Origin of the sequence: Microbacterium bandirmense (genome assembly GCF_037204185.1) — a bacterium.
In the GTDB taxonomy this organism is placed as follows: Bacteria; Actinomycetota; Actinomycetes; order Actinomycetales; family Microbacteriaceae; genus Microbacterium; species Microbacterium bandirmense.
Genome location: NZ_JBBDGM010000013.1, coordinates 55,737 through 100,189, shown reverse-complemented (window position 1 = coordinate 100,189; position 44,453 = coordinate 55,737). Strand labels below are relative to the sequence as shown.

Sequence of the window (44,453 nt, the reverse complement as noted above, 5' to 3'; positions counted from 1 at the left end):
GGGACTCTACATGAGGCACTCCGGGGACTCGGACGAACCACGCGTGATCCGACCAGCACCCACGCGAACTGTGGATAACACGCCGTGAAGGCGAGATGTGCACGACAAGGGCGCCCGGGCCGGAGCCCGGGCGCCCGCGAGCCGACTCAGAAGTCGAAGTCGGCGATGTTGTCCGCGTCGAAGACGTAGGGGTCGCCGAGCAGCACGACGCCGTCGGCGCCGACCTCGTACGATCCCAGGTCTCCGGCCTCGAACGTGTCACCTTCGGCGCCGGTGATGTCGCCGGCGATCAGAGCACCCGCTGCATAAGCGGCGAGCGTCCCGAGGTCCTCGGGGTTCCACAGCGCGAAGGCGGTGACGGTACCGTCCTCGATGTACTCGCGCATCTGGTTGGGCGTGCCGAGTCCGGTCAGCGCGACCTTGCCCTTGTAGTCCGACGTGGACAGGTAGCGAGCCGCCGCGGCGATACCGACCGTGGTGGGCGAGACGATGCCCTTCAGCTCGGGGTACGTCTGCAGCAGAGCCGCGGTCTTGTCGAACGAGGTCTGGTCGTCGTCATCGCCGTAGACGGTCTCGACGACCGTGATGTCGGGGTACTCCTCGGCCACGTAGGCCTCGAATGCGTCGTTCCACGCGTTCTGGTTGGTGGCGTTGGCCGCGGCCGACAGGATCGCAACCTCGCCCTCGCCGCCGATCTGCTCGGCGATCAGGTCGGCCTGCACACGGGCGATTCCGTCGGTGTCGGCCTGGTTGACGAACAGATCACGGCATTCGGGGTTGGTGTCGGAGTCGAACGTGACGACCTTGACGCCGGCATCTCGTGCTTCGTTCAGCGCATCGCAGATCGCCTGCGGATCGTTCGCTGAGACGACGAGTGCACCGATGCCCTGCTGCGTGGCGGTGTTGATGTAGCTCACCTGCGCATCCGGCGTCGCCTCCGCAGGGCCGACCTCGTCGAAAGTGCCGCCGAGGGCTTCCACGGCCGCCTCGCCCCCGACGCTCGATGCGTCGAAGTACGGGTTGCCGAGGTTCTTGGGGAGGAAGGTGATCGTCAGGTTCTCGGAGTCACCCTGGTTGCCGCCTGCGTCTCCGCCGCCGGTGGAACCGGTGTCGGCGCATCCGGTGAGGACGAGCGCCGCAGCCACCGCCACAGAGGCGAGCGCGGTGGCTCGATTGCGTACGAACTTCATTGTCTGTTCCTTTCGAGGGTTTCGCCGCAGACGGATGCCGGCGACGGGGGCTGCCTCATGGCGCTGGTGAGACAGCGGGGCGTACAGGTCGTTTGAGCCGCAGGTTCTGCGCCCAGGTCAGCACGCTGGCGGCGACCACCGAGAAGACGAGCAGTCCACCGGTGATGATGTTGATGACGTCGGAGGTGACCCCCGCCAGCCGCAGCGCGCTGGAGAGCACTCCGATCAGCAGCACGGCGGCGACCACGCCGTGCAACCGGCCTCGCCCGCCGAACACCGATACGCCGCCGAGCACGACGGCCGCGATGACCTGCAGCTCGAGACCCGTCGCGTTGTCACCGCGCGCACTGCCGAAGCGGAGCGTGAAGAAGATGCCGGCGAACGCCGCCACCAGGCCCGACAGCACGAACACGATGAACTTCGTGCGATCGACGTTGACACCGGAGAAGCGGGCGGCGTCCTTCGACAGGCCGATCGCGTAGATGCCGCGGCCGAACGGCGTGAAGTGCAGCACGATCACGAAGACGGCGAGCACGATGAGGAACGGGATGACGATGTATGGAATCTGAGTCCCGGAGATCTTCGCCTTGGCGAGGTCGGTCCAGATCTCGGGGAAGTCGGTCACCGCGGTGGTGCCGAGCAGTCCGACGGCGAGACCTCGGAACAGCGCCAGGGTGCCGATCGTCACCGCGAGGGAGGGCAGACCGACGACCGTGATGAGGAAGCCGTTGAAGGCGCCGCCGATCACGCCCACCGCAAGCGCGGCGATCGCCGCCAGCTCGAACGGCGCGCCCGCCTGCACGAGCGCACCCGTGACGACGCTCGCGAGCCCCACCATGCTGCCGACCGAGAGATCGATCTCGCCGGTGATGATGACCAGTGTCATCGGCAGCGCGATGAACAGGATCGGCGCCACGTCCAGCAGCAGGTAGTTGTAGGTGATCGGCTGGCCGAATCCGCGAATGCTCACGGATGCCACCACGATGACCAGCAGAAGGAGTCCGATGATCGCAAACTCCCGCGTGAGCAGCACCCGCCGCCACAGCGGTCGGTCGAAGTCGCGGATCACGCGGTTCGTCGATGTGGCCACGGCGGTCATGAGTCATCCCTTGCTTCGATGAGGAGGCGTTTCTGCCGGACGGCGAGAACACGGTCGAGCACGATCGCGCCGATGATGAGCACGCCGACGACAGCGCGCTGCCAGAAATCGGGGATGCCGAGGATCGGCAGCGCCCGGTTGATGGTCATCAGCAGCATCGCTCCGATGGCCGCGCCCCAGACCGAGCCGACACCGCCCATGATCGCGACGCCGCCGATGACGGCGGCGCCGACAGCATCCAGCTCCCACCCGGATCCGGCCTGCGAGCTGATCGACCCGTAGCGCGCCGCGTAGAAGACGCCGGCGAGACCCGCGAGGGCGCCCGAGAGCACGAACGCGCTGAGCACGCGCCGGGTCACCTTGAGGCCGTACAGCTGCGCGGCATCCGGATCGGAGCCGATCGCGTAATACTCCCGCCCGCCCCTGGTGTTGCGCATGTACCACGCGGCGGCTGCGAGCACGATGAAGGCCACGATCGTGAGCACGGGGATCGTCAGCACCTGCTGCGTGCCGAGCGCCAGGAACTCGCGGGGCATGTCGGACGGATTGATGCGGTCGCTGCCGGTCCACAGCACGTTGATGCCGCGGTAGGCGTACAGCGTTCCCAGAGTGATCACGATCGCGGGCACCTTCGCGAAGGCGACCAGGGCGCCGTTGATCAGACCGAGCACAGCACCGAACACGACGGCGGCGAGCACGACGACCGCAATCGGGATGCCGGGAACATCGATGAACAGTCGACCGGTGAGGTAGGCGGTGAGTCCCATCACGGAGCCGACGGAGAGATCGACGTTGCGGGTGATGATCACGATCGCCTGCCCGACTGCGACGAGCACCAGGATCGAGGGCGTGAGCAGCAGGTCACGCCATCCGTCGCTGCTGAACAGGAAGTTCGGGTTCTTCACGGTCGCGGCGAAGATCACCAGCAGCAGGGCTGCGAGGATTCCGAACTCTCGAGCGCGCCCGACCCCGCCGAACGGCTTCTTCTTCGCGATCTCCGGCGTGGACGGCAGGCTTGTCGATGCTGTGGCGTTCATGCCGCGGCCTCCGTTGCGTGGGTCGCGGCGAACATGACGTTCTCGCTGGTGGCATCCGCCCGATCGATCTCGGCGGTGATGCGCCCCTCACGCATGACGAGCACGCAATCGGCCATGCCCAGCACCTCGGGGAGTTCGGAGGAGATCATGAGAATGCCCATGCCTTCGCCGGCGAGCTGCGACAGCAGCCGGTGCACCTCTGATTTGGTGCCGACGTCGATTCCGCGGGTCGGCTCGTCGATGATGAGCACCTTCGGGTCGGTCGCCAGCCACTTCGCCAGCACGACCTTCTGCTGATTCCCGCCGGACAGGGTCGCCGCAACGCTGTCGAGCGCGTGCGTCTTCACCTCGAGGCGCGATGCCCACACCCGCGCAGCACGGTTCTCGATGCCCGTGGTGATCAGGCCCCACTTCGCCAGGCGTCGCCGGATCGCAAGGGTGATGTTCCCACCCACTCCTGCGTCGATGACCAGTCCCTGTCGGCGCCGGTCCTCGGGCACCAACGCCAGGCCCGCCTGCATCGCAGCGCTCGGATTGCCGCGGACGACGGCGGCTCCCAGCATCCGAACATCGCCCTCGCGATAGTCATCGACGCCGAACACCGCCCGCACGACCTCGCTGCGTCCGGCGCCGACGAGACCGGCGAGCGCGACGATCTCGCCGGAGCGCACGGTGAACGAGATGTCGTGGAAGACCCCGGGGCTGGTGAGTCCGGACACCTCAAGCAATGGCTCGCCGATCCGGGCCTCCTGCTTGGGAAAGAGCTCGGTGACGTCACGGCCGACCATCTGACGAACGAGATCATCCACTGTGGTCTCCGCGATCGGCGTCGTGGCGACGTATGCGCCGTCGCGCATGACCGTCACCGTGTCGCACAGGTCGAAGACCTCGTCGAAACGGTGCGAGATGAACAGAATCGCGCGTCCCTCGTCGCGCAGGCTTCGCGCCACTGAGAACAGCCGCTCGACCTCGACTCCGCTCAGGGCGGCGGTCGGCTCGTCCATGACGAGCACGCTGGCGTCGAGCGAGATGGCCTTGGCGATCTCGATGATCTGCTGGTCGGCGATGGAGAGGCCCTCGGTGATCCGATCGGGGTCGAGTGCGACGCCCAGGCGCTGGAAGATCTGCCGGACTTCATCGCGCATCGCCTTGCGGTCGATGCGGCCGAACCTGTTGACAGGCTGGCGGCCCATGAAGATGTTCTCGGTCACCGACAGATCGGGAAAGAGCGTGGGCTCCTGGTAGATCACGGCGATTCCCGCTGCCTTGGATTGGGCGGTGCTGGTGAAGTCGACGTCTTCGCCGTGCAGCTGGAAATCGCCCGCGTCGCGGCGGTAGAGACCCGCCATGATCTTCACCATCGTGGACTTTCCCGCGCCGTTCTCGCCGATCAGTGCGTGAATCGAGCCGGCCTGCAAGCGGAGGCTCCCCGAGCGGAGCGCGATGACAGGCCCGAAGGACTTCACGACGCGCTGCAGCTCCAGTGCAGCGCCTGGTGTGGTCTCTGGCGCGGCGCCCTCGGGTGGTGCGTCTTCGGACACGGGCGGTTCCTCTCCTTCGAGGGTGGAATGCAGTTCGTTCGAACCGACAGTACATGAATCGTTTCAGGTGGGTTTCAGGCTAGTGTATGTGACACGGGTCCGAGGTCAACACCGTCAGTGACCGAATCGTGATCCGCCCGAGATGGAGACCCCCGTGCCCGTGAGCATCCGCGACGTCGCGCAACGCGCCGGCGTCTCCGTCGGCACGGTCTCGAACGTGCTCAACCGGCCGGGCGAGGTCTCCGCGGAGTCCGTACAGCGCGTCAGCCAGGCGATCGACGACCTCGGCTACGTGCGCAACGACGCCGCCCGCAAGCTCCGCGCCGGCATCAGCACCACGGTCGGCTTCGTCGTGCTCGACGGGCAGAACCCGTTCTACAACGACGTGGTCCGCGGGGCCGAGGACGAAGCGTCCAGCCATGGCATCGCGATCCTCTACGGCAACACCGATGAAGACCCGTCTCGCGAGAAGGTGTACCTCGACCTCTTCCGCGAGCAGCAGGTGAGAGGCCTGCTGCTGGCGCCGTTCGGCGATGTGCTGCGGCAGCTGCGCCGCCTGAGGTCGGCCGGCATCGCCACCGTGCTCGTGGATCGCTTCAGCGCGGACGGCGAGTTCTCATCGGTCTCGGTGGACAGCATCGCCGGTGGTCGACTCGCGGTCGAGCACCTCATCGAGACGGGCCGGCGCCGCATCGCCTTCGTCGGCGGCCCGTTCGAGCTGCGCCAGATGAACGACCGACTCGCAGGTGCGCGGGCGGCGGCTGAGAACGCTGCGGTGCATGTTGATCTCGAGGTCGTGGCCACGACCTCGATGACCGTCGAGGAGGGGGTCGCGGCCGGTGCGCGCATCCTGGCCCGCCCGCGCCGGGACTGGCCAGACGCCCTGTTCGCCGCGAACGACCTGATCGCCCTCGGGCTTCTTCAGTCGCTGGTGTCGGGGGGACGGATGCTGGTGCCCGACGAGATCGCGATCATCGGCTTCGACGACACCATCTTCGCGGCTGCAGCGGCCGTGCCGCTGTCATCCATCCGTCAGCCCAGCCGGATGATCGGACGCACCGCGCTGCGCATCGTGCTCGAAGAGGCCGCCGACCCCGACAGCATCCCGCGCCAGACAGTCTTTCCACCGGAGCTCGTCGTACGGCGCTCGACGACCGGGTGAGAGCCGGTACCCGTGAAGCACATGGGATTCGGCGGTGTCGCCGGACGCCGGGATCCCAATGGGATCCTTGCATTCCGGGCTGGTCGGCTTTCGAAGCGGTGCTTCCAGGCACGAGAACGAACACCGTCTCTGACCAGCAAGAAACGGCCGTGACAGAAGCCCCGTTACTTTCTTCGTAGCCCGGATGGAGCGATCCTGAGGGGTGACGGCCTGCCGGGCCCGGCATGATTGCTGCCCCCTGTCCTTGATGATCTGGGGGGTGTTGTCACCGGGCCTGGTCGGCGGTGTGTGATCGCTGATAGGGGCTGGACCCGGGCTCTGCCCGAGGCCGTTCGTAACGTGGATGCCGAGACGCACCGCCACCGGACGCCGTCGCGAGTGAAGCGGAGGACACTGTGGTCACCAGCATCGACAGATACGACCAGGTCGACGTATTCGTCGGTCTCGACGTCGGCAAGGGCGAACATCATGCCGTCGCTCTTGACCGAGCCGGGAAGCGACTGTTCGACAAGGCGCTGCCGAACGACGAGGCCCGGCTGCGAGCGGTGCTTGACCAGCTGAGCGCGCACGGGCTGATCCTGCTCGTGGTCGATCAGCCCGCGACGATTGGCGCACTCCCGGTCGCCGTCGCACAAGCCTGCGGGGCTCTGGTCGGCTACCTGCCCGGACTGGCGATGCGACGCATCGCGGACCTGCACCCGGGTGAGGCGAAGACCGACGCGAGAGATGCGGCGATCATCGCAGAGACGGCGCGGACGATGCCCCACACGCTCCGGTCGATTCAGGTCGCTGACGAGCAGGTCGCGGAGCTGGCGATGCTCTGCGGGTTCGACGACGACCTCGCCGGGCAGATCACCCAGGTCAGCAACCGGATCCGCGGCCTGCTGACACAGATCCACCCCGCTCTGGAGCGGGTGCTCGGGCCGCGGCTGGATCACCCGGCGATCCTCGACCTGCTGCAGCACTACCCGTCGCCGACGGTGATGCGCACGGCGGGCGAGAAACGGCTCGGAAACAGGCTGCTCAAGAACGCACCCCGCAAGGGACGCGCCTGGGCGGCCGAGATCACCCGCGCGCTCGACGAGCAGACCGTCGTCGTGACCGGCACCGACGCGGCAGCACTCGTGCTCCCACGCCTGGCTGAGCAGTTGGCCGCGCTGCGCCGGCAACGCGAGGAGATCGCTGTCGAGGTCGAGAAGATCGTCGATTCGCACCCTCTTCAGCCGGTCCTGACGAGCATGCCCGGAGTCGGCGTCAGGACCGCAGCCCGGCTCCTCACCGAAGTCACCACCAAGACCTTCGCGACCGCGGGACACCTCGCCGCTTACGCGGGCCTCGCTCCAGTCACCCGCAGATCCGGGAGCTCCATCCGGGGCGAGCATCCCTCGCGTCGCGGGAACAAGATCCTGAAACGGACGATGTTCCTCTCCGCGTTCGCCGCCCTCCGAGACCCTGAATCGCGCGCCTACTACGACCGGAAGATCGCCCAGGGCAAGCGTCACAATCAAGCTCTCATCGCCCTCGCCCGCCGCCGATCCGACGTCCTGTTCGCCATGCTCCGCGACGGCACCCTCTACGAACCACGCGCCACCCCAGCCGCCGTCGCGGCTTGACAAAGGACATAGGGGCACCCCCCCGCTACGGCGTCACCCGCCAGTGAGTGCAAACCCTCATGCGCCGGTACGGGATCGAGGACAGCCGCACTCGGCCACAGCGGCCAGCGCACCCACGGATAGTCATCATGAAGCGCCCCGGGTTCGGTGGAGGCTCTCAACTCACGGAGGATGAGAGTCATGGCAGCACCGAAGAAGTACCCGGACGAGTTGCGTGAGCGCGCGACGCGGCTCGCGGTCGAGGCACGACAGGACCCCGCGCGGAAGGCCGGTGCGCTCCAGCGCATCGGCGAGCAGCTCGGGATCAACCCGGAGACGCTGCGGGGCTGGGTGAAGCAGGCCGAGATCGATGCCGGGCAGGCGCCCGGGGTGACGACCGCGGAGGCGCAGCGGATCAAGGAGCTGGAGGCCGAGGTGCGGGAGTTGCGGCGGGCGAACGAGATCCTGAAGACGGCATCAGCGTTTTTCGCCGCGGCGGAGCTCGACCGCAAGCTGAAGTAGCCGAGGTGCCGACCGCGGTGCTCGTCGAGTACATCGACGAGCACCGTGACCGGTTCGGGGTCGAGCCGATCTGCCAGGTCCTGCGTGACGCGGACGTCCAGATCGCCCCGAGCACCTACTACGCCGCAAAGGGCCGGCCGCCGTCTGCCCGGGCTGTCAGGGACGCGGAGCTGACCGAGAACATCCGGGTGGTCCACACGGCAAACCTCGGTGTCTACGGCGCCCGGAAGATCCATGCGGCTCTGAACAGGGAGGGCGTTGAGGTCGCCCGCTGCACCATCGAGCGGCTGATGCGCGCCGCGGGCATCCAGGGCATCCGGCGCGACAAGACCCGCAAGACCACCTTTGGGGACGGTGCGGAGACCGACCGGCCCGCCGACCTCGTGAAGCGCGCGTTCACCGCGACGGCACCGAACCAGCTCTGGGTTGCGGACCTGACCTACATCCGTACCCACGCCGGGTGGACCTACGCTGCGTTCGTCCTCGACGTGTTCTCTCGCCGTATCGTCGGCTGGCAGGTATCCACGTCGCAGCGCAGGCACTATCCCGTCGTGAGCTGATTGACGCGGCCGGCACATCGGCCCGCACTCTGCCTGCGGGCAGGTGCGAGACGACGAACCGTCCGATGCGCAGTTGCCTCTCAGCGATCTCAGTCGCCGCGGCGAGCGACGCCGCGGCGAGCTGCAGGTCCAGATCACCGGTGATAGGTGTCTCATCCTCCGCGAAGTGCATGGCGACGGCTCCCCGCTTTCCGCGAGCGGCCAGCGCACGCAGTTCAGCAGGGGCGAGATACGATGCGGAGCCGCCGAGCGACAGGACGCTGTCGAAACGGGTCCCGCAAAGCACGCGATTCTCCTGGGCGGTGGCCCAGCTCATCGGATGGATTCCCGCGACGACGGGGTGCTTCGCGACGAGGGCATTCAGCATCGCGGTTGACGGGTCGATGCCGACGTACAGGACGGGGTCGACGAGCCCACTCGTCACTGGCCATCCAGTCCCGCAACCCACGTCCAGGGTTCGCCACAGTTGCTCGCCGAACACCGTCTTGATGAATGCTGCGGTCTGGGCATGCTCGTCTTCCGTCAGCGGGTGGTTCTTGTCCCAGCTGGACGCGAGGGCGTCGTACGCGGAAGCGGCGTTCGATCGTGTCACGGGCATGTTCTGAATGCCGTAGACGTGCTCGACTCGCCCGCGGTTCACGAGGTTCGTGTCGTCGAGGTCGGCGTCCATCGTCCAGTGTTTCCACCCCATTGGCGTGCGCAGGTAGATGCGGGTCCACTTGTAGAACTTCATCGGCTCGCCAAATGTCTGGATGACGTGCGCTGCGCGCGCGTAGTCGGCGGCGTCCAATCCTTCGGTGCGCGGCGAAGCCACATACTCGTGGGGAGCTCCATCCGCGTAGGTGGTCGCGAACTGCCAGTCGAGCTCTGGCTCGAGATCGAGCCACCAGTTGAGGTCCGTACGAGTGATCATCAGCGTCTCCGAGTTCCACACGGCCCACGTAGTCCGTGCGAGAGGATCCTGTCCCAGACCTCAGACACAGGGACCAAGATGACATCCGGGGTCCCGGGCTGCGCACGTCCGCGCTGGTCCCTACGCTGGCAGGGTGAGCACCGGAAACGATCACAGGCCTTTGCTCGGCACCCTCGCGGGTCGCGCCGGCCTAGGTGAGACGTTCGCAACCGAGGCTCTCGGTGTGATCCTGCAGAGCAGTGGCATGCGCGCCGCACTGCTTCGATTCCTCGAACAGAACCTCTCCGTCGACCTCTCGGGCGTTGCCCACGTTCTCACCGAGGTAGACCACTCCGAGTTCGGACGGACTGACATCGAGGGACAGGACGCTTCCGGGCGGCCGCTCGTGATCATCGAAGCCAAGTTCGGAGCAACGCTAACGGTTGACCAGGCGGCCCGTTATCTCGCGCTCCAGGCAAGCGAGTGCGCGGGACATCAGTCCGCCCTGGTGCTCCTCATGCCGAAGGCGCGAACTGAGGATGCGGCTCAGTTGATGCGACGCGCCGCGGGCCGCGTGGTGCCAAATGACTCGGCCATGGCGAGTGTGTCCTGGACCGAGATCCTCGATGTTCTCACGGCGGCGCTCGGTGAGAACGACAGGGGACCCAGGTCGCTTGAAGCCGACTTGATCCAGCTGAACGCGCTCGTAGAAGCCCGCACGCGCTTCGTTCTTGAGCCACTGGGTGGCGCGGCGATGGGCGAGGAATGGCAAACCCGCCGCGCGGAGTTGGTGGGGCTGGTTGACATCGCGACGCAGCAATTGGCCGACCATCTGGGGGTGTGGCGGGGGCCACAAGTAGCTCGCCGCGACATCGCCTACGCTCCCTCGTACTACCTCAAGGCGGCTGGGCCGGTTCCTGGCACCCACTTCTCCGTGGGCCTCCACAGCGGCTTCGCATCCGAAGGACTGACACCCATGTGGCTCAGATTCCACAAGGTGACGGGCGAACGACTCGCGGTGAAGCGGATTCGCGGGTTCCTAGGGGACGCGCCACGGTACGCGCCCGTTCTTCGAAACGACGGTGGCCATCTTTGGGTTCCCATCGATCTCGATCCGCATCAGGCCGACGAAGCGCTGGTCGAAAGCGTTGTCGAGCAGGTTGTAGCGATCCTTGTGGAGGCACGCGCAGAGTCGGCTGAGCGCGAGCTGAAACAAACGACCTGACTCGGTTCCACCGCGAGGCTACGCACTACGTGCCGCGAGTCGATCCTCGTGCAGCACGTCGCGTCCTGAGGATCACTCCACCATCGCAATCAACGCTGGTGTCGCTCTTCTGGACGCCACACCCGATACACATCGGCGAGTGTTCGCGGCCCAGCATCTGCTCCCGTGCCCAGGGCCCGCGACGCGAGGACCGCGGCAGTCTGGAAGGGGCTCACGGGCGGAGCGTCGGCCAGAATGATCACCGGCTGATTCTGGAAGATGTAGCCCTTCGCCCGAGATTGCCCCGTCGCCCACTTCCCGTGGCCCGTTCGAACGACGGTTTCCCCGAGGTAGCGGCCGGCGCCGTCGATCAGCCAGAGCGTCTCGGCTGAGAATCGCGCGTACCCGACCCCGCTTGGGTGATGGAACCACGTCGGCAACTCGGGTGGGGGTTCCAGTTGCTCCGCGTTGATTCGCGGGCCAGGCTGTCCCGGGCTCGGCGGTGCGTAGCCGGCGCGCCACGTGAGTCGTGGCGCCGTCGACTCCCATACCGAAGTGAGGGAGTCGGCGGAGTACGTCAGATCCACGCCGATGGTCGCCGAGAAGTGGTCGAGAGCGCGTTGCTGGTCTGCCAGGAGCGCCTCGAGGAACGTGGTGGCCTCTGCCCTGCTCATGGCGACGAAGTCGGTATAGCCAGGCATTTCGCTACCCTTCGGTCGGGAGGTGGATCGTGTACTTGATGCCCTTCTCCTCCAGGAAGTCGAGCAGCGGCTTCGTCGGCCCCATTTTCTTGGTCACATCACTCGCGAAGAAGTGCCAGTGGGCCTCTTGGATGTCGCCGTTCTGGATGAGATGGACGTCGGACTCGATCTGCTTGCGGATCTCCGCAGTCAGTGAGACTCGACCCACTTTGGACTCGTGTGCAACGCCGTCGGCGAGCACGTCAATCCTGCGCGCGACCGCATTGCAGACCTCGACGCAGTTGGCAGTCGGCAGCACGACTTGAAGATCCACGCCCGGCGTTGAGGCGTGATAGAAGTGCGCGACGTAGTCCTCACCGTCCGTGCCGGTAGCCATGAACCCGGGATTCGGACCATCGACATTCACATGGCCCGGGCGCTTCATAGCGTCGGCGAGATCGTCGAGGCTGGTCTTGCCCATTTGGAGGGCAACCATCGCCTCGTCGGTCATGCCCGCAGCGGCGAGATCATCAGACTTCTTGTTGACGAGTCTGACGACCGTCGCTTTGACCTCGTCGGGGACCCACTTGAGCGCGACCACGGCTGCGCCTGCGGCGACTGCGAGGGTCGGGACCCGATCCACGAACTTCGCGACCTTGCCAGCCACGGCCCCGGTGTCGCCAACGTAAGGGACCAGGCTGGATGCGCTCAGTCCGGCTCCGACCCAGTCTGCATGGATTGCCGATCCGATCGTGTCGCGCACGTCAGCGACGGTGCCGATGGCGGTGCCGACAACGGGGACGAGGCTCGCTCCGCTTGAGGCTACATTGCCGATGAGCCACGGGAGCGAATCACCGGGTGCCAGCTCGCCAACGATCGCGCCCTGGGCAACCTCCCACGCGATCGTTGCGGGGTCGAGTTGCTCGTCCTTCCACAGGGGATCCAGGCCACGGCTCTCAGCGTTGGCGACTTCAAACCCATCGCTGAGGCTGTCGCCGTCGGTATCGGCGTCTGCCGGATCTGTTCCCAGAACCTCGACTTCGCGGTAGTCGTCGAGTTGGTCGTTGTCGGTGTCCCTGCTGAAGGCGTCAATGCTCAGATCAGCCTCGACCGCGTCGGAGAGCCCATCCCCGTCTGTATCGACGACGCCGGGATCTGAGATCGGTGCGAACTCGACATGTCCATCTGCGCCCTGCTCAGCCGGGCCCGCCTCCTGCGCGTCCGTGAGCCCGTCGCCATCTGTGTCGGGATCTAGCGGGTCAGTCCGATAGACCGCGCCTTGAATGGTGAGCCAGCCAGAGACCTCGAGAAGGTCCTCGAGGCCATCGTCGTCTGAGTCAGCCTTGGTCGGGTCGGAGACGCCAGCGTAGAGAGTCTCCGCGCCGGGCTCCGAGACGACTTCCCCGGCTTCTTCCGCATCGGTCAGACCGTCGCCGTCCGTATCCACCGCGTAAGGGTTGGTGGAGTACGTTCTGCCGTCCACAGTCGTCCACCCGGGCAACTCGACGAGGTCCGCCAACCCGTCCTGATCGGAATCCGCGCGCGTCATGTAGACGACGCCACCGACAACCAGCGCGACAACTATCGCACCAGCGACCAGTCCCAGGGTTAGGAGACGACGCCCTCGCTTGGGGCGCTTGGTGGGCCTTGACGACGTGCTCGCATCTTCGCCGATCACACCGCTCTTGGTCACACACTCGATTCTGTATCGGGCCAACGAATCACACCGCCCCGCCGGCGTTCGAAGGGGTTCGTGTGTATGCGATTGCCCCGCGCATTGAGCGCGGCCTCATCGACGCCCCTCCGTCAGTCTGGCTGCGCCGCCTACCGTGCTGTGATGGAAGGTCACATTGCCCCCACGCCCCCGAGCAGCGCCCACTTCGGCCGCCCGCCACCCGCTCGCCCGAGCGGCGGCGCGAGCGTCTCGGCAGTTGTGCCTTCCTCGATCACCCCGACCAGTCCATCGCTGCCGATCGGTACGATGACGCCGCTCAGATCCGTCTCGCGGATATGTGATGCGACCACCATGCGCACTTCCCGAACGAGCACGCGAGCCACCACCCAGCCGTGGTGCGTGTCGTCCCCTCGCTTCGTCAAGTCCGCTCACACCACGATCATGCCCGGTTCATCGCACGATTGCCCGACACACAAAGAACCGTCCTCAGACCCGATGCGCCCATAGCGCTGCATGCGGCAACATGCGCAGTCCGTGGCAGAAGCGCCCTCCCCGCCTCCCCCAGGAAGCAGAAAACCCGCGAAATTCCGCGGGTTTCGAGCCAAGATCTTGGAGCGGAGACGGAGGGATTTGAACCCTCGGTCCCCGTGAGGGGACTCCACCTTAGCAGGGTGGTGCACTAGGCCTGACTATGCGACGTCTCCATGCGCTCGGCTCACAGAGTCACGAACGCGTCATGCAATCATAACCGTTCCGCCCGGTGGTCACGAATCGTCGCGGAGCCCGCGGCCCACCGGCGGACCTCATTCCAGGATGCCACTGCCGAGCACCGACAGAGCGGCCGCCTGCGCCTCGCGGCCGCGTTCTCCCCGATAGGTGACGAACTGCTCGACGAGCTGCTCGATCAGCAGCATGATCGCCGCTCGCGAGGTGTGGATGAGCTCGTCCTGAAAGCTGTCGTTGACCGGCGGCACCACGAGCGCCACATCGGCAGCATCCGCCACGGCCGACCGCGCGAACGACGTGATGGCCACCACCTGCGCACCACCCTCGCTCGCCGCGCGCATCCCCTCGAGGGTGGCGCGGTTCGCACCCGATCCCGAGATGATCACGCAGAGCGATCCCGCCCCCAGCTGGCGGGCGGCGATCTGCTGTGCCATGGCATCCGGCAGCATCTCGGCGGGCCGGCCCGCCGCCGTCAACCGCAGCACCAGATCCATGCCCAGCGCCCCCGAAAGCCCGTTGGCGATCACCAGCACCCGCTGCGACCGATCGAGCAGCGTGATGAACTCCAGCACATCCTCTTCGGTCAGCGCCGACACCGTGTTGGCGAGCTTCGCGGCGAACCTGCCGACGCCGGCCCGCACGGCGCCGACCATCGTGCCGTCGCCCTCCTCGACCTGCGCGTGCTCCGTCGCCAGCTCCTGCGCGAGCGCGACCCGCAGCTGCGGGTACCCCTCGTAGCCGAGTGACTGCGCGGCCCGGATCACCGTCGTGCGGCCGATGCCCACAGCATCCGCCAGTTCCTGCGCCGTCCGCTCGACAATGCCGGCGCGGTCCGCGACGATGGCGTCCGCGACGCGACGCTCCCCGCGCTGCAGCGACGGCAGCAGTGCGGCGATGCGTGCCGACGGTGAGGCGTCAGGCGCTCCGTGCCAGTTCACCCGATCGGGCCCCTTCCATGATCCGACGTCGCACCGCGCCCGACACCGCATCGATCGCCATCGTCACGACGACGATCACGATCAGCAGCATGCCGACGGTGTCCCACTCGCGGAACTGCGTGTAGTTCGTGAGCATACTGCCGATGCCGCCCGCACCGACCATGCCGAGGATCGCCGAGGTGCGGATGTTGATCTCGAACCGGTACAGCGCGAACGACATCAGTGCCGGCGCCACCGCCGGCCACAGAGCCCAGCGCGTGACCTCAGCGGTGGTTCCACCCGCCGCGAGCACGGCCTCGGACGCGCCCTCCTCGGCCGACTCGATCGACTCGTACACCCACTTGCCCTGGGTGCCGATCCCGGCGATGCCGAGCGCGAGCATCCCGGTGAACGGGGTGAGACCGGTGACCGTGAGCAGGATGAGCGCGATGATCACCTCGGGCACCGCCCGGATGACCGCGAACACCCCGCGCAGCGAGAGCCGCAGCCACGCCGGTCCCACTCCGCGCGCAGCGAGGATGCCCAAGGGGATCGACACGACGACGCAGAGGATCGCCCCGAGCCAGGCCATCGAGACCGACCGCCACATCTCCATCAGCGCCCGCGGCAGCTTCTCCCAATTCGGCGGACCGAACATGAGACCGAGGTACTTCATCACGTTCTCGGGGATCTTCGGCACATCCGACCACGAGATGTTCAGACCACCCGCCGCGAGCAGGATCACCAGGCCCGCCAGCACCGCGAAGACGGTCGGCCACAGTCGCGACGGACGCGGTGGCACGTCGAGCACCGTCATATCAGCTTCTTTCGCAGGATGTTGGAGACCACCTCGATGAGCACGACCACGACAAGGATCTCGAGGATGATCACCGAGACGTCTCCGTAGGCGTAGAAGCCCCGCCGCTCGTCAAGGATCCGGCCGATGCCGCCGGCGCCGACGAAGCCGAGGATGGCCGAGACGCGCACGTTGAGCTCGAGCGTGTAGAGCCACTGGTTCGCGAACAGCGGCAGGGTCTGGGGCAACGCTGTGACGCGGTTGATCTGGAACTGCGTGCCTCCGGACGCACGGCCCGCCTCCATGTACCCGTGGTCGGCCGAATCGATCGCCTCCGAGACGAGCTTGACGATGATGCCGATATCGAACAGCACGAGGGTGATCAGACCGGGCAGCACTCCCACGCCCACCATCGCGACCAGCACCGAGGCGTAGACGAGGTCGGGAACAGACCGGATGACGTTGATGACCGTGCGCACGAGTCCGCGGCTGAATCCGTGCGGGTTGGTCGGCTTGGATGCCCACAGCGTCAGCGGCACCGAGATGCACGCGGCGATGACGGCGCCGACCAGCGCCATCTGCAGCGTCTCGAGCATTGGCCCGACCGTGCGCGGCAGGAAGGCGAAGTTCGGCTGCATCAGCTGCGCGAGCTTCTTGGCCCCGTTGTCCCAGTGCTTCGCGATCGATGCCAGGTCGATCTCGACGCCGCCGATCGCGGGGATGCAGGTGAGCACCGTGATGCCGACGAGGATGCTGACGATCGCCGTGACCCGGAACACGTGGCGCGGCTTCGGCGGCAGGTCGTGCGTGCGCCGCGGCGCCGGCTCACACGGCCGCGCCTGCACGGCGGTTGCGCTCATCCGGCCGCACCCAGCTGATCGCGCACCTGGATGGGGCGACCGTAGATCTGCTCGAAGTCAGCATCCGACGCCTCATGCGCCGGCCCGTCGTAGACGACGCGGCCCGAGCGCAAGCCGATCATCCGCGTCGTGTACTCGCGCGCGAGGTCCATCAGGTGGATGTTGACCATCACCGTCAGCCCGCGCTCCTGATTGATGCGCCGCAGATCGCTCATGACGGCATGTGCCGTGGGCGGGTCGAGAGACGCGACCGGCTCGTCGGCGAGCATGATGCTCGGCTGCTGCGAGAGCGCCCTGGCGATCGCGACGCGCTGCTTCTGGCCGCCCGAGAGCGCTCCGCCGCGTGCCCACACCTTCTCGAGCATCCCGACGGAGTCGAGTGCGGACAGGGCGATCTCACGGTCGTCGCTCGACGGGATGCCGAGCAGGTTGCGCCAGGCCGGCGAATGCGCGAACCGACCGACGAGCACGTTCTGGTACACGTTGGTGCGCTCGGCGAGGTTGAAGCCCTGGAAGATCATCCCGACGTGGCCACGCAACTCGCGCAGGGCTCGCCCGCGCAGAGAGCTGGCCTCGTGCGGGCCGACGGTGACAGTGCCACCGGAGGCCCGCACGAGACCGTTGATCGTTCGGATCAGGGTCGACTTTCCCGAACCGGACAGACCCACGACCGAGACCATCTCCCCGGCGTCGACCCGCAGGGACACATCCGTCAGCGCCTTGGTGCCGTTCGGATAGGTGACCGAGACGCCATCGAGTTCGACGTGCCAGGAGCTGTTCATGGGTGTGTCCTCAGTGGTCGATCAGTTGGCGAACTTCTGCAGGATCTCGCCGTAGCGGTCGATCTCGTCCTGGTTGGTCTCGGCGGTCCAGTCGGTGAGGCTGACCAGGTCTGACATGACCTGTGCGGCCTCGTCGGACGAGTCGACGTACTCGTCCATCAGAGTGGTCAGCTCGGCCACGAGGTCGTCGGGCAGCGAGCTGCTGACGGCCACGCCGCCGTTGGGGATCATGTCGGTGTACGCGAACGCCACCACCTTGTCCGCGACATCGGGCGCCTCGCCGAGCACGCTCGAGCGGGCGTCCCAGAAGCCGAAGCTGACCTCGGCGTCGCCGTTGTAGACGGCGAGCACCGCGTTGTTGTTGCCCTCGACCGGAACCTGCACGATGTCGGCGTCGGTGTCGATACCGGCATCCTGCATCGCGACGATCGGGTACTGGTACCCCGCCGGAGAGGTGGCGGCCTGCAGTGCGACCTTGGTGCCCTCGTCGATGTTCTTCAGCGCGTCGAGGCCGGCGGGGCCCGATCCGGTCGAGTCGGCGCCCTCCTGCTCGATGCCGTTGCAGAAGCTCAGGGCGACGTCGTTGGCGGCGTAGGTGGCTTGCACGGGCGCGTCGTCGCAGTACTTGTCGGGGTTGTTCGTGAACGCGACCGACGCGTACGAGCTGGCACCGAAGCGCACGTCGCGCAGGATCAGCTGCGCGTCGTACTGGTTGATCGCGTGGTACAGCGACCCGGCGTCGGTGATGATGACCTGCGCCTGGTCGGCGCCGAGCGCCTCGACCGTGGCCGCGTAGTTGTCGGCCACGACGCCGTTGACGGTGATGCCCAGCTCATCGCTGAGGTAGCCGGTCAGCGGTTCCAGCGCCTCTGCGAGGTCGGCGTTCTCGGTGGACGGGACGAGCGAGATGGTGATCTCCTCGGGCCAGGTGCCGGAATCTCCGGCCGTGGCGTCGGCGGCTGCCCCGCAGCCGGTGAGTGCGAGAGCGGCGGTGGCGAGAACGCCCGCTGCGGCGATGGACTTGCGCATACTCGTAATGCCTTTCAGATGGTGACGATCACTGCGGAAGGGAGGAGGTCGGAACGGAGGAGGACGGAAGAGCGGATCGCGTCCATCGGCGGATGCCGGGAACGATCAGGTCGAGGGTGGCGCCGCGCAGGGTCGGGCTCTCAGGGGAGGAATCAGCCGTGGCCCCGACGAGCGCCGTGTCGGCGCCGAGCGCTTGGGCGGGGGCGAGGTCGAACGCGAAGATGTCGCCGATCGAGAGCACCGGGCCCTCGGCGAGGGCCGCGCGCAGGATCGGCTCGAGACCGGCCGGCTTGCCGACCCTGAAATGGGTGGCGGTGAAGCGCTCGGCGATGCCCCACGACTGCAGCAGAGCGTGGATGCCGTCGTCGGGTGCGTTGGTGGCGAGGACGATCCGGATGCCAGGGTCGAGCTCGTCCAGCAGTTCGGTCAGCCCTGGAGCTGGGCTCACCGGGGCATCCGCCGTGCCGAGCCGACTGCGGCTGTGCATGTAGGCGGCGTTGAGCGTCGCCTCGTCCACCCCGTCTTCACGCGCGAGCGTGCCGACGACGTCATACCCGTCGCGGAACGACGATGCCCCGCGCGAGTGCAGATCGAGTTCGGCGCGGACGCGTCGAAGGTAGTCATCAGCTGCGGCTTCGGCTGCATGGCGTGCGTAGGCGAGGACGGGTCCGTCGCCGACGGCGAGGGTGCCGTCGAAGTCGAAGATGATGGTGGGGGTCACTCGCGCTCCTTCAGTCCGGACGATGCGTCCAGACTAGACGCATTCTGTGGACGATACGTCTACGAGCGGGTGAACTTGTGGTTACGCTCCGTGGGACGGCGCGGCATTCCAGCGCAGCCGTGGCTCGGCGAGAAACTCGCCGACGACGCCCTCGGGGTCGCCCTGCAGTGGAAAGGTGGTGACGATCCGCCATGCGTCGTCGGATCGGATGCCATAGATCAGCGCCGCGGAGAGCCGTGCCTGTGCGCCGACGATCACCACGCGCGTATCGATCCCCGCGACGCGCGCGTCACCGCGCGCCAGAGTCCGCGGCCCCGGCTCGACCAGGTGGGGCAGGGCGGCTTCGGTGACCCGCTGCAGCGGCGTGGACCCTCCGCCGGTCAGGTGGAATGCCGCCGGCCCCACCTCGAGCAGCTCGGCGAGCTCGCCGTCCTGCCAGCGGTCGCGCTTGCGCCCGTACGGCGTGACCACGTCGGAGAACCAGTAGCCGTAGACGTGGATGACCCCGGCATTGCCCACCGGGTACCGGGCGGTGATTCCGGCGGCGTCGTGCAGAGCGTCGAACAGCTCCTGCCCGATGACCGGCTCCCCGGTGTTCTCGTCGACGACCGTCGACGATCCCCAGAGAGCGAAGCGGTCTGCCCGTGCGTCGGCGCGGACGAACTCGACCACGCGGGTCAGATCCGGCGCCGGGGCGGGATGGCTCACCCGCGCACGTTGCCGTTCGAGCACGTCTGCACGGCCGCGGAGTTGCCCTTGATCGTGTCGGGCAGCTCGGCGACCTCGGTCGGCTCGGGCGCTGCGGTCGCGTCGGGGCTGGCGGTGTCGGTCGGTGCCGGGCTCTCGCCGTCCACCGGCTCCTTCACCACGACGCCATCGTTGCTGGTGTTCTCGTACGTGATCTGCAGCTGCTTGTTCGCCGAGATCGCATCCCACAGGGCGGTCGCGGCTTCGCGGTCGGGCACGACCTTGTTCGGGTTGTCGGGATCGGCGCCGGTCGGGTACTGCACGAACACGATGTCCTTGAACGGCACGCTCTTGACCGCCAGCGCGATCTGCACGATCTTCATCGGGTCGGCCAGCGAGGTGGACGCCTCGATGTTGCTCAGGCCGGTGTCGGCGAGCTTCAGCATGACCGGCACGTTGCCGAGCACCTCGCCGCTGATCATCTTGCGTGCCAGGCTCGACATGTACTGCTGCTGGTTGCCGATGCGGCCGAGGTCCGAGCCGTCGCCGACGCCCTTGCGGGTGCGCAGGAACTGCAGCGCCTGCAGACCCTGCACGGTGTGATTGCCGGCGGCCATGTCGAGGCCGGTGTACTTGTCCTTGATCGGGCTGGCCAGGCACACATCGACCCCGCCGATGGCATCCGTGATCTCGATCACACCGCCGAAGGTGACCTTCGCGGCGAACTCGATGTCCTCACCGGTCAGCTCGGAGATCGTCTTGGCGACGCAGTTGAGCCCGCCCTTCTCGCCGCCGTGCTCGTACGCCACGTTCAGCGGCTGCTTGCTCATCGCCGAGCTGATGTTGCCGTCGATATCGGTGCACTCGGGGATCGGCAGCATGAGGTCGCGGGGAAAGCTCACCGCGGTGATGCGGCGCGGCTCGCTCGAGACGTGCACGAGCAGGTTCACGTCGTTGAGTGTGGCATCCCCCTCGCGATCCTCGCAGCGCTCGCCGAACAGGTGCGCGTACTTCGGCTCACAGGTGTCGACGCCGGTGAGCAGGATGTCGAATCCCCCCTCGTACGCTGCGATGTCGGGCGGCAGTTCCTTCTGCCCGTCGAGCTCGACCGCGTTGGCGCTGACCGTTCCGGTCAGCCCGCCGATCACGTAGCCGACGACGCCGACACCGCTCACCAGCACCACGGCGAGCGCGATGCCGATCAACTTCAGCAGCTGGCCGACCGCGGTCGGCGAACTCAACTGACCGTGGCGGGCGACCGTGCGCCGGCGACTGCTGGACTCGCTCACTCAAAGCCTTTCGGGAACTGCGGAGGGTGTGGGATTCGAACCCACGAGACATCTCTGCCCACTGGTTTTCAAGACCAGCTCCATCGGCCGCTCGGACAACCCTCCCCCGCCCGGCTCGCACCGGACGGTCAGTCGTCGAGTCTAACCGACCTGCCCATTGTTCCCTGCACACCTGGGGAGTCGCTGTCAGCCCTTCACTTCAGAGCAGGGTGCGCAGCGCCACCGCGAGTCCGCCGTCATCGACGACCCCGGTCAGCTCGCCCGCGGCATCCTGCACCTCGTCGACGGCCTGTCCCATCGCGACGGCCCGACCGCCGCCGTCCAGCGCCCACGCGAACATGCCCAGGTCGTTGCGTCCGTCTCCCGCGACCAGCACGCGATCGCGCGGCAGCTCCAGCTGTGCACGCACCCGCTCCATGGCCGTGCCCTTGTCGACGCCCTGCGGGGCGATGTCGAGCCAAGAGGTCCAGCCGATCGCATACGAGACCTCGTTGAGCCCCGCCGCGGTGACGATCCGCTCGAAGTCGGCCTCGTCGTGCTGCGGCGCGACCACCACGATGCGCGAGACCGGCTGGGCCCCCAGCTCGTCGAAGGTCACCTGACGACCGCCGTCGAGCGTCCAGTCGTCCATGCTCGCCGTGTACAGGCGCTGCCCCGAGCCGAGCTCGACCATGTAGTGCGCTTCCGGCAGGTGCTCACCCAGCAGACCGAGCACGGTCGCCGGGTCGAAGACCTCGACGTGCCAGCGCTGCCATTCGCCGTCGACGCGCCGCATGGTCACGGCGCCGTTCGAGCACACCGCGTACTCGGCGGACAGCCCCAGCATCTGCTCGATGTGCCGGGTTCCCGCCCAGCTGCGTCCGGTGGCGAGCATGACCTCGTACCCGGCCTCGCGCACCTCGGTCACGGCGTCGAGCACGCCGGGGCTGGGCGTCTCGTCCGGCAGGATGATGGTTCCGTCGATGTCGAGGCCGACCAGCCCGCGGGCGGTCACTCGACTCCCTGCCCGTCGGCGTCCGACGCGTCAGCATCCGCGGTCCATCCGAGCGGCCGCAGCACCTCGATCCCGCCCAGGTACGGGCGCAGCACCTCGGGCACCGTCACCGATCCGTCGGCCTGCTGATGCGTCTCGAGCAGCGCGACGATCCAGCGGGTCGTCGCCAGCGTGCCGTTCAGCGTCGCGACGTTGACCGTCTTGCCGGCCGCCTCCGGGCGATACCGCACGTCGAGCCGGCGGGCCTGGTACGTGGTGCAGTTCGAGGTCGAGGTCAGCTCGCGGAACGCGCCCTGCGTGGGCACCCACGCCTCGATGTCGAACTTGCGGGCCGCGCTGGAACCCAGATCGCCGGCGGCGACGTCGATCACGCGGTACGACAGGCCGAGCGAGGTGAGCATCTCCTCCTGCAGCGCCACGAGGCGCTCGTGCTCGGCCTCGGCGGCCTCGGGCGTGGTGTAGACGAACATCTCGAGCTTGTTGAACTGGTGCACGCGGATGATGCCGCGGGTGTCCTTGCCGTACGAGCCGGCCTCGCTGCGGTAGCAGGTCGACCAGCCCGCGTAGCGCAGCGCGCCATCGTTCAGGTCGAGGATCTCGTCCTTGTGGTAGCCGGCGAGCGGCACCTCGCTGGTGCCGACGAGGTACAGGTCGTCCTTGTCGAGGTGGTACACCTCATCGGCGTGCTCGCCGAGGAAGCCGGTGCCCTGCATGATCTCGGGTCGCACCAGCGTGGGAACGATCATCGGGGTGAAGCCATTGGCCAGCGCCTTGTCGAGCGCCAGGTTCATCAGGGCGATCTCCAGCCGCGCGCCGATGCCCTTGAGGAAGTAGAACCGCGCACCCGACACCTTCGCGCCGCGCTCCATGTCGATGGCGCCGAGCAGCTCGCCGAGCTCGAGGTGGTCGCGCGGCTCGAACTCGTAGGTGGGGATCTCACCGACCCGCCGCAGCTCGACGAAGTCCTCCTCACCGCCGGCGGGAACGCCGTCGATGATGACGTTCTCGACGCGCTCGAGGGCCGATGCCGCCGCCTCGGCGGCCTCGTTCGCCGCCTGCTGCGCGGCCTTGACCCGGTCGGCCAGATCCTTGGCCTGTGCGACCAGTGCGGCCTTCTCGTCCTTGGGCGCCTTGGCGACGGTCTTGCCGAACGCGTTCTGCTCGGCGCGCAGCGACTCGAACGCACTCAGCGCATCGCGACGCGATCGATCGGCCTCGATCGCCGCGTCGACCGTTTCGGGCGCGTTCCCGCGCGCGATCTGTGAGCGTCGGACGAGCTCGGGCTCGTCGCGGAGAAGTGCGAGATCGATCATCATGCAAGTCTAGCCAGCACGGCCACCGGCACGTTCGGCCGTAGAGTGGCCGCATGACAGCATCCGAGAGCGCAGCGCGGCACGCCGCACTCGTTCTCAATCCGGTGAAGGTCGACGCGCACCGGCTGCACACCGCGCTGTCGGCACGGTCGGCGCAGCACGGCTGGGCGCCGCCGCGACTGTACGAGACCACCGTCGACGACCCGGGCACCGAGGCGACGCTCACGGCGCTCGCCGACGGCGCCGCCGCCGTGCTCGTCGCCGGAGGCGACGGCACGGTGCGTGCCGTGTCGCAGTCGATGGCCGGCAGCGACGTGCCGTTCGCTGTGCTGCCCGGCGGCACCGGCAACCTCTTCGCCCGCAACCTCCTGCTGCCGCTGACCCAGCCGGAGGCGATGATGGATGCCGTCTTCACCGGCTTCACACACCCGGTCGACATCGGGTGGGCGGCGCTGACCCGTGCCGACGGCACCCGCGACGAACACGCCTTCGTGGTACTGGCCGGCATGGGGCTGGACGCGGCGATGATCGCCAACACCAGCCCGGAACTGAAGCGATCGGTGGGCTGGGTCGCCTACCTCGACGGGGCCGCGCGGTCTCTGCCGGGGGCGAAGCCGTTCCGCATCGTGTTCCAGGTCGACGACGGCAAGCTGCACTCGACGAAGGTGCAGAGCATGCTGTTCGCCAACTGCGGTGCCCTGCCCGCGGGGATCGCGCTGATGCCGGATGCCTCGCTCGACGACGGCCGGATGGACATCGCCTTGATCCAGCCCACCGGTCCGCTGGGCTGGCTGGGACTATGGCGCAAGGTCTGGTGGGACAACTCGGTGCTCCGCCGCAGCCGTGCCGGCAGGCGTGTGCTCGAGCGGCGCGGGCGGGATGCGTCGATCCGCTACATGGCAGGGCGCACCGCCGAGGCGGCGATGGTCACACCGACCTCGATCGAGCTCGACGGCGACGAATTCGGCACCGCCGTGCGGATGGTCTGCCGAGTGCAGCAGGGGGCGCTGCAGATCGTGCTTCCCGCGGGGCACGACGTCTCGCGGTTCTGAACGGCGGTGCCGCGCTCGGCCGCGCTCCTATCGCTCGGCCGGCACCGAGCGCTCAGCCGATGACCGCGACCGTGGCGTCGAGGTTGTCGCCGACGAGCGTCAGCTCGAACGGGCCGTCATCGTGCTCCTCCGGCAGCAGGATCGTCGTCACGCGCGGTGCGAGGTCCATCGTGCACACACCGTCGGTCGTCTTGAAGGTGACGGTGGCGCCGGCATCCGACTGCTTCACGTCCTCGATCACGGGACGACAGGTCGACGACCCCCACGTCAGCAGGGCGATGCCGCCGTCTTCGAACCACCCGGCCGACGCCTTCTGCTCACCCAGGCCCTCCGGGGCCTGGGCGAGGCCGTCGAGGTCGGCATCCTGCGTGCCGCCTCCGTAGGCGACCTCGAGCTCGACGTCCTGCGTGACGTCGACGCCCTCGGGCACCCCGACGTAGACCGCGCGCGGCACCAGGTCGTCGGTGCAGGCCTTCTCCCCGCCGCTGGCAAGAGACACACTGATGGTCTGCCCCTCGGCGGAGACGTCGCCCGCGACCGGCACGCACGTCGACGACCCCCAGGTGACCACCGCGATCGCGCGCCCGTCGTCGAGCCAGGCCGCTTCGACCTCGGTCGCGATGCTGTCGCCTCCGGGCGGGGTCGTGGTGGCCGTGTCGCCGCTCTTGCTGGTCGGCGCGGGCGCGCTTCCCGGTGATGCGCTGCACCCGGCGACGAGCAGGGTCGCACCGGCGATCACGAGGGTCGACAGGACGCGGCGCGCACGAGAGGGGGTCATGCTCTCAGAGTACCCGGGGCTCACTGCAGCGCAGAGGTCAGCCGGGCGAGGTTGTCGAGCACGGTGGAGCGCAGCGGCTGCTGCATCCACTCCTCCAGCGTCAGCTCGCGGCTGAGCGATCGGTACTCGTCCTCGAGCACGCGCATCTCGTCGACGAACTCCTCGCCGCGCACGAGCATCGACACCTCCATGTTCAGGCCGAACGAGCGCATGTCCATGTTGCTCGACCCGATCACGGCGACCTGATCGTCGATCGTGAGGCTCTTGGTGTGCAGGATGTACGGCACCGGGTACAGCCAGATGCGCACCCCGGCGCGCAGCAGCGCCTCGTAGTAGCTGCGCTGCGCGTGGTACACCATCGCCTGATCGCCCTGCTCCGAGACGAACAGCTCGACGTGCACGCCGCGATCGACGGCGGCGGTGACCGCCAGCAGCAGCGCCTCATCGGGCACGAAGTACGGACTGACGATCATGATCTTCTCGCTGGCCGCATACAGCAGCCCCAGGAAGAGTCGCAGGTTGTTCTCGGCCTCGAACCCGGGTCCCGACGGCACGATCTGGCAGTCGAGGTCGCCGGTGCCCGACTCGACGCGGGTGATGTCGATGCCGTCCGGCACGCGGTCGGTCTCGGCGTAGTAGTCACTGAGGAAGACAGCGTTCAGGCTCGAGACGACCGGCCCGTCGACGCGCACCATCAGGTCGACCCAGTGCAGGCCCTGGCGGATGTTCTTCGGCAGGTTGTACGTCGAGTCGGTGATGTTCTGCGACCCGAGATAGCCCGAACGGCCGTCCACGACCAGCAGCTTGCGGTGGTTGCGCAGATCCGGGCGCTGGATGCGCCCGCGCAGCGGCTGCACCGGCAGCATCAGATGCCAGTCGGCGCCCATGGCGTTCAGCCGCTTCAGCGTCTCGCGGTAGCGCGGCTTCCAGCGGTTCGCCCAGTAATCGAGCAGCACCCGCACCGGCACGCCGCGGGCCGCCACCTCTTCGAGTGCGCGGAAGAAGTTGTCGGTCGATTCGTCGCTCTGCAGGATGTAGAACTCGACGTGCACGTAGTCCCGCGCCGTGCGGATCTCGTGTGCCATGGCATCGAGCGACTCCTGGTAGTCGCTGATCAGGTGCACGCCGTTGTCGCCCGAGAGCGGCAGTGCGCCGAGGTGCTTGTTCATCGCGACCAGCGGCGGGAACCAACCAGGCGCGTTCGGGCGCAGGGTGCCGAAGTTCAGGTAGCTCGCGATGTCGTCGATGTAGTTGTTGATGCGCTCCTGCTTGCGGCGGCGGGCACGGGGCAGCTTGGGATTGCCGATCAGCAGAAACAGCAGCACGCCGAAGATCGGGATGAAGAAGATCGCCAGCAGCCAGGCCATCGCCGAGGTGGGCTTGCGGTTGCGCGGCACCACGATGACGGCGACGATGCGGACGGTGAGGTCGAAGATGAGGTAGGCGATGGTCAGCCACAGCGGCCAGGACTGCGTGTTCACCTACGCACCCCCATCCAGTCGCTATGGATCAGAGTAGCCGCAGCCGACGCGATCGACGCAAGCGCGGCGCGGCGGCGGGGACTGCGGTGCGGTCAGGCGCGCGGCGGGAGCCCGCGTGCGGCGCGCTCCTGGGCCTCGATCTGCGCGTGCACCTTGCGCTCGGTGCGGTCGAAGCGCAGGATGCCGCGGAGCACGATCACGAAGACGATGCTCACCCCGATGGTCGGCAGAATCGACCAGGCCGCGGCGATCCAGAAGTTGTCCATGCCTCCATGGTACGCCCCGCACCTGTGCACTCCTCCTGCACCGAACGGGCCTTCGCACGGCTTGTGCACACTTACTGGGATCGCAGGCTTCAGGCGCCCGTGGTCTCGGCCACACTCGGCCCATGACAACGATCATCCGCTCCACAGAACCCGCCGATCTGCTCGGCCTCGTACCGCTGCTGGCCGGCTTCACACCACGGCAGAGCCTGGTGATGCTGCCGTTCCACGGCTCGCGCACCCAGGGCGCCATGCGCGTCGACCTTCCCGACCCCGGCGTCGACCAGGATGCCTTCGCCGAGGCGGCTCTGCAGGCGCTGCTGCAGGTGCCGCAGATCGACGCGGCCGCCGTGGTGGTGTACACCGATGAGGTCGCCCAGTCGATACCCGATGGCCTGCTGCTGCCGCACCTCCCCTTCATCGAGGCCCTCCTCGAGGTGGGCACCCAGGCGGGGCTGCGCATCGTCGAGGCATTGTGCGTGACCCCGCAGGGCTGGGCCGACTACCTCGACGATCTGCCCTCCGTGCACGCGCGCGACAGCATCCGCCACCCGTCCGACGTCCCCGGTATCGGAGACGTCACCGGCGATCAGCTCTCGGGCGCCGATCTGCCCCCGTCCGACCTGGTCGAGCGCGAGCACGTCGGCCGGGCGCTGCGCGAGCTCGAGGCCGCCCTCGACGGTCCCGCCGGCGCCGACCACAACCCGCTGGCGCTGATGGTGGCCGAGGTCGTGCTCGATGATCTTCCCTGCTTCGCCGAGGCCCTGCTCGAGATCCCCTCCGGCGATGACGCGTACTCGTGCGCCGCCCTGCTGTGGTGCCTGAACCGGCCGACCCTGCGGGATGCGATCCTCGTGCAGTGGGCGACCGATCTCGAATTCGGCCGTGACGCTCTCGCAGCGCAGCTGCGGTTCTCGGGTGGACATGGTGTCGTGCCGGATGCCATCGGCGAGGTGTTCCTCGGCCGCGGACCGCGCCCGGATGCCGACCGCCTCGGCTGCGCACTGCAGGTGGTGCGCTCGGCGGCGGCCCGCGCCCCGCGCGACGCCAAGCCCGGTGCGCTCACCGCCGCCGCCTGGCTCGCGTGGGCGCTGGGCCGGTCATCGCACGCCGGCCGGTACGTCGACCAGGCGCTCGAGATCGATCCCGAGCACAGCATGGCCGCGCTGATCTCGTCGATACTGTCGGCCGGGATGCTGCCGCAGTGGGCGCTGCAGCGCGCGAGGGCTACTTGACCAGTGGGAACAGGATGGTCTCGCGGATGCCGAGACCGGTGATGGCCATCAGCAGACGGTCGATGCCCATTCCCATTCCACCCGACGGCGGCATGCCGTGCTCGAGGGCACGCAGGAACTCCTCGTCGACGCGCATCGCCTCGAGGTCGCCGCCGGCGGCGAGCTTCGCCTGCTCGACGAAGCGCTCGCGCTGGATGACGGGGTCGACGAGCTCGGAGTAGCCGGTCGCCAGCTCGAAGCCGCGCACGTACAGGTCCCACTTCTCGACGACGCCGGCGATCGAGCGGTGCTCACGCACCAGCGGCGAGGTGTCGACGGGGAAGTCCATCACGAAGGTCGGGCGCACCAGGTCGACCTTCACGAAGTGCTCCCACAGCTCTTCGACGAGCTTGCCGTGCGTGGGGTGCGGCGGGATGTCGACGCCGTTCGCCTCGGCGAACGCGATGAGGTCCTCCACCGGATCCTGCGGGGTCACGGTGCGACCGGACACCTCCGACAGCGAGTCGTACATCGAGACACGGTCCCACTCGCCGCCGAGGTCGTACTCGGTGCCGTCGGCCCAGGTCACCGTGGTCGAGCCCGCGACGGCGACGGCCGCGTTCTGCACGAGTTCCTGCGTGAGCGAGGCCATCTGGTTGTAGTCGCCGTAGGCCTGGTAGGCCTCGAGCATCGCGAACTCGGGGCTGTGCGTCGAGTCGGCGCCCTCGTTGCGGAAGTTGCGATTGATCTCGAAGACCCGCTCGATGCCGCCGACGACGGCGCGCTTCAGGTACAGCTCGGGCGCGATGCGCAGGAACAGCTCGGTGTCGAAGGCGTTCGAGTGCGTGATGAAGGGGCGAGCGGATGCCCCGCCGTGCTGCACCTGCAGCATGGGCGTCTCGACCTCGAGGTACTCGTGCGAGGTGAACGTCGATCGCAGGCTGGCGTTGACGGCGGCGCGGGCGCGCACGGTGGTGCGGGCCTGGTCGCGCACGATCAGGTCGAGGAAGCGGCTGCGCACCCGCGTCTCCTCGTTCAGCTCGCCGTACACGTTCGGCAGCGGCAGGATCGCCTTCGACGCGATCTGCCACTGGTCGACCATGATCGACAGCTCGCCGCGACGGCTCGAGATGACCTCGCCGTGCACGAACACGTGGTCGCCCAGGTCGATGAGCTCCTTCCACGCCGCCAGCGACTCGTCGCCGACGTTCGCCAGCGACACCATCGCCTGGATGCGCGAGCCGTCGCCGGCCTGCAGCGTGGCGAAGCAGAGCTTGCCCGTGTTGCGGCTGAACACGACACGGCCGGCGACGCCGACCATGACACCCGTCTCGGCGCCGGCCTCGAGCTCGCCGTACTCGGCGCGCAGCGCCGGGATCCCGTGCGTGACGGGCACGCTGACCGGGAACGCCCCGCCACCGGCATCCGATCGGTTGGCGATCAGCTTCTCGCGCTTCGCAAGACGCACGGCCTTCTGCTCGAACGCTTCGTCGAGCTCGGCGCGGTGGGCTTCGTCGAGCTCAGGCGAGGGGGTCGGCGCAGGCGCGTCAGTCATGTGGGGGCTCCTTGAAGAAAGTCGCCTTCCAGTCTACCGGCGTGCCCCGGGCTCTCCCCGAGCGCGCAGGGTCACGCCGGTAGCCTTCTCACCATGCGTCGCTTCCTGGCCTTCCTCGCGCTCGCCCTCGGCCTGCTGACAGCGGTGCTGCTGCCGTCGACCGCGTCCGCCGACGTGGACGACTTCAGCTACTCGTCGTGGGACGCCCGCTACGACCTGTCGCTGGACGCCGAGGGCCGCTCGGTCGCACACGTCACCGAGACGCTCGTCGCCGAGTTCCCCGACTTCGATCAGAACAAGGGCATCGTGCGCGGCTATCCGGAGCGGTACGAGGGCGCGGGTCTCAGCCTCGAGATCGTGTCGGTGACCGATGAGCAGGGCCGCGCGGTGCCGTACGAGACCGAGTCGGAGGACGGTCTGCTCTACCTGCTGACCGGCACAGACGACTACGTGCACGGGTCGACCACCTATGTGATCGAGTACACGATGCGCGACTTCATGATCACCGGCTCGGAATCGGGGAACGACGAGTTCTACTGGGATCTGCTGCCGGTCGACAGCACGCAGGACATCGGACGCTTCCAGGCCGAGATCGCCGTCTCGCCCGAGCTCGCGGCCGGCCTCACCGACGACACCGCCTGCTACCAGGGCGTGCAGGGCAGCACCGACACGTGCACGCTCGACGGACCGCGCGCGCAGGACGACGCGCAGGTGTTCACCGTGGCATCCGGCGAGCGCGCAGTCGGCGACGGCGTGACCGTCGCGATCGGCTTCACCGCGGGCACCGTCACGCAGCCCGCCGCCCGCGAGCCCGACGCGCTCGCCGACTTCGGCCCCGCTGCAGTGGGCGCCGGGGCGGTCGCCGCCGCCGCCGGGGCGTGGGCATCCGTCGCCGCATTCGCGCGTCGACGCCGCACGGCGACCGGCATCGTCGTGGCGCAGTTCGATGTGCCCGATGACCTGCCGCCGCTCGTGGCCGCACCGCTGATCCCCGGGGCTCCGAACCCGGTGCCGGCCGAGCTGGTGCACCTCGCGGTGCGCGGCGCGATCCGCCTCGAGGAGCACGACGGCGATCGTCCCGCCGTGCGCCTGGTCGATCGGGGTGCGGCCGTGGCGCCGCTGGATCAGGCGACAGTGGATGCCGTCTTCACCGGTGACCGCACGGTGCGGCGCATCCCCCGCAAGAGCACGAAGTTCGCAGGGCGCATGGAGCGACTGGTGAAGCGGGGCACGTCCGAGGCGAAATCACGCGGCTGGACCACGAAAGAGCGCAGCCGCGGTGCGGTCGTGTTCGGGTGGATCTCGATCGCGCTGCTCGCGGCGACCGTGGCGACGTTCCTCTGGGCCGCGGCGCTCGATCGCGACCTGCTGCCGCTCGGCGTCGTCGCGGTGTTGCTCGCGTGCGTCGCGGTGACCATCACCGCGTTCGTCGCCTTCTCGCGGCACACCGTGCTCACGCCCGCCGGCGCCGAGCAGCACGAGTACCTGCTCGGTGTGAAGGAGTTCATCCGCGTCGCCGAGGCCGACCGGCTGCGCATGCTGCAGTCGTATCAGGGCGCCGAGCGGCGCAGCGACGGCAGCGTCGACGTGGTGCACCTGTACGAGAAGCTGCTCCCCTACGCCATGCTGTTCGGCGAGGAGAAGAGCTGGACCTCGGTGCTCGACACGGCGTACTCCGACAGCGGGTCCGGCCCGCGGTGGATCGATACCGCCGTGGGCGTGTCGATCGGCTCGCGGCTGTCGAGCTACTCGACGACGGTGCGCTCGGCCGCGACGTACTCGCCGTCGTCGAGCTCGTCCGGCGGGTCGACCGGCGGCGGCTTCTCGGGCGGCGGCGGAGGCGGCGGGTTCTCCGGCGGGCGCTGAGTCGCCGTCGCGGCGCGCCGCGCCGGCGCATCGCGAGAGCGCCAGTTTTCAGCATCCGCCACATTGATCGATGGCGCAGTTGCAGGAAAGTGTGGCGGATGCCCGGGAGCGGGTGCAGGAGAGTGTGGCGGTTGCAGGAAAGTGTGGCGGATGCCCGGGAGCGGATGCCCGAGAGCGGGCACTCAGAGGTCCGGCGGCAGCGCCAGCGGGTCGGACTCGTCGCGCAGCGCCCGCTCGACGGCCGACGACACCAGGGCCGACAGGTAGCCGCCGGGATTCTCGACGCCGATGCTGCGCAGCAGCCCGGTCGACTGCTGCACGATCGATCGCGAGAACTCCGTCGCGGTCGCGATCGCCTCGGCGTACGAGGCGCGGTCCTGCTCGGCGATGACCACCGGCTCGCATCCCATCTCGACGGCGAGCGCCTGCGCGATCGGCAGCACGGCGGCCGGGGCCGTGACGGCAGCGAACGACGCCTGCAGCTGTCGCAGGTCTACCGAGGTGCCGTTGAAGGTGATCGCCGGGTGCACGGCCAGCGGGATCGCCCCGCGCTCGGCCGCCGGGCTGAGCACATCGGTGCCGTAGCCGGGGTCGGTGTGCAGCAGCAGCTGCCCGGCCTGCCAGCCGCCGAGGTCGGCGATGCCCTGCACGAGTCCTGGCAGCTCGTCGTGCGGCACGGCGATCACCACCAGTTCGCTGCGGCGCACCACCTCGACCGCGTCGAGCACGGGCACGCCGGGCAGCACCGCGGCGACACGGTCGTCATCCGATCCGGCGGTGATCCCGACGATGGCGTGGCCGACGCCGGCGAGCGCCGCACCGAGCACCGGACCCACGCGCCCGGCGCCGATGATGCCGACGCCGAGGCGTCCCGGTGCCACCATCTCAGCCCTGCTCGGCCCAGCGGTGACTGTGATCGTGGGTGACAGCATTCACCGCCGCGCGGGCGACCTCATCGATCAGCGCCTGCGCGTCCTCGCGGTCGAGTGCGGAGAGCGTCGATGAGACCGGTCCGGTCACCGAGTGCACCTGCATCGAGGCGACCGCCTGGGCGCGCGAGATCGGGCCCTGCGCGATCGAGATGCCCTGCATGCGCGCGAGCGGGAAGATCGCCAGCTGACGCCACAGCCAGCCCTTGCGCAGCAGCAGACTCCCGGGCACGAGCGTCCAGCCGTGTCGCTTCCAGCTGAGCGGATGCCGCCATGCGGCGCGACGCGGAACGGTGCGGAACGCATCGTCCGGCTGCCCTCCGATGACGCCGTGCTCCCACAGCTGCGTGAGCTCTTCGGGCGTGATCCCGGGCAGGATCAGCCCCAGCACCCGCTCCACATCGGCGCGCTTGCCCACCGGCAGCACCGTGTTGAACTGCTGTGCGGTGCCGGACTGCGCCTGACTGGCCGACTTTCCCGACATGCGGTTGATGCGCACGGTCCACCAGCCGAACGGACGCCAGAGCAGCGACTGCGAGACGGACACGGCGAAGATGCGTCCCGGCGGCAGAGTCTCGGTGACGGTCGTCAGCAGACCGAACGTGAGTCGGATGCCGTCGTTCGTCGGCGCGATCGAATACCGCAGCGAGCGCGAGATCTGTGCCCAGGTGATACCGACCACGGCGATGACCAGCGGGATTCCCATGCCGAGCGCGAGTCCGATCATCGCGACGACGATCTCGGGTCCGGTCTCGCCGTCGGCGGTCATGCCGGTGAAGGTGGCGACCATGGCCACGACGAAGATCCCGCCGAAGAGCAGCGCCCACAACAGGGCCGAGATGAGCTGCGAGCCGATGAGGCGCCCGGTGGGGATCTTCACCACGCTCTCGGGTGCGACGTCGGCGAGGTCGACGCCCTCGATGAGCCCCGACACTCCGGCGTTCATCGAGCCGACCAGCTGGTCGCGCCGTGTCATCGGCGCACTGCCGTCCACTCCGGCGCCCTGCTGCCCGGCGGCGTAAGCGCCGGCGCCCGGAGGCACCGCACCGGACGCCGCCAGCCGCGCGGACCGCGCCCCCGAGGCCAGACGCAGGATGTCGGCGCGCACCGCTTCGGCCTTGCCCGTCGCCAGGTACTCCAGGTCGACGTTCGAGTCGGTGCCGGCGCCGACGACCTCGATCTTGGCGAGGCCGATGATCCGGGCGGGGAAGGGACGGGTGAGGTTCACGCCCTGCACGCGGTCGAGCGGCGCGCGACGCTGCGAGCGGAACAGCAGACCCTTGCGCACCTCGACGTGCGAGCCGGTGATGCGGAACTGGTGGAAGCGCCACACCACCCAGAACACGACGATGAACAGCACCACGATGCCGACCACGATGAGCAGCGCGAGCAGGATGAGGTTGTTCGCCAGCACCCAGTCGATGGGGTCACCAGGGTACTCGGTGTACGCCGCCTCTTCGGGCGCGAACTGCTGCACGAAGAAGTTGATGATCCGGTCGCGCATGTTCGAGATGACGATGCCGGCGACGATGATGAGCACCAGGCCGCCCTTGAACAGGGGCGTGAGCGGGTGCATCCGATGCCACTCGCCGTCGGCGAGGCTCGATGAGCCGCCGGCGGGCAGCGCCGTGGGCGGCGCTGCCTGCGAGTCGGGCGTGGGCGCGGAGGGGATGCTCACAGGCCGGTCCGCCTGGTCTCGGCGACCTCGATCAGGGTGTCGCGCAGCGCCTCGGCCGATGCCTGGGTGAGCCCGGGGATCTGCACCCCGGTCGTGGCCGCCGCGGTCACCATCTTCAGCTGCGAGACGCCGAAGGCGCGGTCGAGCGGACCGTGGGTGATGTCGACGAGCTGCAGGCGTCCGTAGGGCACGGCGACCATGCGCTGCCAGAGGATGCCGCGACGGAAGACGATGTCGTCGTCACGCAGCATGTAGCCGATCGCCTTCGCCTGTCGGGGCAGGATCACCATCGTGACCAGGGTGATCAGCACGATCGCTCCGCCCGGGATCCATGCCCAGGTCTGGTCGACGGCGAGCGTGAGCACGAGCACCACGGCGACGACGAAGACGATCAGCAGTGCGTTCTGCAGCAGCTGCGAGACGACATGGCGCGGCGAGATCTGGTGCCATGCGCCGTCGAGCGCGAGCGCGGAGGCGCTTCGCGGGGTGCGAAGCGCGTCGTAGGTGCCCTCGTCGAGCGCGGCGGGCTGCGCCGGAGCCGGCTGCTCGGAGGCGGATGCCGGTGCGGCAGGAGCAGGAGGTGCGGCGGGAGCAGGAGGTGCGGCAGGAGCAGGGGGTGCGGATGCCGGTGCGGGCGGAGCCGGTGGGGCCGGTGGCGCAGCGGGCGGCACCGGTGGCTCCCCGAACGGATTCGGGTCACTCGGTGGGGTCGTCTGGCTTTCGGTCATCAGAATCCTTCGGCAGCGTGCAGAACTGTTCCGCGATGAGCGCGACCCCGACCAGCAGCATGGCGCTGACGACGAGGGCGATCATCGCCACCACCGACCCTACCGGCGCAGGGACGGGTCGCGTGAGCAGGAACACCAGCAGGCCGCCGCCGAACCCGGCGAGGATGGCGCCCAGCAGGCTCGACGCGCGCGCCAGCGTGGCGGCGCGCAGCGCCCGGAACGGGTCGACGCGCGCGCCTCCGCGGGTGCTGCGGCGCACCGGCCAGGCCAGCAGGAAGACGGCGAGCGCGATCAGCAGGAGCAGCACGGGAAGGAACGGCGAGGGGGTGAACGTCGCGCGGCCGCTGATGGTGAGCAGATGATTGAAGCCGAACCCGGCTCCCACGCCGAACAGCGCCAGCACGATGAGCAGCGCGGTGGAGGTGCGCCTCACCGGTAGTCGCCCTTCAACTGCCGCACCAGCTCGTCGACGCGTCCGGCGCCGGGCAGCACCGCCTCGGGGTCGATGCTGAGCCAGGGCTCGAGCACGAACAGTCGCTCGGCGGCGCGCGGATGCGGCACGGTCAGGTGCTCATCCGAACTGGTGAAGTCGCCGTATGCGATCAGGTCGAGGTCGAGGGTGCGGTCGCCCCAGCGCTCACGGCGCACGCGACCCTGCTCGTCTTCGACGGCGTGCAGCATGCCCAGCAGCACGGACGGCGCCAGGCGGGTCGTCAGCAGCGCCACCGCGTTCAGGTACGGCGGGGCATCGGGGTCGGGTCCGTCGGGCTTGAGTGCGACCGTCTCGATCGTGTCCGACATCACCAGGTCGTCGACCAGCGGCAGCCGCCGCAGCCGCTCGGCGGCGGCGCGCAGCATCTCGCCGCGATCGCCCTCGTTCGAGCCGAGCGCGACGACGGCGACCTGCGGTTCACGACCGGGTCGGGGATCGGGGATGCCCGACAAGTGGGTCAGCCGGCGATCCATCATGACCGCTTCCTGTGCACGGTCACCGCGACGTCGGAGAACGTCCGGGCGATCGGGGCGTGCGGCTTGTGCACGGTCACCGCGACCTCTCTGACCCGATGGTCCTCGAGCGCCGCGGCGGCGATGCGCTCGGCGAGGGTCTCGATCAGGTCGACCGGCTCGCCGGCGACGATCCCGGCGACCCGCTCGGCGAGCTCGCCGTAGTGTACCGTGTCGGCCACGTCGTCGGATGCTGCCGCCGGGCCCAGTGGGAGCCGCAGGGTCAGGTCGATCGTGAACTCCTGGCCGTCACGTCGCTCGTGGTCGAACACGCCGTGGTGTCCGAACACGGTCAGGCCGGTGAGGGTGATCTCGTCGAGGCGGTCCATGTCATCTCCCGTCCCAGGCGGCGGTGATCTCAAGAGCGTCACGGGTGGCGGCCACGTCGTGCACCCGCACCGCCCAGGCGCCGGCGCGGGCGGCCAGCGCGCTGGTGACGGCGGTGGCGAGGTCGCGGCGCTGCTCGTCGGTCCACGACGTGGCAGGCTGCTCGATCGCTTGGGTCGCTGAGCTTGTCGCATGTGCTGAGCGAGCGTCAGCGGGTCGAAGTGAAGGGTCGAGCACCTCGGCGAGGAACCGCTTGCGCGAGGTGCCGATCAGCACCCGGTGCCCGAGCGCGGTGATCTCGTCGAGGTCGCGCAGCAGTTCCCAGTTCTGCGTGCCGGACTTCGCGAAGCCCACACCGGGATCGACGATCACCCTCGACGGCGCGATGCCGGCTGCGGCCGCCGCGGCGACGCGCTCATGCAGCTCGGATGCCACCTCGCGTGCCACTCGGGTGTACTGGGCGCGGGCGTACATGTCGGCGGACGGGCCGCGCCAGTGGCCGATGGCGACATCGGCATCCAGGTCGGCGATCGCGGACAGCATCCGATCATCGGCGAGGCCGCCGGAGACGTCGTTGACGATGCGCGTACCGGCCCGCACGGCCGCGACCGCCGTGCCGGCGTTGAGCGTGTCGACCGAGGTGGGGATGCCTGCGGCGGTGAGCGCCTCGATGACCGGCAGCACCCGCGCCTGCTCGACAGCAGGAGTCACGCGCTCCGAGCCGGGTCGCGTCGATTCGCCACCGACGTCGATGATCGCGGCGCCCTGGTCGCGCAGCAGGCGGGCATGCGCGACAGCCGCCTCGGGGTCGATGTAGCGACCGCCGTCGCTGAACGAGTCGGGCGTGGTGTTGAGGATGCCCCAGATCAGCGTCATGCCTGGGCCCCTGTTCCTGGCTGGGCCCCCGCATTCGAAGAGGAGCCAATCAGCGCGATCAGCTCGGCGCGCGCGACCGGGTCGGTGTACTCGCCGCGCGCGGCGATCGTGACGGTGGATGCCAGCGGCTGGCGTCCTCCGCGCATGGTCACGCACCCGTGCACGGCGTCGAGCACGACGAGCACGCCCCGCGTGTCGAGGCCGTCGGCGATGGCATCCGCGATCTGCTCCCCGAGGCGCTCCTGCACCTGCGGGCGCGTCGCGAGCGTCTCGACCACCTTCACCAGTGCGCCGAGCCCGACCACCTGCTCTCCGGGCAGGTAGGCGAGGTGGGCGACACCGGCGAACGGCAGCAGATGATGCTCGCACACCGAGCGGAACCGGATGTCGCGCAGCAGCACGGCACCCGACGGAAGGGTGTCGGGCGCCGGGCCGCGCGAGATGCTGATGGTGCGCTCGAGGTGCGCGGCGGGGTCTTCGCCTACACCGGCGAAGAACTCCTCGTACAGCTCGGCCATCCGGCCCGGGGTCTGCTTCAGTCCCGGCCGGTCGGGGTCCTCGCCGATCGCCTCGAGCAGCTCGCGGGTGAGGCGCTCGACGCGGGGCTTGTCGACGGACACGTCAGGCCGTCGCCGGTCGGGCCTGCCCGCCGCCTGCCGGCGCGCCAGAGGTGCGAGCGGTCTCGCCGTTCGCGGCGGTGTGGGCGGCGATGCCCTGCTCGGCACGGCGCGGCATCTGCACCGGCGGCAGCGTCGACACCGGACGCTCCTCGCTGGAGAGCCACTGCGGACGCTCGGGCAGCTTGCGCACCTCGGTGAAGATCTCGGCGATCTGGTTGTGGTCGAGGGTCTCCTCCTCGAGCAGCGCCAGCGCGAGTCGGTCGAGGATGTCGCGGTTCGCGCTGATCACCTGATAAGCCTCGTTGTGGGCCTGCTCGATCAGCGCACGCACCTCGGCGTCGACGCGCTCGGCGACGGTCTCGGAGTACTCGCGTCCACGCCCCATGTCGCGGCCGGCGAAGGGCTCGCCGCCCTCGGAGCCGAGCTTGACCGGGCCGAGCTCGGTGGTCATTCCGTACTCGATGACCATCTTGCGGGCGATGCTGGTGGCCTTCTCGATGTCGTTCGAGGCGCCCGTGGTCGGGTCGTGGAAGACGAGCTCCTCGGCGACGCGACCGCCCATCGCATAGGTGAGCTGGTCCTGCAGTTCGTTGCGGGTGACCGAGTACTTGTCGTCGAGCGGCATCACCATCGTGTAGCCGAGGGCCTTGCCGCGCGGCAGGATCGTGATCTTGGTGACCGGGTCGGTGTAGTTCATCGCCGCGGCGGCGAGCGCGTGCCCGCCCTCGTGGTACGCGGTGATGAGCTTCTCCTTGTCCTTCATCACTCGGGTGCGGCGCTGCGGGCCGGCGATCACACGGTCGATGGCCTCGTCGAGGGCGCGGTTGTCGATCAGCTGCGCGTTCGAGCGGGCGGTCAGAAGGGCAGCCTCGTTGAGGACGTTGGCCAGGTCGGCGCCGGTGAAGCCGGGCGTCTTGCGGGCGACGACCTCGAGGTCGACGGACTGCGAGAGCGGCTTGCCCTTGGCGTGCACCTCGAGGATCTGCTGGCGGCCCTTCAGGTCGGGGGCGTCGACGCCGATCTGGCGGTCGAAGCGGCCGGGGCGCAGCAGCGCGGGGTCGAGGATGTCGGGACGGTTGGTCGCCGCGATCACGATGACGTTCGCGTTCGGGTCGAAGCCGTCCATCTCGACGAGCATCTGGTTGAGGGTCTGCTCGCGCTCGTCGTTGCCGCCGCCCATGCCGGCACCGCGATGGCGTCCGACGGCGTCGATCTCGTCGATAAAGATGATCGCGGGGGCGTTCTCCTTGGCCTGCGTGAACAGGTCGCGCACGCGCGAGGCTCCGACGCCGACGAACATCTCGACGAAGTCCGAACCCGAGATCGAGTAGAACGGGGCACCGGCCTCGCCGGCGACGGCGCGGGCGAGCAGGGTCTTACCGGTTCCGGGAGGGCCGTACAGCAGCACGCCCTTGGGGATGCGGGCGCCGATCGCCCGGAACTTGGCCGGGTCCTGCAGGAACTCCTTGATCTCGTGGAGCTCCTCGATGGCCTCGTCAGACCCGGCGACGTCGGCGAAGGTGACCGTGGGGGTCTCCTTGTTCACCAGCTTCGCCTTCGACTTGCCGAACTGCATGACCTTGCTGCCGCCGCCCTGCATCGACGACAGCAGCCACCAGAACAGCAGGCCGAGCAGCACCAGGGGCAGCAGCAGAGACAGGAATCCGTCGAACCAGGTGGCCCGGGGCACGACGTCGTTGGCATCCGCCGCCTTGATCTCGGCGCCGTCGATCGCCTCGACGACCTGGTCGGCGCGGGCCTCGACGTAGTAGAACTGCACGTTCGTCGAGCCCTCGAACTCCTTCGAGAGCGTGAGGTCGACGCGCTGGTCGCCGTCGGTGTTGACGACCTTCGTCACCGTCTTGCCATCGAGCAGCTCGAGACCCTGCTGCACCGTGATCTGCTTCGGGGCGGAGAGGTTCGAGATCAGCAGGAAGCCGGCGAACAGCAGAACGCCGATCAACGCGATGTAGATCAGCGGGTTCTTCGAGACCTTCTTGACGTCCATGATGCGTTCAGCGTACCGCCCGCGCGTTAGGGGGCCGCTGTACGTTCACCGACGGCGTACCCGTCGGCGCCCCCTCCGGTTCCTGAGCGAGGAGCGAAGCGACGAGACGAAGGACGCTCAGGAATACACATGCGGCGCCAGCACGGCGACGTCGCGCAGGTTGCGGTAGCGCTCGGCGTAGTCGAGTCCGTAACCGACGACGAACTCGACGGGGATGTCGAAGCCCACGTACTTGCAGTCGATCTCGACCTTGGCGGCCTCGGGCTTGCGCAGCAGGGCGAGCACCTCGATCGACTCGGCGCCGCGGGATTCGAAGTTCTCGAGCAGCCAGCTGAGGGTGAGACCCGAGTCGATGATGTCCTCGACGATCAGCACGTGCTTGCCGTGCAGGTCGGTGTCGAGGTCCTTGCGGATCTGCACGACACCGCTGGATTTGGTGCTCGCGCCGTAGCTCGAGACGGCCATCCAGTCCATCGGCGCGTGGAACGGCAGCGCCCGGGCGAAGTCGGCCATCACCATGATGGCGCCCTTGAGCACGCCCACCAGGACAAGGTCCTTGCCCTCGTAGTCGGCGGCCACGCGTGCGGCCAGCTCTTCGAGCTTCGCTTTGATCTGCTCCTCGGTGACGAGGATCTGGGTGAGGTCGTCCTGGATTTCCGCAGCGCGCATAGAACGAGTTTAGGGCGGATGACCTGCGAGAACCGTACGGAAGGGATGGGATGCCCGCTACTGTGAGCACCAGGTGCGGGCGTCCGCCCGCGGGGAAGGTGGAAGACATGGACCTCGACGCGATTCTCAAGCAGGTGCCGATCGATGACATCGCGAAGCGATTCGGCGTGAGTCAGGACGTCGCGCGGCAGGCCGTTGAAGAGGGCGGCGCAGCCCTCGTCGGCGGACTGGCGAAGAACGCCGAGACGGCAGAGGGCTCGTCGGCGATCGAGCAGGCGCTGAGCCGCCACGAGGGCTTCTCCGGAGCATCCAGCGTCGACGACATCGACGAGGCCGACGGCGAGAAGATCGTCCAGCACGTGTTCGGCGGCAAGGAGAAGGAAGTCGCAGGCACGCTGACCTCGTCGGAGAAGACCGCCGGCGGCATCGACTTCGGCAAGCTGCTGCCCATGCTCGCTCCCATCGTGATGGGCCTGATCGCGAACGCCAACAAGGGTAAGGCTGACGGCGGCGGCGGGATCGGCGACATCCTCGGCGGACTGTTCGGCGGCGGTGGCGACAGCGGCCAGACCTCCGGCGGCGGGATCGGCGACATCCTCGGCGGACTGGGTGGGCTGTTCGGCGGCGGGTCCGGTTCTTCGTCGAGCGGCGGGATCGGCGACATCCTCGGCGGCCTGCTGGGCGGCAAGAAGTAGGACACCAGCCCCGCGAATCCGATTCGCGGGGCCTTTTCGATGCCCCGACTGAGAATGCGGTGACGCTCAGCGCGCGGTGAACACGATGCGTCCGCCGTGGCGGTGGGCGCTGCAGCCGGGCAGGTCGATCGGGCCCTGGCCCGACCAGTCGGTAGCCAGGCGCGCGACCTCGAGGGTCTGCACCCGCGTGAGGCCGACACCGAACTCGCTGTCGACGACCAGCCGGATGATCCGGTTGCGCAGGGCCGCGGGGTTCGCGGCGAGCGCGGCCACGCTGACCGAGATGCCCGCCTCGGCGTGCTCGACGATGTCTTCGATGGTCTCGTGGATCATCTCGTCGAACGCCTCCGCGTCCTCGCGCAGCTGCTCGGCCGTGCGGGCGAGCGCCTCGGCGATGCCCGGGCCGAGCTCGGCCTCCAGCACCGGCAGCACGCGGGTGCGCGCGCGCACCCGCGCGAAGCGGATGTCGGTGTTGTGGGGGTCGTCCCAGACCTCGATGTCGGATGCTGCGCAGAACGCCCTGGTGGTGTCTCGACGCACGCTCAGCAGGGGGCGCAGCCACAGCATCCGATCGTTGTCCTCACGCACCGGCGCCATGCCCTGCAGGCTGGCGGCGCCGGAGCCCCGGGCGAGCCCGAGTAATACGGTCTCGGCCTGATCGTCGAGGGTGTGGCCGAGCAGCACGGCGGCGGCGTGCTCTTCGGATGCGATCGCACGCAGCGCCGCGTAACGCGCGTCGCGGGCGGCGGCCTCCGGACCGTCCGCGGACTCTGCCACGCTCACACGTCGGACGATGCTGCGGATGCCGAGCGCCTCGGCCTTCTCGGATGCCTGTGCGGCAGCATCCGCCGACCCCGCTTGCAGGCCGTGGTCGATCGTCGCGCTGATGACGCGGATCTGACGGGAGCGCGCCTCGAAGGCGCAGGCCGCGGCGAGCGCGAGCGAGTCGGCACCACCCGAGAGGGCGACGACGATGCCGGCGCCATCGGGAACGTCGGCGATGGCGATGCGTACGGCGCGCCGGATCTCGGCGACGGCGGGCGGGAGAGACGGCATCCTTTAAAGCTACGGCACCGGTGATCCCCCTGTCGTGCGGGGGCATCTCGCTCTAATCTGAGCGGGTGAACGAGCAGACGACCTTCGCGCCAGAGCGACTGAGGGCGTTCGTCGATGCGGTGGTGGCTATCGCGATGACGCTGCTGATCCTTCCGCTGCTGGAGTCGGTGTCTGAAGCCGCGCGCGAGGGGACCGACACCGGCGACTTTCTCGTCGAGCACAGCGGACAGCTGGTGAGCTTCGCGCTGAGCTTCGTGCTCATCGCCGTGTTCTGGATGGAGCATCACCGGCAATACGAAGCCGTGCAGCGGGTGACCCCGGCCCTGCTGTGGCTGAACGTCGCGTGGATGCTGACGATCGTCTGGCTGCCGGTGCCGACGGCGATGCTGGGGCAGATGGACACGGATCCACTGCAGGCGGTCATCTACATCGGAACGCTGATCCTCACCCAGGTCGCCACGCTCGCCGGCAAGCTCTATCTGCAGCGGCACCCGCAGCTGCACGCGATGTCCGACGATCTGCTGCGCCGGGGCGCCGTCGGCGATGTCGCCGCGATCATCCTGTTCAGCGTCGCTCTCCCGATCGCCGCCTGGGTGCACGACGTCGGGTACTACGCACTGCTGCTGGTTGCGCTGACGGGACCGCTGGAGCGAATGCTGCTTCGAGTGCGCGGGTAGGCTAGTCCGCGGCATCCCCACCGTCTTTTCCCTTCCAACGTTTCCAAGGAGAGCAGCACATGGGCGCACACGACGCCGTCATCGAGATCCCGCGCGGCAGCCGCGTGAAGTACGAGGTCGACCACGAGACCGGTCGTGTCCACCTCGACCGCGTGCTGTACACGACGTTCGGCTACCCCGCTGACTACGGTTACTTCGACAACACCCTCGGCGAGGACGGTGACCCGCTGGACGTGCTCGTGCTGCTCGACCACGCGATCTACCCCGGCGTCGTCGTGAACGTCCGCCCCGTTGCCGTGCTGAAGATGAGCGACGAGGCGGGTGGCGACGACAAGCTCGTCGCCGTGCTGTCGAAGGACCCGCGCTGGGCGCACATCCAGGACATCGACGACCTGCCCGAGTACACCAAGAAGGAGATCGCGCACTTCTTCGAGCACTACAAGGACCTCGAGCCCAACAAGTGGGTCAAGGTCGACGCCTGGGGCGACGCCGCTGAGGCGCAGCGCATCCTCGACGAGGCGATCGAGCGCTTCGGCGCCGAAGGCCACTGACCTCCTGCTGATGATGAGGAAACCCCCGGTCGATGACCGGGGGGTTTCTGCGTTATGCGGACGTTAAGCGGGGATCAGATCGCGCCGCGGGCCGCCAGGAAGTTGTAGGGGTTGGTGGTGCCGCCGCCGGTGTACACCTCGAAGTGCAGGTGGCAGCCCTGCGAGGCGCCGGTGTTGCCGGCGTAGGCGATCACCTGGCCGGCGCTGACCTGCTGCCCGTACGACACTGCGATCCGTGCGATGTGCGCGTAGCCGGTCGCGATGCCGCCGCCGTGCTGGATGCGGATGTAGTTGCCATAGCCGCCGTTGTAGAAAGCGGCGTCGACCCGCCCTGATGCGGCCGCGTAGATCGCCGCACCGCAGCCGTTGGCGAAGTCGGTGCCACGGTGGTAGGTCGAGCGGCAGACGCCGTTGACGCACTGCGCAGGCCGGGGGCCATAGCCCGAGGAGATGTAGCCGCCGTGCGGACGACGCCAGGCGCCGGATCCGGAGCCGCCGGTGCCGCCGCCTCCCCCGCCACCGCCGCCACCACCGCTGGCGGCTTCCTTCTTGCGACGCTCTTCCTCTTCCCTGCGGCGACGCTCCTCTTCGGCCTTGCGCTTGCGCTCGCCCTCTTGGTACCCGGCGACCGTGGCGGTCGTCTTGTCCTTGAGGGCTGCGAGCTGTGCCTGGAGCGTGAGCAGGTTGTCCTGTTTCTGCTGGAGGGCGGCCTGGGCAGCATCCGCCGCTTCCTGCGCCGCGACCATCTTCTGCTCGGCGATCTTCTGCAGCCGATCACGCTCGTCGCGCGCCTTGGAGGCCTGGTCGCTCAGCGACTGGGCCTGGTCACGGGCGGCCGCGGCCTTGTCGGCGACGGCGCGGTTGTACTCGAGCAGCTTGTCCATGCTGCCCAGCCGCGCCAGCAGGTCGTCGGCGTCGCCGGAGGAGTTCGACAGGAACAGCTCGAGGGCGGCGTCGTCGCCGCTGTTGCGGTACATCTGGTTGGCGACCTGGCCGGCCTTGCGGGCGCTGTCGTCGGCGATCCCCGACTGCTCGTCGGCCTGCGCCTGCAGGTCTTCGGCCTTGGCGGCCTGGTCGAAGTAGGCCTGCTGGGCGGCGTAGAACTCATCGCCGGCCTTGCGCGCTGCCTCTTCGGCGGCGGCCGCGGCCTGGGTGAG

The 44,453-nt window shown here is 68.5% G+C and carries 44 protein-coding genes, 2 tRNA genes and 1 other annotated feature (1 of these 47 only partly in view); of the genes, 11 read left to right on the top strand and 35 right to left on the bottom strand.

Features of this window, described 5'->3' with window-relative positions:
* Window positions 1-146: 146 nt before the first annotated feature.
* Genes rhaS through WDU99_RS14130 form a run of 4 tightly spaced genes read right to left on the bottom strand, consistent with a single transcriptional unit; the run spans window position 147 to window position 4,867 of the window.
* Window positions 147-1,190 (bottom strand): rhamnose ABC transporter substrate-binding protein, encoded by a 1,044-nt coding sequence (gene rhaS / locus WDU99_RS14145; RefSeq protein WP_337333096.1) that lies wholly within the window; start codon window positions 1,188-1,190, stop codon window positions 147-149.
* A gap of 55 nt (window positions 1,191-1,245) precedes the next feature.
* Window positions 1,246-2,289: an ABC transporter permease gene (locus WDU99_RS14140; protein WP_337333095.1), complete on the bottom strand. Its 1,044-nt coding sequence runs from the start codon at window positions 2,287-2,289 to the stop codon at window positions 1,246-1,248.
* Window positions 2,286-3,326: an ABC transporter permease gene (locus tag WDU99_RS14135; RefSeq protein WP_337333094.1), complete on the bottom strand. Its 1,041-nt coding sequence runs from the start codon at window positions 3,324-3,326 to the stop codon at window positions 2,286-2,288. The genes WDU99_RS14140 and WDU99_RS14135 overlap by 4 nt, the downstream gene beginning before the upstream one ends.
* Window positions 3,323-4,867, bottom strand: a complete 1,545-nt coding sequence (locus WDU99_RS14130) for a sugar ABC transporter ATP-binding protein (protein WP_337333093.1) — start codon at window positions 4,865-4,867, stop codon at window positions 3,323-3,325. Before WDU99_RS14130 ends, WDU99_RS14135 begins: the two co-directional genes overlap by 4 nt.
* Window positions 4,868-5,021: 154 nt before the next feature.
* Here WDU99_RS14130 and WDU99_RS14125 point away from each other — a divergent pair, with 154 nt between their 5' ends.
* The 5 genes from WDU99_RS14125 (at window position 5,022) to WDU99_RS14105 (ending at window position 10,820) form a co-directional block, all read left to right on the top strand.
* The gene (locus tag WDU99_RS14125; RefSeq protein ID WP_337333092.1) at window positions 5,022-6,029 is read left to right on the top strand and encodes a LacI family DNA-binding transcriptional regulator; all 1,008 of its coding nucleotides are present in this window, start codon (window positions 5,022-5,024) and stop codon (window positions 6,027-6,029) included.
* 407 nt (window positions 6,030-6,436) lie between these two features.
* A complete protein-coding gene (locus WDU99_RS14120) occupies window positions 6,437-7,642 on the top strand; it encodes an IS110 family RNA-guided transposase (RefSeq protein WP_337333102.1) in 1,206 nt (401 codons plus the stop codon).
* Between the two features lie 180 nt (window positions 7,643-7,822).
* Window positions 7,823-8,143, top strand: a complete 321-nt coding sequence (locus tag WDU99_RS14115) for a transposase (RefSeq protein ID WP_337333091.1) — start codon at window positions 7,823-7,825, stop codon at window positions 8,141-8,143.
* Window positions 8,101-8,253: a sequence feature (AL1L pseudoknot), on the top strand. It overlaps the preceding gene by 43 nt.
* Window positions 8,149-8,703 (top strand): IS3 family transposase, encoded by a 555-nt coding sequence (locus tag WDU99_RS14110; protein ID WP_337333090.1) that lies wholly within the window; start codon window positions 8,149-8,151, stop codon window positions 8,701-8,703. Its footprint overlaps the feature before it by 105 nt.
* Before the next feature lie 1,046 nt (window positions 8,704-9,749).
* Window positions 9,750-10,820, top strand: a complete 1,071-nt coding sequence (locus WDU99_RS14105) for a PD-(D/E)XK nuclease family protein (protein WP_337333089.1) — start codon at window positions 9,750-9,752, stop codon at window positions 10,818-10,820.
* Between the two features lie 89 nt (window positions 10,821-10,909).
* Here WDU99_RS14105 and WDU99_RS14100 read toward each other — a convergent pair whose 3' ends face one another.
* The 15 genes from WDU99_RS14100 to serS form a co-directional block, all read right to left on the bottom strand.
* Entirely contained in the window at window positions 10,910-11,500 is a 591-nt protein-coding gene (locus tag WDU99_RS14100) for a hypothetical protein (RefSeq protein WP_337333088.1), read from the bottom strand.
* A gap of 4 nt (window positions 11,501-11,504) precedes the next feature.
* Window positions 11,505-13,172, bottom strand: coding sequence for a hypothetical protein (locus tag WDU99_RS14095; protein WP_337333087.1), 1,668 nt, complete (start codon window positions 13,170-13,172; stop codon window positions 11,505-11,507).
* A 152-nt stretch (window positions 13,173-13,324) separates the two neighbouring features.
* Window positions 13,325-13,537, bottom strand: a complete 213-nt coding sequence (locus WDU99_RS14090; protein WP_337333086.1) for a hypothetical protein — start codon at window positions 13,535-13,537, stop codon at window positions 13,325-13,327.
* Window positions 13,538-13,769: 232 nt separating this feature from the next.
* Window positions 13,770-13,858 (bottom strand) — tRNA-Ser (locus WDU99_RS14085).
* A gap of 99 nt (window positions 13,859-13,957) precedes the next feature.
* Window positions 13,958-14,818, bottom strand: a complete 861-nt coding sequence (locus WDU99_RS14080) for a MurR/RpiR family transcriptional regulator (protein WP_337333085.1) — start codon at window positions 14,816-14,818, stop codon at window positions 13,958-13,960.
* A complete protein-coding gene (phnE, locus tag WDU99_RS14075; RefSeq protein WP_337333084.1) occupies window positions 14,796-15,614 on the bottom strand; it encodes a phosphonate ABC transporter, permease protein PhnE in 819 nt (272 codons plus the stop codon). Before phnE (WDU99_RS14075) ends, WDU99_RS14080 begins: the two co-directional genes overlap by 23 nt.
* Window positions 15,611-16,453 (bottom strand): phosphonate ABC transporter, permease protein PhnE, encoded by an 843-nt coding sequence (phnE, locus tag WDU99_RS14070; RefSeq protein WP_337333083.1) that lies wholly within the window; start codon window positions 16,451-16,453, stop codon window positions 15,611-15,613. The genes phnE (WDU99_RS14075) and phnE (WDU99_RS14070) overlap by 4 nt, the downstream gene beginning before the upstream one ends.
* Window positions 16,450-17,235 (bottom strand): phosphonate ABC transporter ATP-binding protein, encoded by a 786-nt coding sequence (gene phnC / locus WDU99_RS14065; RefSeq protein ID WP_337333082.1) that lies wholly within the window; start codon window positions 17,233-17,235, stop codon window positions 16,450-16,452. The genes phnE (WDU99_RS14070) and phnC overlap by 4 nt, the downstream gene beginning before the upstream one ends.
* A 21-nt stretch (window positions 17,236-17,256) precedes the next feature.
* Window positions 17,257-18,264 (bottom strand): phosphate/phosphite/phosphonate ABC transporter substrate-binding protein, encoded by a 1,008-nt coding sequence (gene phnD / locus WDU99_RS14060; RefSeq protein WP_337333081.1) that lies wholly within the window; start codon window positions 18,262-18,264, stop codon window positions 17,257-17,259.
* Between the two features lie 28 nt (window positions 18,265-18,292).
* Window positions 18,293-18,985 (bottom strand): HAD family hydrolase, encoded by a 693-nt coding sequence (locus WDU99_RS14055; protein WP_337333080.1) that lies wholly within the window; start codon window positions 18,983-18,985, stop codon window positions 18,293-18,295.
* A gap of 81 nt (window positions 18,986-19,066) precedes the next feature.
* Entirely contained in the window at window positions 19,067-19,693 is a 627-nt protein-coding gene (locus WDU99_RS14050; protein WP_337333079.1) for an amino acid deaminase, read from the bottom strand.
* Window positions 19,690-20,961, bottom strand: coding sequence for an LCP family protein (locus WDU99_RS14045; protein WP_337333078.1), 1,272 nt, complete (start codon window positions 20,959-20,961; stop codon window positions 19,690-19,692). The genes WDU99_RS14050 and WDU99_RS14045 overlap by 4 nt, the downstream gene beginning before the upstream one ends.
* A gap of 20 nt (window positions 20,962-20,981) precedes the next feature.
* Window positions 20,982-21,066 (bottom strand) — tRNA-Ser (locus WDU99_RS14040).
* 94 nt (window positions 21,067-21,160) lie between these two features.
* Window positions 21,161-21,955, bottom strand: coding sequence for an HAD family hydrolase (locus WDU99_RS14035; protein ID WP_337333077.1), 795 nt, complete (start codon window positions 21,953-21,955; stop codon window positions 21,161-21,163).
* The gene (gene serS / locus WDU99_RS14030) at window positions 21,952-23,268 is read right to left on the bottom strand and encodes a serine--tRNA ligase (RefSeq protein ID WP_337333076.1); all 1,317 of its coding nucleotides are present in this window, start codon (window positions 23,266-23,268) and stop codon (window positions 21,952-21,954) included. Before serS ends, WDU99_RS14035 begins: the two co-directional genes overlap by 4 nt.
* A 53-nt stretch (window positions 23,269-23,321) precedes the next feature.
* Between serS and WDU99_RS14025 the strand changes: the two genes are divergently transcribed.
* On the top strand, window positions 23,322-24,320 hold the full coding sequence (locus WDU99_RS14025) for a diacylglycerol/lipid kinase family protein (protein WP_337333075.1): 999 nt from the start codon (window positions 23,322-23,324) through the stop codon (window positions 24,318-24,320).
* Between the two features lie 52 nt (window positions 24,321-24,372).
* Here WDU99_RS14025 and WDU99_RS14020 read toward each other — a convergent pair whose 3' ends face one another.
* From WDU99_RS14020 to WDU99_RS14010, 3 genes are all read right to left on the bottom strand, one after another.
* Window positions 24,373-25,098, bottom strand: coding sequence for a hypothetical protein (locus WDU99_RS14020; RefSeq protein WP_337333074.1), 726 nt, complete (start codon window positions 25,096-25,098; stop codon window positions 24,373-24,375).
* A gap of 20 nt (window positions 25,099-25,118) precedes the next feature.
* Window positions 25,119-26,579 carry a cardiolipin synthase gene (cls, locus tag WDU99_RS14015; RefSeq protein WP_337333073.1) on the bottom strand — a complete coding sequence of 487 codons (1,461 nt, stop codon included), beginning with the start codon at window positions 26,577-26,579 and terminating at the stop codon, window positions 25,119-25,121.
* A gap of 92 nt (window positions 26,580-26,671) precedes the next feature.
* The gene (locus tag WDU99_RS14010; protein ID WP_337333072.1) at window positions 26,672-26,845 is read right to left on the bottom strand and encodes a hypothetical protein; all 174 of its coding nucleotides are present in this window, start codon (window positions 26,843-26,845) and stop codon (window positions 26,672-26,674) included.
* Window positions 26,846-26,967: 122 nt separating this feature from the next.
* Here WDU99_RS14010 and WDU99_RS14005 point away from each other — a divergent pair, with 122 nt between their 5' ends.
* Window positions 26,968-28,077, top strand: coding sequence for a DUF4192 family protein (locus tag WDU99_RS14005; RefSeq protein WP_337333071.1), 1,110 nt, complete (start codon window positions 26,968-26,970; stop codon window positions 28,075-28,077).
* Here the strand turns inward: WDU99_RS14005 and lysS are convergent.
* The gene (gene lysS, locus WDU99_RS14000; RefSeq protein WP_337333070.1) at window positions 28,070-29,611 is read right to left on the bottom strand and encodes a lysine--tRNA ligase; all 1,542 of its coding nucleotides are present in this window, start codon (window positions 29,609-29,611) and stop codon (window positions 28,070-28,072) included. The two genes, WDU99_RS14005 and lysS, sit on opposite strands and share 8 nt — an antisense overlap.
* Window positions 29,612-29,704: 93 nt before the next feature.
* On the opposite strand from lysS, the gene WDU99_RS13995 reads away from it, so the two are divergent.
* Window positions 29,705-31,477, top strand: coding sequence for a DUF2207 family protein (locus WDU99_RS13995; RefSeq protein WP_337333069.1), 1,773 nt, complete (start codon window positions 29,705-29,707; stop codon window positions 31,475-31,477).
* A gap of 182 nt (window positions 31,478-31,659) precedes the next feature.
* On the opposite strand, the gene WDU99_RS13990 is transcribed toward WDU99_RS13995, so the two are convergent.
* The 10 genes from WDU99_RS13990 to hpt all read right to left on the bottom strand — a co-directional run bounded on the left by WDU99_RS13990 (window position 31,660) and on the right by hpt (window position 40,317).
* Complete coding sequence (locus WDU99_RS13990) at window positions 31,660-32,361, bottom strand: Rossmann-like and DUF2520 domain-containing protein (protein WP_337333068.1); 702 nt, start codon at window positions 32,359-32,361, stop codon at window positions 31,660-31,662.
* 1 nt (window position 32,362) lies between these two features.
* Entirely contained in the window at window positions 32,363-34,084 is a 1,722-nt protein-coding gene (locus WDU99_RS13985) for a PH domain-containing protein (RefSeq protein ID WP_337333067.1), read from the bottom strand.
* Complete coding sequence (locus tag WDU99_RS17310) at window positions 34,081-34,524, bottom strand: PH domain-containing protein (RefSeq protein WP_474199791.1); 444 nt, start codon at window positions 34,522-34,524, stop codon at window positions 34,081-34,083. Before WDU99_RS17310 ends, WDU99_RS13985 begins: the two co-directional genes overlap by 4 nt.
* 256 nt (window positions 34,525-34,780) lie before the next feature.
* A complete protein-coding gene (locus WDU99_RS13975) occupies window positions 34,781-35,245 on the bottom strand; it encodes a DUF3180 domain-containing protein (protein WP_337333065.1) in 465 nt (154 codons plus the stop codon).
* Entirely contained in the window at window positions 35,242-35,778 is a 537-nt protein-coding gene (folK, locus tag WDU99_RS13970; protein ID WP_337333101.1) for a 2-amino-4-hydroxy-6-hydroxymethyldihydropteridine diphosphokinase, read from the bottom strand. The genes WDU99_RS13975 and folK overlap by 4 nt, the downstream gene beginning before the upstream one ends.
* Complete coding sequence (gene folB / locus WDU99_RS13965; RefSeq protein WP_337333064.1) at window positions 35,778-36,146, bottom strand: dihydroneopterin aldolase; 369 nt, start codon at window positions 36,144-36,146, stop codon at window positions 35,778-35,780. The genes folK and folB overlap by 1 nt, the downstream gene beginning before the upstream one ends.
* 1 nt (window position 36,147) lies before the next feature.
* Window positions 36,148-37,020 (bottom strand): dihydropteroate synthase, encoded by an 873-nt coding sequence (gene folP, locus WDU99_RS13960; RefSeq protein WP_337333063.1) that lies wholly within the window; start codon window positions 37,018-37,020, stop codon window positions 36,148-36,150.
* Window positions 37,017-37,640 (bottom strand): GTP cyclohydrolase I, encoded by a 624-nt coding sequence (gene folE / locus WDU99_RS13955; protein ID WP_337333062.1) that lies wholly within the window; start codon window positions 37,638-37,640, stop codon window positions 37,017-37,019. The genes folP and folE overlap by 4 nt, the downstream gene beginning before the upstream one ends.
* Window position 37,641: 1 nt before the next feature.
* Entirely contained in the window at window positions 37,642-39,648 is a 2,007-nt protein-coding gene (ftsH, locus tag WDU99_RS13950; protein ID WP_337333061.1) for an ATP-dependent zinc metalloprotease FtsH, read from the bottom strand.
* 117 nt (window positions 39,649-39,765) lie between these two features.
* On the bottom strand, window positions 39,766-40,317 hold the full coding sequence (gene hpt, locus WDU99_RS13945) for a hypoxanthine phosphoribosyltransferase (RefSeq protein ID WP_337333060.1): 552 nt from the start codon (window positions 40,315-40,317) through the stop codon (window positions 39,766-39,768).
* A 107-nt stretch (window positions 40,318-40,424) separates the two neighbouring features.
* Here hpt and WDU99_RS13940 point away from each other — a divergent pair, with 107 nt between their 5' ends.
* Window positions 40,425-41,012, top strand: coding sequence for a DUF937 domain-containing protein (locus WDU99_RS13940; RefSeq protein ID WP_337333059.1), 588 nt, complete (start codon window positions 40,425-40,427; stop codon window positions 41,010-41,012).
* Between the two features lie 66 nt (window positions 41,013-41,078).
* Here WDU99_RS13940 and tilS read toward each other — a convergent pair whose 3' ends face one another.
* Window positions 41,079-42,068, bottom strand: a complete 990-nt coding sequence (gene tilS / locus WDU99_RS13935; protein ID WP_337333058.1) for a tRNA lysidine(34) synthetase TilS — start codon at window positions 42,066-42,068, stop codon at window positions 41,079-41,081.
* Between the two features lie 65 nt (window positions 42,069-42,133).
* Between tilS and WDU99_RS13930 the strand changes: the two genes are divergently transcribed.
* On the top strand, window positions 42,134-42,745 hold the full coding sequence (locus WDU99_RS13930; protein WP_337333057.1) for a TMEM175 family protein: 612 nt from the start codon (window positions 42,134-42,136) through the stop codon (window positions 42,743-42,745).
* 59 nt (window positions 42,746-42,804) lie between these two features.
* A complete protein-coding gene (gene ppa / locus WDU99_RS13925; RefSeq protein WP_337333056.1) occupies window positions 42,805-43,296 on the top strand; it encodes an inorganic diphosphatase in 492 nt (163 codons plus the stop codon).
* A gap of 74 nt (window positions 43,297-43,370) precedes the next feature.
* Here ppa and WDU99_RS13920 read toward each other — a convergent pair whose 3' ends face one another.
* Window positions 43,371-44,453 carry the 3' portion of a M23 family metallopeptidase gene (locus tag WDU99_RS13920; protein ID WP_337333055.1) on the bottom strand. It continues 288 nt past the right edge of the window, so only the last 1,083 of its 1,371 coding nucleotides appear in the window; its start codon lies beyond the right edge, outside the window; its stop codon occupies window positions 43,371-43,373.

Excerpts from the sequence above, each read along its gene's own strand:
- rhaS (WP_337333096.1), bottom strand. The coding sequence starts at position 1,190 with ATGAAGTTCGTACGCAATCGAGCCACCGCGCTCGCCTCTGTGGCGGTG.
- WDU99_RS14140 (WP_337333095.1), bottom strand. The coding sequence starts at position 2,289 with ATGACCGCCGTGGCCACATCGACGAACCGCGTGATCCGCGACTTCGAC.
- WDU99_RS14135 (WP_337333094.1), bottom strand. The coding sequence starts at position 3,326 with ATGAACGCCACAGCATCGACAAGCCTGCCGTCCACGCCGGAGATCGCG.
- WDU99_RS14115 (WP_337333091.1), top strand. The coding sequence starts at position 7,823 with ATGGCAGCACCGAAGAAGTACCCGGACGAGTTGCGTGAGCGCGCGACG.
- WDU99_RS14100 (WP_337333088.1), bottom strand. The coding sequence starts at position 11,500 with ATGCCTGGCTATACCGACTTCGTCGCCATGAGCAGGGCAGAGGCCACC.
- phnE (WP_337333084.1), bottom strand. The coding sequence starts at position 15,614 with ATGACGGTGCTCGACGTGCCACCGCGTCCGTCGCGACTGTGGCCGACC.
- phnE (WP_337333083.1), bottom strand. The coding sequence starts at position 16,453 with ATGAGCGCAACCGCCGTGCAGGCGCGGCCGTGTGAGCCGGCGCCGCGG.
- phnC (WP_337333082.1), bottom strand. The coding sequence starts at position 17,235 with ATGAACAGCTCCTGGCACGTCGAACTCGATGGCGTCTCGGTCACCTAT.
- phnD (WP_337333081.1), bottom strand. The coding sequence starts at position 18,264 with ATGCGCAAGTCCATCGCCGCAGCGGGCGTTCTCGCCACCGCCGCTCTC.
- serS (WP_337333076.1), bottom strand. The coding sequence starts at position 23,268 with ATGATCGATCTCGCACTTCTCCGCGACGAGCCCGAGCTCGTCCGACGC.
- WDU99_RS14025 (WP_337333075.1), top strand. The coding sequence starts at position 23,322 with ATGACAGCATCCGAGAGCGCAGCGCGGCACGCCGCACTCGTTCTCAAT.
- WDU99_RS14020 (WP_337333074.1), bottom strand. The coding sequence starts at position 25,098 with ATGACCCCCTCTCGTGCGCGCCGCGTCCTGTCGACCCTCGTGATCGCC.
- WDU99_RS14010 (WP_337333072.1), bottom strand. The coding sequence starts at position 26,845 with ATGGACAACTTCTGGATCGCCGCGGCCTGGTCGATTCTGCCGACCATC.
- WDU99_RS14005 (WP_337333071.1), top strand. The coding sequence starts at position 26,968 with ATGACAACGATCATCCGCTCCACAGAACCCGCCGATCTGCTCGGCCTC.
- lysS (WP_337333070.1), bottom strand. The coding sequence starts at position 29,611 with ATGACTGACGCGCCTGCGCCGACCCCCTCGCCTGAGCTCGACGAAGCC.
- WDU99_RS13995 (WP_337333069.1), top strand. The coding sequence starts at position 29,705 with ATGCGTCGCTTCCTGGCCTTCCTCGCGCTCGCCCTCGGCCTGCTGACA.
- WDU99_RS13990 (WP_337333068.1), bottom strand. The coding sequence starts at position 32,361 with ATGGTGGCACCGGGACGCCTCGGCGTCGGCATCATCGGCGCCGGGCGC.
- folK (WP_337333101.1), bottom strand. The coding sequence starts at position 35,778 with ATGGATCGCCGGCTGACCCACTTGTCGGGCATCCCCGATCCCCGACCC.
- folB (WP_337333064.1), bottom strand. The coding sequence starts at position 36,146 with ATGGACCGCCTCGACGAGATCACCCTCACCGGCCTGACCGTGTTCGGA.
- folP (WP_337333063.1), bottom strand. The coding sequence starts at position 37,020 with ATGACGCTGATCTGGGGCATCCTCAACACCACGCCCGACTCGTTCAGC.
- ftsH (WP_337333061.1), bottom strand. The coding sequence starts at position 39,648 with ATGGACGTCAAGAAGGTCTCGAAGAACCCGCTGATCTACATCGCGTTG.
- hpt (WP_337333060.1), bottom strand. The coding sequence starts at position 40,317 with ATGCGCGCTGCGGAAATCCAGGACGACCTCACCCAGATCCTCGTCACC.
- WDU99_RS13940 (WP_337333059.1), top strand. The coding sequence starts at position 40,425 with ATGGACCTCGACGCGATTCTCAAGCAGGTGCCGATCGATGACATCGCG.
- tilS (WP_337333058.1), bottom strand. The coding sequence starts at position 42,068 with ATGCCGTCTCTCCCGCCCGCCGTCGCCGAGATCCGGCGCGCCGTACGC.
- ppa (WP_337333056.1), top strand. The coding sequence starts at position 42,805 with ATGGGCGCACACGACGCCGTCATCGAGATCCCGCGCGGCAGCCGCGTG.